The organism is Nonomuraea sp. NPDC049684 (assembly GCF_044465345.1).
In the GTDB taxonomy this organism is placed as follows: Bacteria; Actinomycetota; Actinomycetes; order Streptosporangiales; family Streptosporangiaceae; genus Nonomuraea.
This window is the reverse complement of sequence record NZ_JBITLO010000026.1, coordinates 55,660-106,052: the sequence shown is the minus strand read 5'-3', so window position 1 is coordinate 106,052 and position 50,393 is coordinate 55,660. Positions and strand designations below refer to the sequence as shown.

At 69.5% G+C, this 50,393-nt stretch carries 57 protein-coding genes and 1 tRNA gene (1 of these 58 running past the window's edge); 33 read left to right on the top strand and 25 right to left on the bottom strand.

All coding sequences use genetic code 11. From position 1 onward, the window contains the following. Positions 1-1,091 precede the first annotated feature (1,091 nt). The 3 genes from ACIBST_RS47480 to ACIBST_RS47470 all read right to left on the bottom strand — a co-directional run bounded on the left by ACIBST_RS47480 (position 1,092) and on the right by ACIBST_RS47470 (position 2,740). On the bottom strand, positions 1,092-1,301 hold the full coding sequence (locus ACIBST_RS47480; protein ID WP_397180043.1) for a hypothetical protein: 210 nt from the start codon (positions 1,299-1,301) through the stop codon (positions 1,092-1,094). A gap of 126 nt (positions 1,302-1,427) precedes the next feature. Next, the gene (locus ACIBST_RS47475; RefSeq protein ID WP_397180042.1) at positions 1,428-1,901 is read right to left on the bottom strand and encodes a DUF4279 domain-containing protein; all 474 of its coding nucleotides are present in this window, start codon (positions 1,899-1,901) and stop codon (positions 1,428-1,430) included. Between the two features lie 317 nt (positions 1,902-2,218). Next, the gene (locus tag ACIBST_RS47470) at positions 2,219-2,740 is read right to left on the bottom strand and encodes a hypothetical protein (protein ID WP_397180041.1); all 522 of its coding nucleotides are present in this window, start codon (positions 2,738-2,740) and stop codon (positions 2,219-2,221) included. A gap of 464 nt (positions 2,741-3,204) precedes the next feature. Here ACIBST_RS47470 and ACIBST_RS47465 point away from each other — a divergent pair, with 464 nt between their 5' ends. Then, the gene (locus tag ACIBST_RS47465; RefSeq protein WP_397180040.1) at positions 3,205-3,696 is read left to right on the top strand and encodes a hypothetical protein; all 492 of its coding nucleotides are present in this window, start codon (positions 3,205-3,207) and stop codon (positions 3,694-3,696) included. A 199-nt stretch (positions 3,697-3,895) separates the two neighbouring features. Here the strand turns inward: ACIBST_RS47465 and ACIBST_RS47460 are convergent, their stop codons facing one another. The 3 genes from ACIBST_RS47460 to ACIBST_RS47450 form a co-directional block, all read right to left on the bottom strand. After that, positions 3,896-4,159 (bottom strand): hypothetical protein, encoded by a 264-nt coding sequence (locus ACIBST_RS47460; RefSeq protein ID WP_397180039.1) that lies wholly within the window; start codon positions 4,157-4,159, stop codon positions 3,896-3,898. Positions 4,160-4,440: 281 nt separating this feature from the next. Then, positions 4,441-4,947, bottom strand: coding sequence for a hypothetical protein (locus tag ACIBST_RS47455; protein WP_397180038.1), 507 nt, complete (start codon positions 4,945-4,947; stop codon positions 4,441-4,443). A 685-nt stretch (positions 4,948-5,632) separates the two neighbouring features. Beyond that, entirely contained in the window at positions 5,633-6,013 is a 381-nt protein-coding gene (locus ACIBST_RS47450; RefSeq protein ID WP_397180037.1) for a hypothetical protein, read from the bottom strand. Positions 6,014-6,534: 521 nt separating this feature from the next. Here ACIBST_RS47450 and ACIBST_RS47445 point away from each other — a divergent pair. The 3 genes from ACIBST_RS47445 (at position 6,535) to ACIBST_RS47435 (ending at position 8,786) form a co-directional block, all read left to right on the top strand. After that, the gene (locus ACIBST_RS47445; protein ID WP_397180036.1) at positions 6,535-6,948 is read left to right on the top strand and encodes a hypothetical protein; all 414 of its coding nucleotides are present in this window, start codon (positions 6,535-6,537) and stop codon (positions 6,946-6,948) included. Between the two features lie 543 nt (positions 6,949-7,491). After that, complete coding sequence (locus ACIBST_RS47440; RefSeq protein WP_397180035.1) at positions 7,492-7,992, top strand: SigE family RNA polymerase sigma factor; 501 nt, start codon at positions 7,492-7,494, stop codon at positions 7,990-7,992. After that, the gene (locus ACIBST_RS47435; protein ID WP_397180034.1) at positions 7,989-8,786 is read left to right on the top strand and encodes a hypothetical protein; all 798 of its coding nucleotides are present in this window, start codon (positions 7,989-7,991) and stop codon (positions 8,784-8,786) included. The genes ACIBST_RS47440 and ACIBST_RS47435 overlap by 4 nt, the downstream gene beginning before the upstream one ends. 264 nt (positions 8,787-9,050) lie before the next feature. Here the strand turns inward: ACIBST_RS47435 and ACIBST_RS47430 are convergent, their stop codons facing one another. Then, positions 9,051-9,965 (bottom strand): IS982 family transposase, encoded by a 915-nt coding sequence (locus ACIBST_RS47430; RefSeq protein WP_397180033.1) that lies wholly within the window; start codon positions 9,963-9,965, stop codon positions 9,051-9,053. Between the two features lie 70 nt (positions 9,966-10,035). Here ACIBST_RS47430 and ACIBST_RS47425 point away from each other — a divergent pair, with 70 nt between their 5' ends. The 3 genes from ACIBST_RS47425 to ACIBST_RS47415 all read left to right on the top strand — a co-directional run bounded on the left by ACIBST_RS47425 (position 10,036) and on the right by ACIBST_RS47415 (position 13,160). Continuing rightward, complete coding sequence (locus ACIBST_RS47425) at positions 10,036-10,578, top strand: GrpB family protein (RefSeq protein ID WP_397180032.1); 543 nt, start codon at positions 10,036-10,038, stop codon at positions 10,576-10,578. A gap of 647 nt (positions 10,579-11,225) precedes the next feature. Continuing rightward, positions 11,226-11,522 (top strand): hypothetical protein, encoded by a 297-nt coding sequence (locus ACIBST_RS47420; RefSeq protein WP_397180031.1) that lies wholly within the window; start codon positions 11,226-11,228, stop codon positions 11,520-11,522. Between the two features lie 207 nt (positions 11,523-11,729). Next, positions 11,730-13,160: a hypothetical protein gene (locus tag ACIBST_RS47415; protein WP_397180030.1), complete on the top strand. Its 1,431-nt coding sequence runs from the start codon at positions 11,730-11,732 to the stop codon at positions 13,158-13,160. 58 nt (positions 13,161-13,218) lie between these two features. On the opposite strand, the gene trpS is transcribed toward ACIBST_RS47415, so the two are convergent. Next, on the bottom strand, positions 13,219-14,199 hold the full coding sequence (gene trpS / locus ACIBST_RS47410) for a tryptophan--tRNA ligase (protein WP_397180029.1): 981 nt from the start codon (positions 14,197-14,199) through the stop codon (positions 13,219-13,221). Between the two features lie 262 nt (positions 14,200-14,461). Between trpS and ACIBST_RS47405 the strand changes: the two genes are divergently transcribed. From ACIBST_RS47405 to ACIBST_RS47395, 3 genes are all read left to right on the top strand, one after another. Further along, the gene (locus ACIBST_RS47405; protein WP_397180028.1) at positions 14,462-14,932 is read left to right on the top strand and encodes a hypothetical protein; all 471 of its coding nucleotides are present in this window, start codon (positions 14,462-14,464) and stop codon (positions 14,930-14,932) included. Between the two features lie 46 nt (positions 14,933-14,978). Continuing rightward, positions 14,979-15,848, top strand: coding sequence for a permease-like cell division protein FtsX (locus ACIBST_RS47400; protein ID WP_397180027.1), 870 nt, complete (start codon positions 14,979-14,981; stop codon positions 15,846-15,848). A gap of 63 nt (positions 15,849-15,911) precedes the next feature. Beyond that, positions 15,912-16,565 (top strand): class I SAM-dependent methyltransferase, encoded by a 654-nt coding sequence (locus ACIBST_RS47395; protein ID WP_397180026.1) that lies wholly within the window; start codon positions 15,912-15,914, stop codon positions 16,563-16,565. Here ACIBST_RS47395 and ACIBST_RS47390 read toward each other — a convergent pair. Both ACIBST_RS47390 and ACIBST_RS47385 read right to left on the bottom strand, forming a co-directional pair. Then, a complete protein-coding gene (locus tag ACIBST_RS47390; protein ID WP_397180025.1) occupies positions 16,533-17,327 on the bottom strand; it encodes a helix-turn-helix domain-containing protein in 795 nt (264 codons plus the stop codon). The two genes, ACIBST_RS47395 and ACIBST_RS47390, sit on opposite strands and share 33 nt — an antisense overlap. Before the next feature lie 57 nt (positions 17,328-17,384). Then, on the bottom strand, positions 17,385-18,005 hold the full coding sequence (locus ACIBST_RS47385) for a hypothetical protein (protein ID WP_397180024.1): 621 nt from the start codon (positions 18,003-18,005) through the stop codon (positions 17,385-17,387). A gap of 85 nt (positions 18,006-18,090) precedes the next feature. Here ACIBST_RS47385 and ACIBST_RS47380 point away from each other — a divergent pair, with 85 nt between their 5' ends. Then, positions 18,091-18,762, top strand: coding sequence for an HNH endonuclease family protein (locus ACIBST_RS47380; protein WP_397180023.1), 672 nt, complete (start codon positions 18,091-18,093; stop codon positions 18,760-18,762). Positions 18,763-18,790: 28 nt separating this feature from the next. On the opposite strand, the gene ACIBST_RS47375 is transcribed toward ACIBST_RS47380, so the two are convergent. Then, positions 18,791-19,621 (bottom strand): alpha/beta fold hydrolase, encoded by an 831-nt coding sequence (locus tag ACIBST_RS47375; protein WP_397180022.1) that lies wholly within the window; start codon positions 19,619-19,621, stop codon positions 18,791-18,793. A 65-nt stretch (positions 19,622-19,686) separates the two neighbouring features. On the opposite strand from ACIBST_RS47375, the gene ACIBST_RS47370 reads away from it, so the two are divergent. Further along, the gene (locus ACIBST_RS47370) at positions 19,687-20,175 is read left to right on the top strand and encodes a MarR family winged helix-turn-helix transcriptional regulator (protein WP_397180021.1); all 489 of its coding nucleotides are present in this window, start codon (positions 19,687-19,689) and stop codon (positions 20,173-20,175) included. After that, entirely contained in the window at positions 20,172-20,702 is a 531-nt protein-coding gene (locus tag ACIBST_RS47365; RefSeq protein WP_397180020.1) for a flavoprotein, read from the top strand. The genes ACIBST_RS47370 and ACIBST_RS47365 overlap by 4 nt, the downstream gene beginning before the upstream one ends. On the opposite strand, the gene ACIBST_RS47360 is transcribed toward ACIBST_RS47365, so the two are convergent. Continuing rightward, positions 20,683-21,669, bottom strand: a complete 987-nt coding sequence (locus tag ACIBST_RS47360; protein WP_397180018.1) for a GlxA family transcriptional regulator — start codon at positions 21,667-21,669, stop codon at positions 20,683-20,685. The two genes, ACIBST_RS47365 and ACIBST_RS47360, sit on opposite strands and share 20 nt — an antisense overlap. Before the next feature lie 129 nt (positions 21,670-21,798). On the opposite strand from ACIBST_RS47360, the gene ACIBST_RS47355 reads away from it, so the two are divergent. The 12 genes from ACIBST_RS47355 (at position 21,799) to ACIBST_RS47300 (ending at position 30,796) form a co-directional block, all read left to right on the top strand. After that, positions 21,799-22,224 carry a DUF6010 family protein gene (locus ACIBST_RS47355; RefSeq protein ID WP_352363358.1) on the top strand — a complete coding sequence of 142 codons (426 nt, stop codon included), beginning with the start codon at positions 21,799-21,801 and terminating at the stop codon, positions 22,222-22,224. 36 nt (positions 22,225-22,260) lie between these two features. Further along, entirely contained in the window at positions 22,261-24,060 is a 1,800-nt protein-coding gene (locus ACIBST_RS47350) for a flavin-containing monooxygenase (protein ID WP_397180017.1), read from the top strand. A 153-nt stretch (positions 24,061-24,213) separates the two neighbouring features. Continuing rightward, positions 24,214-24,621, top strand: a complete 408-nt coding sequence (locus ACIBST_RS47345; RefSeq protein ID WP_397180016.1) for a hypothetical protein — start codon at positions 24,214-24,216, stop codon at positions 24,619-24,621. 30 nt (positions 24,622-24,651) lie between these two features. Beyond that, a complete protein-coding gene (locus ACIBST_RS47340; RefSeq protein ID WP_397180015.1) occupies positions 24,652-25,269 on the top strand; it encodes a TetR/AcrR family transcriptional regulator in 618 nt (205 codons plus the stop codon). Then, a complete protein-coding gene (locus tag ACIBST_RS47335; RefSeq protein ID WP_397180014.1) occupies positions 25,266-25,682 on the top strand; it encodes an acyl-CoA thioesterase in 417 nt (138 codons plus the stop codon). Before ACIBST_RS47340 ends, ACIBST_RS47335 begins: the two co-directional genes overlap by 4 nt. A gap of 62 nt (positions 25,683-25,744) precedes the next feature. Continuing rightward, positions 25,745-26,914, top strand: a complete 1,170-nt coding sequence (locus tag ACIBST_RS47330) for a sensor histidine kinase (protein WP_397180013.1) — start codon at positions 25,745-25,747, stop codon at positions 26,912-26,914. Then, on the top strand, positions 26,902-27,543 hold the full coding sequence (locus tag ACIBST_RS47325) for a response regulator (protein WP_397180012.1): 642 nt from the start codon (positions 26,902-26,904) through the stop codon (positions 27,541-27,543). Before ACIBST_RS47330 ends, ACIBST_RS47325 begins: the two co-directional genes overlap by 13 nt. 34 nt (positions 27,544-27,577) lie before the next feature. Then, positions 27,578-28,372 (top strand): MBL fold metallo-hydrolase, encoded by a 795-nt coding sequence (locus tag ACIBST_RS47320; protein WP_397180011.1) that lies wholly within the window; start codon positions 27,578-27,580, stop codon positions 28,370-28,372. Between the two features lie 35 nt (positions 28,373-28,407). Then, positions 28,408-28,980, top strand: coding sequence for a PadR family transcriptional regulator (locus ACIBST_RS47315; RefSeq protein WP_397180010.1), 573 nt, complete (start codon positions 28,408-28,410; stop codon positions 28,978-28,980). A gap of 115 nt (positions 28,981-29,095) precedes the next feature. Continuing rightward, the gene (locus ACIBST_RS47310) at positions 29,096-29,473 is read left to right on the top strand and encodes an SgcJ/EcaC family oxidoreductase (protein ID WP_397180009.1); all 378 of its coding nucleotides are present in this window, start codon (positions 29,096-29,098) and stop codon (positions 29,471-29,473) included. Beyond that, entirely contained in the window at positions 29,470-29,820 is a 351-nt protein-coding gene (locus ACIBST_RS47305) for a hypothetical protein (protein ID WP_397180007.1), read from the top strand. Before ACIBST_RS47310 ends, ACIBST_RS47305 begins: the two co-directional genes overlap by 4 nt. Positions 29,821-29,830: 10 nt before the next feature. After that, entirely contained in the window at positions 29,831-30,796 is a 966-nt protein-coding gene (locus ACIBST_RS47300; RefSeq protein WP_397180006.1) for a GNAT family N-acetyltransferase, read from the top strand. On the opposite strand, the gene ACIBST_RS47295 is transcribed toward ACIBST_RS47300, so the two are convergent. Continuing rightward, complete coding sequence (locus tag ACIBST_RS47295; protein WP_397180005.1) at positions 30,783-32,132, bottom strand: ATP-binding protein; 1,350 nt, start codon at positions 32,130-32,132, stop codon at positions 30,783-30,785. The two genes, ACIBST_RS47300 and ACIBST_RS47295, sit on opposite strands and share 14 nt — an antisense overlap. Next, complete coding sequence (locus ACIBST_RS47290) at positions 32,129-32,800, bottom strand: response regulator transcription factor (protein WP_397180004.1); 672 nt, start codon at positions 32,798-32,800, stop codon at positions 32,129-32,131. The genes ACIBST_RS47295 and ACIBST_RS47290 overlap by 4 nt, the downstream gene beginning before the upstream one ends. Before the next feature lie 124 nt (positions 32,801-32,924). Between ACIBST_RS47290 and ACIBST_RS47285 the strand changes: the two genes are divergently transcribed. After that, entirely contained in the window at positions 32,925-33,482 is a 558-nt protein-coding gene (locus tag ACIBST_RS47285; protein ID WP_397180003.1) for a hypothetical protein, read from the top strand. A 2-nt stretch (positions 33,483-33,484) separates the two neighbouring features. On the opposite strand, the gene ACIBST_RS47280 is transcribed toward ACIBST_RS47285, so the two are convergent. Next, complete coding sequence (locus ACIBST_RS47280; RefSeq protein ID WP_397180002.1) at positions 33,485-34,561, bottom strand: hypothetical protein; 1,077 nt, start codon at positions 34,559-34,561, stop codon at positions 33,485-33,487. A gap of 99 nt (positions 34,562-34,660) precedes the next feature. Then, the gene (locus ACIBST_RS47275) at positions 34,661-35,098 is read right to left on the bottom strand and encodes a hypothetical protein (RefSeq protein WP_352363324.1); all 438 of its coding nucleotides are present in this window, start codon (positions 35,096-35,098) and stop codon (positions 34,661-34,663) included. Between the two features lie 219 nt (positions 35,099-35,317). Between ACIBST_RS47275 and ACIBST_RS47270 the strand changes: the two genes are divergently transcribed. Together ACIBST_RS47270 and ACIBST_RS47265 are read left to right on the top strand one after the other, a co-directional pair. Next, positions 35,318-35,854 carry a peptidylprolyl isomerase gene (locus tag ACIBST_RS47270; RefSeq protein ID WP_352363322.1) on the top strand — a complete coding sequence of 179 codons (537 nt, stop codon included), beginning with the start codon at positions 35,318-35,320 and terminating at the stop codon, positions 35,852-35,854. 112 nt (positions 35,855-35,966) lie between these two features. Then, complete coding sequence (locus ACIBST_RS47265; protein ID WP_397180001.1) at positions 35,967-36,830, top strand: rhomboid family intramembrane serine protease; 864 nt, start codon at positions 35,967-35,969, stop codon at positions 36,828-36,830. Positions 36,831-36,864: 34 nt separating this feature from the next. On the opposite strand, the gene ACIBST_RS47260 is transcribed toward ACIBST_RS47265, so the two are convergent. Then, positions 36,865-37,110, bottom strand: coding sequence for a cell division protein CrgA (locus tag ACIBST_RS47260; RefSeq protein WP_125640971.1), 246 nt, complete (start codon positions 37,108-37,110; stop codon positions 36,865-36,867). Between the two features lie 144 nt (positions 37,111-37,254). On the opposite strand from ACIBST_RS47260, the gene ACIBST_RS47255 reads away from it, so the two are divergent. From ACIBST_RS47255 to ACIBST_RS47245, 3 genes are read left to right on the top strand one after another with little or no spacing between them, the layout of a single operon-like run. Next, complete coding sequence (locus ACIBST_RS47255; protein ID WP_397180000.1) at positions 37,255-37,878, top strand: class E sortase; 624 nt, start codon at positions 37,255-37,257, stop codon at positions 37,876-37,878. Position 37,879: 1 nt separating this feature from the next. Beyond that, positions 37,880-38,038 carry a hypothetical protein gene (locus ACIBST_RS47250; protein WP_397179999.1) on the top strand — a complete coding sequence of 53 codons (159 nt, stop codon included), beginning with the start codon at positions 37,880-37,882 and terminating at the stop codon, positions 38,036-38,038. After that, the gene (locus tag ACIBST_RS47245) at positions 38,035-38,607 is read left to right on the top strand and encodes a gamma-glutamyl-gamma-aminobutyrate hydrolase family protein (protein WP_358291014.1); all 573 of its coding nucleotides are present in this window, start codon (positions 38,035-38,037) and stop codon (positions 38,605-38,607) included. The genes ACIBST_RS47250 and ACIBST_RS47245 overlap by 4 nt, the downstream gene beginning before the upstream one ends. A 427-nt stretch (positions 38,608-39,034) precedes the next feature. On the opposite strand, the gene pknB is transcribed toward ACIBST_RS47245, so the two are convergent. From pknB to ACIBST_RS47210, 7 genes are all read right to left on the bottom strand, one after another. After that, positions 39,035-40,879 (bottom strand): Stk1 family PASTA domain-containing Ser/Thr kinase, encoded by a 1,845-nt coding sequence (gene pknB, locus ACIBST_RS47240; protein ID WP_397179998.1) that lies wholly within the window; start codon positions 40,877-40,879, stop codon positions 39,035-39,037. An 83-nt stretch (positions 40,880-40,962) separates the two neighbouring features. Beyond that, positions 40,963-42,333, bottom strand: coding sequence for a protein kinase (locus tag ACIBST_RS47235; RefSeq protein ID WP_397179997.1), 1,371 nt, complete (start codon positions 42,331-42,333; stop codon positions 40,963-40,965). Positions 42,334-42,354: 21 nt separating this feature from the next. Further along, positions 42,355-43,815, bottom strand: a complete 1,461-nt coding sequence (locus ACIBST_RS47230; RefSeq protein WP_397179996.1) for a peptidoglycan D,D-transpeptidase FtsI family protein — start codon at positions 43,813-43,815, stop codon at positions 42,355-42,357. Next, the gene (locus tag ACIBST_RS47225; RefSeq protein ID WP_397179995.1) at positions 43,812-45,230 is read right to left on the bottom strand and encodes an FtsW/RodA/SpoVE family cell cycle protein; all 1,419 of its coding nucleotides are present in this window, start codon (positions 45,228-45,230) and stop codon (positions 43,812-43,814) included. The genes ACIBST_RS47230 and ACIBST_RS47225 overlap by 4 nt, the downstream gene beginning before the upstream one ends. After that, a complete protein-coding gene (locus ACIBST_RS47220; RefSeq protein ID WP_397179994.1) occupies positions 45,231-46,526 on the bottom strand; it encodes a Stp1/IreP family PP2C-type Ser/Thr phosphatase in 1,296 nt (431 codons plus the stop codon). Next, positions 46,523-46,993, bottom strand: a complete 471-nt coding sequence (locus ACIBST_RS47215; protein WP_357693136.1) for an FHA domain-containing protein — start codon at positions 46,991-46,993, stop codon at positions 46,523-46,525. Before ACIBST_RS47215 ends, ACIBST_RS47220 begins: the two co-directional genes overlap by 4 nt. A 17-nt stretch (positions 46,994-47,010) precedes the next feature. Next, positions 47,011-47,751 carry a DUF3662 and FHA domain-containing protein gene (locus ACIBST_RS47210; RefSeq protein ID WP_125640997.1) on the bottom strand — a complete coding sequence of 247 codons (741 nt, stop codon included), beginning with the start codon at positions 47,749-47,751 and terminating at the stop codon, positions 47,011-47,013. 198 nt (positions 47,752-47,949) lie between these two features. Between ACIBST_RS47210 and ACIBST_RS47205 the strand changes: the two genes are divergently transcribed. Together ACIBST_RS47205 and pdhA are read left to right on the top strand one after the other, a co-directional pair. Then, positions 47,950-48,032: transfer RNA gene (locus ACIBST_RS47205), tRNA-Leu, on the top strand. A 389-nt stretch (positions 48,033-48,421) separates the two neighbouring features. Next, positions 48,422-49,489, top strand: coding sequence for a pyruvate dehydrogenase (acetyl-transferring) E1 component subunit alpha (gene pdhA / locus ACIBST_RS47200; protein ID WP_397179993.1), 1,068 nt, complete (start codon positions 48,422-48,424; stop codon positions 49,487-49,489). Here pdhA and ACIBST_RS47195 read toward each other — a convergent pair. Continuing rightward, a protein-coding gene (locus ACIBST_RS47195) for a hemolysin family protein (RefSeq protein ID WP_397179992.1) crosses the window boundary here: on the bottom strand, positions 49,459-50,393 show its 3' portion. The gene runs 112 nt beyond the window's last position; the window shows 935 of its 1,047 coding nt (coding positions 113-1,047); its start codon lies off the right edge, out of view; it ends in the stop codon at positions 49,459-49,461. The genes pdhA and ACIBST_RS47195 overlap by 31 nt on opposite strands.

Below are 50,393 nucleotides of genomic sequence, written 5' to 3'. Positions count from 1 at the left end.
GATCCGCGACGACATCCACGAGGCCTTCATGACCCTCGCCGCCGCGATCATCTGCTGGCGACGCCTCAACCGCTGATCATTCTGTTAGGACTTCTAAAGCCCCACCGGACGAATGCAGCAGGTGGAGAAAGCGCATCGGCGAGGGCACTCAACCTCGTCGGACGGCGGATAGAAGTAGACGTCCGACGCGGTCGTAGAGTGCCGCAGCGGGTTGGGAAGTCGCTGCTCAGTCAGGTGCTCCAGAATGCCTGATCAGGAGGGTTGCAGCGGGGGACGCGCCCTTACTGATCGTCGAAGTTCAGCAGAGCAGCTACCTCGATATCGACCTGGCCGTCCCTGATCACTGACGATCACGTTGTGCGTCCTCTATTGAGGTCCGCCTTGGCAGGGGCTGTGGTGTCGTTCTTACTGCTGCTGCTCCTCTGGCCTGCCGGTGATTCGGACTCCTAGCTCAAGCTCGCCATGGCGTTCGCGCTGGTGCCGTTCCCGCTCAGGATGGTGGCCGCGCTGCTGGCCCGCCTGCCTGTGTGGCCGATCGTTGCCGTGGTGGCGACCTTTGCCACGCTGGCGGTCCCGGCTACGACCGGCTTCATGCTCCTGGCCCTAATCTGCGGGCTCACGTGCAGTAGACGCACAAGAGAGAGGCACCGTCGTCTGACGTTCTGTCTCAGTGGCCTTGATGCAATATGCGTGAAATGATCACGGTTGGTAGAGACGGGCCTTGGAAGGTGCGGCGAGAGAGCTGAAGTTGTCGCATTGCCTACTGGCCTTGTGCTGGGATTATGCACGGTGTGCCTTGTGTTGGGGCAGCTCTCCGTAAATGGCAGGAAGGTGCGCCATCAATGGTGCTTCGTGGGCCTAGCCCTAGTCAGCAGCAGGTCGTCGCAGCTGCCGAGCATGCCTATGCAGTGGGGCGGCGGGTCTTCATCGCCCGGTTCACTGCCCCTCTGGACAAGGCACCCGAAGGGAGAACTCTCCCCGAGATCGGTGAGCTCATCGAGGAGATCGAGGCTCAGGGGTGGTACTTGGAGCACATGGCCACCAGCGTTTTGGTGGCCGCCTTCGGCGTCCGCCACGACAACATCACATGCCTATTCCGCCGAAGTGAATGAGATGTGAGCAGCGGTGGCGTCGTAGGTCTTGCCGCGGGGCCATCGTTTGCCATGCGGGTCTGAATGCTCGGCGGCCCGGACGTGGGTGATGAGGGTCGCCCGTCCGTGCTGGTCGATCGTGTCCACGGCTTCGCGCCAGGTCGCCAGGTGAAAGCCGTCGACGAGGCGGGAGGCGCCGTCGCTGATCAAAGCGGCTGCGCGTACTCGGTCGGGTCGCTCGGGACCAGTTCGCTGCCCAGCTCAGCGCCCCAACAGGCCGTGATCGATGCAGTTCCCAGCTGACCGACCACCGCAGGCTCGATTGCTAACGCTCTGCTACAGATTGTCTCCGTACTCATCGACGTCGAGTTCGGCACGTGTGACCTGTAAGAAGTCCAGAACGCGCCGACCCGGATGCCATCCCAGTTGCCGATGCCGAGCAGGGGTGGCTGGAAGCGCGGGCACGACCGGGGCCGCGACCCCGTCCTCCTCACTGCCAAAGAATCGAACCACCTGGAGGGTGGCCGTGTTTCCAGGTTCATGCCGATCAAGTTCTTCGACCACCGCGCCGATCATCTCGGCGTAGGGTTCCAGCCGGCCAACCAGAGCCAGGATCATGTCATTCACCGGCTGCTCTGAGGACCATGGGCCGTTGATCTGCCAGATATGAATGGCCGGGTGCGGCGGTTCCAGCCTTCTACTGCCTCGGACCGTGACCACGTCAGGCTCAAGGCCGAGCCGTGCCGCCATCTCTACAGCGGACACGTGCTCACTCTTGAGCGCGAAATATACGTACTGATCGACCTGCATGCGGTGACTCTGAACAGTTCCCGATGTAGGCAGGGTGGGATGCGCAAGCCGCGCGGAGAAGTGGTCTGCTCAACCGATGGGGCGAGCTCCAGCCAAGGCTCGTCAAGGTGGCTCAGGAGGCAGGCGAATGATTCAAGTCTCTCCTGGAACACCAGAACAAGGCAGAGATTCAAGATCCGGGATATGCGCGGGATGAAGTGCGGGACTGCCGGCGCCGCAGTCGGCAGAACCGCAGGTCGCAGAGCAGTAAGCGTCTGAACTATCGGTACGCAGTAAAACCGTCGGCACTCCGACTTCTGGGAGTCGCCTTGGGCGAACTAAGAATCGGATGGTCCTACCGTGTATCGCGCGTAGCGGTCGCCAGGAGGTGTGAATTCGATGCCGTTCTCATCGAGGGCGTTGTAGATCGTCGCCTGGCCGTTCGGGAAGCCGAACCCCAGAGACACGATCGTTCCTTCTACGAGATCCCGGTCTCTCCACATCAGCAGCTCCACTGCCGAACAAGTCTGACCGACCAGTGCAGCGAGCTCGTCTGGTGCGTCATCTCGCCATGCCAAGTGGAAGTCCTGCCAGTCCAGCGCGCGCTTCGGATCGATGGTGTTCCAGGTGATGGAGACCTCGTCGAACTTCCAGTGCTTGATCTCGACCTGTTCTCCATCGAAGTCCAAAAGGATCGGGCAGTCGGCGAGCCACTCATCCTGGTCGAGATCCCATACCAGAAGTGCGCGGGTCAGCCGCCGCCCTGTGAGACGGCCCAGCCTCACTCCATGAACAGCCGTGATCGCTGAGCGTCCACTCAACCACTCCGGCCTGTATCCGGGGACCCCGAAGTCGAACATCCAGTGATTGTGCCGGAACGTTCTCGCTTCTGTCGTGCCATCAGCGTGCCATTAAGGGCGGTCGGCAGCGGTCAGTCACGGTCACCCGCGGACCGTCACCTGCACAGGTCGGGGCCGTTGTCCCTGAAGATCAGACCGTCTTGCGAGCAGGATGTCAGGAGTTCGAGTCTCCTAGGCTCCGCTCATACAAAAGCCCAGGTCATCCGCCTGGGGTTCTGATCGTTAGCGGGCCTTGTTCCGGGGGCGTGCCCGTTGCGTGCCCGATGGGTCGAGGGCTCCTCTTGCCAGCTCGTCAGGCAGCGGCGCGGCACGCTGCTGCACGGCCGCCCGTCATCCGGGCGTGCGGCCTGGGACCGGTCCCGGCCGGCGGCGGGGCACCGGTCCGCCCGCCGCACTTCGCCCCGCTGTACCCATCGCACTCACCGCACGTGGGCCACGCCGCCGCCGCACCCCATAATGCGAGCGTGAGACTCCGAATCGACCCGGACCGGGACATTCAGACCGGTACCTGCGATTGCTGCCAAGCCCCCTTCGAGCGCGTGACAGGCTTCATCAACAACGACGACGGGGCTTATGCGATCTACTACGCCTCCTGCTACCACCACGACGGAATCCACGAATCACGGATTGACGTCATCCTCGACGACGCCTGGGAACCTGACGAGCCGGTCAGCCGTCCCGGCCCCAACCGGGTCACATTCGGATGCCGCGTCGGACCAGTAGAGAACTCCCCTACCCCGGCCTGCACGTTGGTGACCGGAGCTGCAGTTGCACCAGATAAACCGTTCTACGGACGCAAGCTGACCCGAGACGAAGCCCTCGCACACCCATGGCTCTCGGACTACTGGGAGACCATCGACCACATCCTGGAGAACGATCTCACGGTGAGTCAGCACCTCTACGGCGTGGCCACGAACGAGGAAGCGTCCGGCGGGGGCATTCCGGCTCCGGGGTGATCGCCGCGTCGGGCGTTCTTGCTGTGAGCAGCTGAGGTGGAGGTCTGATCATCCCTTCCGCCATCGACCCGGGACAAGCCCAGCAGACCAGGCCCACGGGTCAGGGGGCGTTCGTCCGCTGGGGCGCTCAACCGTGACCCGTGGCCCGCTTCCCTTTGGGCGGGTCGACGGCAGACGGGATGATCGGGTGGCGAGGAGGTTAAACGACCGCACCCGAACCGCCTTGGCGGCCCTCCGTTCGCTGCAGATAGGCCATGGCTCTCGGTATGAGGAAGCAGGTTATGGCCGCCAGCACCCACGCGATCCCCAGACCGATACCAATCCATGAGATCACGAGCGGTGTCAGGAAGGATGCATTTGCTTTCGACGGCTCGACCACCCTCGCACGCATCCACTTGTCCTGCACCCCCAACTGCATGAGGATGCTGGGAACAAGGATCGTAAGCCCGATCCCCATCAACACCCGACTGCATGCTCTTAAAATCATTTGCTCCCCGTTCCGATCAAAAGTTGCATCAGAGTAGCCGTCCCCAATACGTGCCCGATAGTAAGGCGATCAACGGGGACTTACGCGCGGAGCGACGGCCAAGCGTCTGACGGTCCGACCAGCAGCACAGCAACTCAGAGCACCATGGGCCCAAATTTTCCATACTGGTGAAGTGTCACCACCAGCACCCGTACGGTCGCCTGACCGTGGTTATGTCTGGACTTGGTTGGGGCCCTCGACGATTCAGGGGTCGTTACTCACCCTGGCTCACTGGGCAAGGTGGTTGACCGCCGCGCAGATGTCACTCCGCGCACCCAGGTGCGCCACCATCCGACAGGCCGCTGGGCCCAGGCGATGATCGGGGCCGTATGCTGCGGCAGCACGACGATGAACTCGCCGGAGGGCTGGGTGACTCGTGCAATGCCGATGGGTTCATGAGTGGCGAGCAGGTCCCTCACGACCTCGGTGCCGTCGGTGATGTGGTCGAGGTGTGCATAGACGGAGACTCTGTCCGCTGGCCCGTTGATCCAGACAGTGATCGGGGCGCCATTCCGCAGTGCTTCGAGGAGGCGGGTCCGCAACAGGCTGGGTAGAGCGGTCAGGACCTTGTCATGCAGGCGCTCTTGCCCGCAGGGAGCGGTGGGCGCCGCCGCGGCTCGTTCGCTGCAGCGTGGGCAAGCCTGGGTACCGCCGGCCCGGAAATGGTGCCGGTAGACCACCATCTGTTCTGCTGGGATGCCGCAAAGCGTGGCATGGGCTCCCATCGCGTGCTCCGCTTCGGGGGAGCGGTGATGTCCAGCGGCGGCGAATCGGACCGGTTCTCTCGCGGAGGCGAACGACCATTCCGTACTTTCCCTAGTCATTGTCCACCGTCGGTTTCCGGCTCGTTTCGGCCGTGGCAAGTTCCATCCTGTGCCGGGCGATGTCCATCCTGAGCAACCACAGCGAAAAGCGCTCGCTTTGGAGGAGTGTCCTGCATATCTGCCAGAGTCGCACCGCATTGGTAGCAGTGCAAATGCGTGATCAGAGGGCCATCAAGGGCGGCCAGCGAGGGGAAATCACGGTCACTGGCGGACTGCTGGCTGTCCAGGTCGGAGGTGTTTCCCCTGATAATCCGGCCGATTGCAGGCAGGACGTCAGGCGTTCGAATCTCCTGGGCTCCACTCATCCCAACGCGCAGGTCACCGGCCTGAGCTTTGGCCCTCAGGGGGCCTTGTTCTAGGGGCGTGGCCGATGTGCTTAGGTCTCCCTCTTGCCAGTTCCTGGAGCTTCTGGCTACTTCGCGTTTTCGTTCGTCGGAGGAGAGCTGGTAATAGGCACGGGCTCTTATGCTGGAGTGCCCCATGTGGGGTGCATGCTTGGGAACGGTCGGCAATTCAGGCTTCGCTCCTCCCCTGGCTCACCGGAGTACGTGGCTGAATCTCTGCCGCCGATCTGGCGAGACGACACTCATCGCTGCAGTTGCGGATCGTGCTCATGCTGAACCGGCTCGGGTTGGGCGCGGCACCAGTCCACGACGCGGTAAGTGATGCGGTCGAAGGGAGCGTCATCGGTGAGAGGGCGTTCGAAGTCGGCCAGGCGATCCAGGTCCATGGCTAATTCCGCCAAGGTCTCCTCGGGGAACAGCTCTGATGTGGTGAGCGTCGCGCGCAGGTAAGCCAGGAGACGTTCATGGTGCTCGTCCCAGTTGGTGTTGCCGTTGCGCTGTGCCTCGTCTCGGAGCTTCTCGACTGCACGCAGCAGTTCGCCTTGGACGGTTTCCGCCTGGCCTCGACGTGGTACATGGGTCTGCCAGATCCTGCGAGCATCAGCGGCGTATGAAGCATCCATGGCGGCCACCGTACAACCGGAGCTCGATGGTAGGAGGCTCCCTCCGGACTCATCAAGACGTGCTTCCCGAGAGTCCGTTCGATCAAGCAGAAGACGTCTACAAGGATGTCCAACCGTTCCTGCCCCTGCAGTTCTCCGGGATCGACATTGAAGTCGAGCGACTCCACCTGATGCCCGCGGAAGATGATGAGCAAATCGGTGATCGGCCAAACTCTCGGCTCGGGCGTGGCTCGTCGTTCAGCGGAGTAGTCGACATTGACGGCTTCGGCTATGCCGGCAGCGGAGGGGGCTCCCGCGGCTCACCACGAACTGCATGGGCATTACCGCCATGGACGACGTACAACTGATCACGGTGCTCACCATCGACCCAGGGTAGGCCGAGCAGGCCAGGGAGACTTCCCTCTTGGGTGCGTCGACGGCAGACGGGTGATCAAGCGGGAGCGCCATACATTCCGCAGGCTTTATGACGGGCGCGCGGTGATAGATCAGGACTTTGGTTGCATGTCTCATGGGGAGGGTTCGTGGACGAGGATGAGAGCCTGCGACGCTACGGTCTTCGACCGTCTGGGGGTGATCTCGACGAGATTCGAGAGACGCTGAGAACGCAGGCGGCGCTGGAGCGAAGTGCGCAGGGTGAGGGCGATACCGAGTTGATGAAGCTCTGCTGCGTGCAGTTGTTCAATGCCGGTCATCTGGACGATGTGCTGACGATCTGGGATGCCAAGAGGTCGAGCTGGGATGCCGGTGCTTCCATCGATGTTCAGTTGCTCTGCGGCGCCGGACTTGAGCGGACCAAGGAGTTTCTCGCCGCGATGAACTCACCCGAGGCGTTGGTGGCGCTGGACTACCTCCTGTTGGGTGAGCGAGCCGGCGACTTCGAGGGCTTCTCACCCGAGTCGAGGTCACATTGGTACGGGGAGTACTACGCGGATTGAGCAACGAGCGATCGCGTCTGCCTGTGCTCTGATCACAGATACCGGTACCGTCGCGTGCACTCGCGCCGCAAAGTGAGGGTCATCTCTCGGTGGGAACGGTCACGAGTTGCAACCGTCGGTAGCCTGCACGGTCGCGTTGACGAGCCACATTTTCAGTCGTTGTCAGCTCGATCAGAGAGTCGTCCGGCCCGATCCGAAAGAGTCGTGGGCGTCCGCTCGGCTTGATAGCCCATGCTTCCGCGGCGTCCTCGGCGCCGTGCCCGCTCGCCTGCGGGAGGCCGTGCCCAGGCGGGGTGGCGCGGTGTATTGAGGACGATCTCTGCCTGCCTGGCCTCGACGTGAGCGCTCAGCGTGGCAGCGGTGTGCCGGTTACGGTGTCGAAGCGCGTGGCACGGCTGCCGGGGCCGTCCAGGCGGGGCGGGGGATGAGGCGGGGCGAGCGTCGCTGTGCAGAAGCCTTCCGGACTGTGCCGCGAGGGACTGTCATCCGTATGTGCCCCCCACGTTGTAGTCATCGCCGGAGACGACGAGACGGAGATGACTGATGGACGACGGGTTCGCCAAGTACGTGGCGCATCGCCATCTACGGCTGTGCCGGATGGCGTACCTCCTCACCCGGGACTGGGGGACCGCCGAGGACCTGGTGCAGACGGCGTTGGCCAAGGCATGGGTGGCCTGGCGGCGGATCGAGGGCAACCCCGATCCGTACGTCTATCGCATCATCGTCAACACCCACGCCACCTGGTGGCGCCGGCTGTGGCGCGGCGAGGTGCCGGTCGAGACCCTGCCCGATACGGCCGATCCGCAGGATCACGCGGCCGCCGTGGGGGACCGGGCGGCGCTGTGGAAGGCCCTCGCCGCCCTGTCGCCCCGCCAGCGCGCGGTGATCGTCCTGCACTATTTCGAGGGACGGACCCTCACCCAGATCGCCGACATCATCGGCTGCTCGCTGGGCGCGGTCAAGAGTCAGCTCGGCAGGGCCCTGACCCGTCTGCGCGTCGATCCGGACATCCGCACCATGAACCTGGAGGAGCTCCAGCGATGAGGCACACGGAGAGCAACCTGCGCACGCTCCTGGACGCGTACGCCCACGACGCGACCGGCAGGGAACCGGTCCCCCACCTCGACGCGATCGTCCGTCGAGGCCGCCGGATACGGCGGGGCCGGCGTTCGCTGAACGTCGGGGTGCTGGCCGTCGCCACCGTCGCCGCCGCCGTCATGCTGACGGGCCCCGACCGGGCCGACCAGGCCGCGGTGGCCGCGCCGCCCAGCTCGGCACGGATCCAGACGCCCCCCGAACCGCCCAAGACGTTTTCCGTAGTGCTGGGAGCCGAGAGGTTCACCCTTCCCCTCATCCACACCCAGCGCTTCGGTACGACAGGCGTCCGCAAGAGCGTGATGTTCACGCCGACGAGCGTTTCCACTGGCTACAAGGTGGTCTGTGCGGATCCCAGAGCCTGGGTCGTCGTCAGGATTCCACTCAGGGGCGGTGAAGCGGGCGGCACGTCCGGGCGGTGCGGAGCCGGGGCGGGAGGCCACCACGACCGGCGGTCGGCGCCGGCCAATTGGCTCAAGGGCCGGCAGGCGATCCAGGTATGGGTCTTCCCCGCGGACGCCCCCGTCGTCAAGGTCGTCGAAGAACTCGGCCGCTGCAGGCCGTTCCTGAAGGGGGCGACGATGTGCGACGAGCAGGCGGCCAGCGGTGCGCTTTCCCGCCAGGACGTGCTCGAACGTCTCTCGGCGGAGGTCGGCGAGCAGCCTGGCGAGTGGGCGGTCGGCATCTACGACCGCCCGACCGCGGCCCCGACCGCCGTCGATCGGGGGCACCGGACGTCCTGACCCGAGGCGCGATGACTGACGGCGTCCCGCCTGACAGGGGCACCGGAAGAGCGGCGCCGCGGCCCTCAGCCCGCGCGCCGTCCGGGCGTGCGGCGGGGGCCGGTCCCGGACGGTGGCCGGCCGACGTCTGGTCTGGGGCTACCGGGAGGGCTGATCATCGCGTGTTCGGCCCCGACGGAACGTGGTCGGCGGCCGGACTTCTGCGCACTACTCACGGAAGCCCGTCACGCCCGCTAGATGGTTGAGTCCAAGGAGTCGGGGTGATCAGTGGTCGTAGCGGGTGAGTGATCTCTTGATCGGCTGACCGGTGTGATCGTTGTGCCATATGGCCGCGGTCAAGGCCAGAACCTTGACGAAGACGCGGACGGTGACGCCGGCCGGCGTGCGTCCGCCGTGTCGTTCGAGGTCGAGCTGGGCTTTGAAGGTCTGGTTGATCGACTCGATGGTCTGGCGTAACGGCTTGAACAGCTGTGCGCCGGCTCGTTCGGCCTCACCGGCCCGGGCCGGGCGTAGCAGCCGCACCCCGCCCTCGGCCAGTTCCCGTTCGAAGGCACGGCCGTAGAACTGCCGGTCGGCGATGAGCGTCGGATGCCGATAGTCGGCCAGTACCCGGGGAGCGGTGGCCAGCATGCCCAGGAGGACCTCGCGCTCATCGGCCTTGGCGCCGCTCAGTGCGAACAGCACCGGCAGCCCGCCCAGGGTGCACACCAGGTGCAGGCGCAGCCCCCAGAAGTAGCGGGAGTGGGAGGCGCAGTAGCCGTACTCGGCCCACCCGGCCAGGGCGCTGCGCCGCGCGGTCTCCACCGAGCGGCCGCACTCCACCGGGGTGGAGTCGGCCACCCACACCTCATCCCACCACAGCGAGGTGTCGCAGGCCAGGAACCGGATCACTGCCGTCACCAGAGGGATCGACTTGCGCAGCCGCTTGCCGTAGCCCGACTGCTGAGGCAGGCAGGGGAACATGCCGCGCAGTTCGGCGTGTGCGTACCGCAGCCAGCGGCGCTCGCAGTGGTAGCCCAGCAAGGCCGACAGCACCGCCAGTGTCACCAGCTCAGCGTCACTCAACCTCGGCGCGATGCCCACTCGGGGCCGCCATGGGGCCAGTTCCGGCGCACTCTTCAGCAGATCGTCGACCCTCACATAGAGTGCGGTTGCGAGGGTGTCCAGTTCGGTCGTCACAACCCGAGGATGGACATCCTCGCCCTATCTCCGCAGCTATGCCTTGGACTCATTCATCTAGGCTCCAGCCGTGATCACGGTAGTCGACTATGACCCCACATGGCCGGATCGGTTCGAGGCGCTGCGCAGGGAGTATGCCGAGGCGTTGGCAGCCGCCGAGGTCGCCGTGATCTCCATCGAACATGTCGGCAGCACGTCAGTCCCCGGGCTGGCCGCCAAGCCGATCATCGACTGCGACATCGTGGTGGCGGAGCGGGATGTCGCAGCCGCCTCTGACGTCCTGATCGGCCTGGGGTTCTCGCCACGGGGCGAGCTGGGGATCCCCCAGAGATGGGCCTTCAAGGCACCGGCACGATTCGCCGGGACCCACACCTATGTCATCGTCGAGGGGTCGCTGTCCCTCCGCAATCACCTCGCGGTCAGAGACATCCTGCGAACCAACGCGAGACTCCGCGACCAGTACGCCATGGTGAAGAAGCGCGTTGCCGGGAACGCCGCCGACATCGACGACTACGTCCGAGGGAAGAACGCGATGGTGCAGGCCATCCTCGCGGAAGCCGGTCTGAGCGACGCTGAACTAGCGTCCATAGACGCCAGCCAGGTGCCGAGGTGACCGTAAGTGCACTGCTTCAGGGGGTCGGCGTGCGCGAACCGAGGTCAGATGTGGGGCGCGTACGCCATGTGCGGCACCTGAACAGGTAGCCGGTCGGGTCGCCGGGCGAGCGACGAGTTCCGATGTCTCGATTGTGCCGAGGAAAGCAGCACCCTCGCCACAATGGAACAGCCACTGGCTTCCCTACCAGGCGGAAAACCGGGGTTCGGCGACTTATGACCCCGATCATCCGTCCGCGATGCATCGGGGCATGGCTCACCCCGATCCTGTATTGAGCGGGTCCGGGCGAGGGGGAAATGGGGGGCAGACGGTGAGGTCCCTGGGGAATGCTGCCTTCGTACTTGCGGCGGTGGTAACCGCTTTCGGTGTCATTCTCCGACAAGAGCTCTCCACCAATGTTCTCCTCGGGACGCTCATTTTCGCTGGGATCGGTGTCGGGCTTCGAATTGAAGCCGCGATTCGCCTGCGTGCTTGATGGGCTGTCGATCCCGGTCGGCCGGGCGTCGTAGGTCATGATGCCTCTGGTGGGCCACCAGAGAGCAGAGGGCGTTTCGATGGCTGTGTGCAGGACGGATCCGCCTTCTTGTCGTGAGGGGCGGGCAAGGAGCGGGCTTCTGGGCCCCGCCCTGGTCAACCTTGCACTTGGCGTGCCCGCGGCGCTGCCACTCGCTCTGGCGCGGTGGCTGCTGACCGAGTACCTGCCGATGGACTGCAGGAGCACGGAAGACCTTGCCAAGCCGGGTCTCGTCAACTGCAACTACACGACGCTCGATCACGCGAGCATCGTCATGTTCCTCCTGGCCGTGACCGGCGTCGTCATTCTGGCGTTGGCAGTGATGGTCGACGTGGTTCTCCCGATCCGACGCGGGCGGGGGCTCGCGGCGCGGCTCGGCACGGCAGTGCTCATCCCCCTGCCGTTCGCGGTCTGGCTGGCGCTGCTGTGACGCTGGCGGCGGCATCACCGGCAGTGCCGCGCTCCCCGCGCGGCTCCCCTGACCGAGATGGGCCCGGATGACGTCCGGGGCCCGTCTGTACGACAGCGGCGAGCCTGTCTTCCCGCCTTGACCGATGGCCTGCCTCACGCGAGTTGTGAATGCCGACAAGCTCGGGCAATGTGACCATGATCATGCTGCTCGGCTGGGAGGCCGCCCGTGTACGTGGTCTATCGATCCTGGGACCAAGGGATCTTGGGGAAGTCGGTCCGGCGCCTGGCTGAGCCGACGGTGCTGGAGTGGGTCCGGAACGTCTGGAGCGATGCCGCCGGCCAGGATGCCCATGACTGGCTCGTACGGGAGTTGGGAGCGGATCTCTACGGGCTGCCATGGCTCTTCTCGGAGGGCGGCCCGGCCCCCGCGACCATGCGGGAGCTGCGCACTCTTGCCAGAACGCGGATCCCGGACGTCTATCAGTGCAACGTCGACGAGCACAGCGTTCGCGTCCTCGCCAACGGGCTGAACTATGACGTGGCCTACTATCTCGTCGATGACGCCGCGGTCGTGGCGGATCCGGAGCGGTGGGCGTTCGCCGTGCACGACGGGCCGCTGCCCGAGGTGGCTGAGCCCGTCGCGGGCGGCACGACGTTCACGCCGCCGCTGCGGGTCACCGAGCTGACCGGCCGACCGGCTGCGGGGGAAGGCTGCGTCTTCGCGGTACTGCTCACCTGCGAGGCGAGGCACGACAGCATCGGCTGGAATCCCACTCATGCGTTGCCCGGGGTGCGACTGTCGCAGTTCGGTGCGGCGCTGCGCGACCTGGACGCCTCCACCGCGGACTGGCCTGAAGAGCTGCAGGTTCTGCGCCTGCTGGTCGCGCCCGGCGAGGACGGCGTAGCGGCCGCGCTGGAGCGTTGCAGCCGATGGCCCGAGCACCCGCGGGGGACGGGCGAGGATCATGCCCTGCCCCACTCGCATGCCGAGGCGCTGCGGCTCCTGGAGGCCGATGTGGAGGCCGATCTGAGGGCCGATCGCGACGGGACCGTCGTCCGGACGGGTGAACACGTGGCCCAGCTGTTCGCCCACGACGGCCACGGGACGTACGAACAGTGGTTCTTCTTCGACGACCGATGGGCCGGCGCCTACCCTGAGCTCGCCTCGTCGCTGATCTGGTTCGCCTACCACTGGGATCCGCTCTGCTCGGGTGATCACCCGCACCTCACGCCGTGCTCCGACAACCGGGTCCGGTACGTCGCCGTGGTGGGGGACGACGGCCAGACACACGTACGACAGGCGCAACCCCACGACGAACCGCGCGTGTGGGACCTTCGCCGCTGGGCCTACGAGAAGCGTCCGCCGGGCGATCCGGTGACCGGAGAAGTGCTCGGCACGGTGGAGATCCAGTTGCAGCAGCCGTCACCGGACACGTGCAGGCTCACCGCGTTCACCATCACCCGCGGCCGCCATGGGCAGGCGGTCGCCGACCTGCTGGGCAGGCGCGTCCGACAGGATCTGCAAGAGGCCGGCATCAGCCGCACCACCGGTTGGCTTCCCCAGAACGGCCTGTATCCGCACGGTCGTCGTTTCCTGCGGGTGCTCGGCCGGATTCGTGAGGGCTCCGACGGGGCCCATGTCCTGATCGGCGGGTGACGCGGGCCCGCCTCCGGCGCGGGACCGGAGGCGGGCGTGGTGCGCGGTGGTGTCGCAGTCAGGCGGGGAGCAGGCCGATGGCTGCCTTGGTCTGACGGATCTTGGCGCCGGCCAGGTCGCGGGCTCGTTCGGCGCCGGCCCGCAGCGCCTTCCGGACGTGGCCGGGGTCCTCCGACAGGTGCAGGTAGCGGTCGCGGATGGGGGTGAGGGTGGTTACCACCGCGTCGGCCACCGCCTCCTTGAGCTCGCCGTAGCGGTCGAACCGGGACGCCAGGTCCTCGGGGGCGCGTCCGGTGCAGGCGGCCAGGATGGCCAGGAGGTTCGAGACGCCGGGTTTGCGGTCGGGGTCGTACGCGACCGTGTTGTCCGCGTCGGTGACCGCGCGCATCACCTTGCGCCGCAGCACGTCGGGCTCGTCGAGCAGGCGCAGGGCGCCGCCCGGCGTGGCGGCCGACTTGCTCATCTTGTCGGTCGGCGACGTCAGGTCCATGAGACGGGCGGCCACCGGCGGGTTGACCGTCGTGGGCATGGTGAAGACGGGGGCGTACCGGGTGTTGAACCGCTGGGCGACGGTTCTGGCCAGCTCGACGTGCTGGCGCTGGTCCTCGCCGACGGGGACCTCGTCGGTGTCGTACAGCAGGATGTCGGCGGCCATGAGGATCGGGTACGTCAGCAGCGACATGCGGACCTGCTGCTGGCGGCCGGACTTCTCCTTGAACTGGATCATCCGCTGGGCCTCGCCGTAGCCCGTGGTGCATTCGAGCAGATAGTGCAGTTCGGTGTGTTCCGGGACGTGCGACTGGACGAGGAACAGACAGGACTCGGGGTCGGTGCCGGCGGCGAGCAGCAGGGTGGCGAATTCCAGGGTTCGCCGGTGCACCTGGGTGGGGTCGTGGTCCAGGGTGAGCGCGTGCAGGTCGGAGATGAAGACGACGGTGTCGGTGGTGGTCTGACCGGCGATGATCGGGGCGATGGCGCCGAAGTAGTTGCCCAGGTGCAGGTCGCCGGAGGGCGTGAAACCCGTGAGACGTCGTGGCATCGGTGGAGCTCCCTCAGGTCGGGAGCCGCCTGTCGTCCTGGATCGGCCGAGAGATGTGGACACCGACGGGCCGCCCGGGACGGGGCGGCCGCTTTGTCAGGTCTGCGCGGATGAGCAGTGCCGCCCGGTTAGGGGCGCCACCAGCCGAGAAATGAGTGGATCATCCGCATGACGCATACCGTACCACCCGGTTCGGAGCGGGCGGGTCCGCGGGTGACGGGTATGGGAAACGTCTGGTGGTTCGGTGGGTTGGTCCGGGATCATGCTGCTCGTGGCGATGCTCCGGTTGTTGGCGATAGGTCTTCTGGCCGGTGCCGCGGTGTGCCTGTTCCTGACGCTGCCGGCGCGCGGGGACGGTTTTCAGCATGCGCGGCTCTCCGCGCTGATGGCACTGGAGACGGGACAGTTCGTCACCGTGCCGATCGCGCTGGTCGTGGGGCTCGTGCTCGCCGTGAAGGGGGTGTGGGCGCGGACCCCTGGATATCTGCTGGGGACGGTCACGACCCTCTTCGGGGTGCTGGTCGCCACACAGGGATGGGCGACGGGCGAATGGGTCGAGACCAGGCCGTCCGGCATTGGCGATCCGGACGGCGAGAGCGCTCTGGCGTTTCTGGCCTGTGTCTCCGGCGTGGTGACCGCGGTCGTCGGCCTGTCCATCTTGATGTTGCGATGGTCCGGCTACGATTCCCAGACCGCGCCGGTACGTCAGCGTCGCCTGCGCAGGCGCAGGTGAATGTTTTCGTGATGCGAGGAGTCCGGTGAGACGTTGGTTATGGCGGGTGCTGGTCGCGAGTGTCGTGGCGTTGTCGGGAATGGCGGGGCAGGCCGCGTCGGCCGAGGTGGAGCCCGGTCCCGCGGACGTCGCCGCCGACAACGGTGAGATCGCGGTGTTCCTCTGTACGCCCTCCGCGCACAGGTGTGACAAACGGCATGCGACGGCGGGACAGCGGCGTGACGTCGAGGTTTTCCTGAACTCCACGCCCGGCGTGACCGAGGTGCGGTTCGTGAGCCGGGCGGCGGCCCATGCGGAGTTCCGGCGGGAGTTCGCCGGTCAGCGGAAGATGCTGGCCGAGGTGCGGGCCAAGGACATGCCGGAGTCGTTCTGGATCCGGGTCTCCGAGGCGGCTGATCGGGCCCGCGTCGTGAGCGCGGTGGATCGGCGGCCCGGGGTCGGGCTGGTGGTCGATCAGCTGGAGAACCGTCGCGTGACCCGGTCGTACTGGAATGTGGAGGTCTCCGTGTTCCTCTGCGTGGGCGATGCCTCCGGGCCCGAGTGCCGGCACGGGCGGGGAGGGGCGAACAGGAAAGCCGCCACCGCCAAGGAGAAGAAGGCGATCGTCGCCGTCATCGAGCGGATTCCCGGCCTGGAATCGTATGAATTCGAGGACCAGAGGACGGCCTATCGCCGCTTCGCCGAGACGTACGCGGACAATGAGACGTTGATCGCGGCAGTCAGGGTGTCGGACATACCCGAGTCGTATCTGCTGTCGATACAGCCGGAGGTGAACCGCGGTCCCTGGCGCCACCGGCTCGCGAAGATGCCGGGGGTCAGCCAGGTGTGGGACCACGAGTGCGTGTTGCAAGGGGCGCGGCTCAGGTCCGAATACGGGCTGCGGAACGTCGAAGCCCGCACCCGGGAATGCGAGTAGCGGCGTCCAGGCGCGAGCGTTCTGTTCAAGACCGCGGGCCGGCGTACGGCTGAGACTGCGCTCATGTCGCAACAGACCTTCACCCCCGCACTCGGACGCCTGAAGTTCACCCGCCTGTACGACCCGGTCGTCGCCCTGACGCGGGAACGGCTGTGGCGCAGTCTGGTGGCCATGCACGTCGCCCCCAGGCCCGACGAGACCATCGTGGACGTCGGCTGCGGCACCGGGTCGCAGGCCGTGCTGCTCCACCGCCTCGAACCGCGGGCCCGGATCGTCGGCGTCGACCCCGATCCGGAGACGCTGGCCCAGGCGCGGCGCAAGAGCAGGGCGAGCGGTACGTCCCCGGAGTGGCTGCTCGGCATGGGGGACGCGCTGACCGGCCTGCTGGGGCCGGGGTCGGCCGACACGGCGGTGTCGAGCCTGGTCCTCCACCAATGTCCGCTTCCGATGAAACGCGCGATCCTCGCCTCGATGCACGCCGTGCTGCGGCCGGGCGGCAAGCTGGTGATCGCCGACTACGGGTGGCAGCGGACGGCGTCGATGCGGCTGGCGTTCCGTGTCGTGCAACTGGCCGACGGGGTGCGGGACACGCAGCCCAACGCGGACGGCGTGCTGCCGGAGCTGATGACCGACGCGGGGTTCGCGGACGTCCGGGAGGCGGAGGTCGTGCGGACGGTGACCGGCTCAATCTCCGTCTACGTGGCCGGCCGCGGCTGACCGGCGCAGCAGCGGCAGCACGGTCGCCGGCGTGAGCCCCAGCATGTCGCGCAGTTGCCGGTGGAAGTGGGCCTGGTCGGCGAAGCCGCCGTCGAGCGCGGCCTCGGCGATCGAGCGGCCGTCGGCCAGGGCGTGGGCCGCGCGGGTGAGCCGCCGCCAGATCCGCCACCGGGCGAGCGGCATGCCGAGTTGCAGCCGGGCCAGGGCGCGCAGGCGCTGGGGTGAGAGCCCGGCCTGCGCGGCCGCGTCGGCGAGCAGGAGGTTCCGCGACGTCAACGCCTCCATCGCGATCACCAGGCGCGGATCCAGCTCCCCGGACGGCCGAGGTTCCGCGACCAGACGGAAGTCCTCCTCACTGGGAGCACGCAGATCAGCGGCCACGGTGATCACCTCACGGACGGACGCCAAGCCGGAGCCGAAGGGGGCCACGCGGGAGCCGGTGGGGGAGGTGCCTTTCGTGGCTGGAAGGCTGGAGCCAGGCGAGCGGGCCGGGGTGCAGCGGTCGCGCAGGACGGAGGCGTACGAGCACTGCGGTTCGACGAACCAGATGCGGACGTCCGGCGCCCCCGGCATGCGATGCCGGACCATGGGCGGGATGATCAGTGCGGGCCCGCGATGACACGTTTCCCGCTCGTCGATGACGGTCACCTCGCCCTCCACGGCGGCCGTCACCTGGTAGGCGGCGTGACGATGGAGCGAGTTGTCCGCTGACGGCCCCTGGTACGACGCGTACCCCTCACCGATGAAGAACCGGCTCGTCATCCCTCACCCCGCATCACCACACCACCGCCCATGGTGCCGGAAACGGGACGTGCGGGATCAGCTCCAGGTGGCGCGCTTGAGCACGCCGGCCAGCCCGTAGGTGTTCCAGGCGTCCACCACCAGGATCCCGGACTGCGGCAGGAACCACTCCTTCTCGTTCCACCTGGAGGTGGTGCGGCCGGTGTCGTTGGTCACGCAGCGGTTCGGCCAGGTGGTGTACTTCGCCTTGTGCCCGGCGCCCACCGGCCGCAGACCGCGGTAGGACGCCTTCTCGCCGGGATACCAGCTCAGGTTGGAGTTGAACGGGCACGGGATCACCCCGCTGAACGGATGGAACTGCTGCTTGCCCGTGTACGTGACGGAACCGCCGCCGACCGGCACGTTCGTGTACTCCTTCGGCCCGAAGATCCAGAAGCTCTCGCAGTCGGGCGCGAACGGCTCCGGCTTCTTGCACAACAACCCGGTCACCACCACGACGTGGCCGGCCGACCGGTACACCTTCCAGTCGGCGGGGATCCGCAGCGTCATCCCCCGGAAGGACAGCGTCTTCCCGGCGGCGGCGGAGGTGGTGGAGGTGGCAGAGGCGGTGGAGGAGGCCGACGCGAGGGACGCGCTCGCGGGCAGCGCGACGGCGGACGCGGCGGTCAGGGCGGCGAGGAGGAGAGGGAGCTTTCTCATGGTTCGGGAAGGTACGCACCCCCACTTGCGGAGGGCTGGCCATCTACTTGGAGGAGGTCCGTCCTGGGTGGGTATGGGGTAAAGCATGATCTTCCTGAGACGGGCCGTGCTGATGGCCGTCCTCGCCTTTCTGGTCATCCCGATCACCGAGGTCGTCGCCGCGCCGCAGCCGGCCGCCGCGCAGTCCGGCGCACGCGCCCGTGCGGGCGCGGAGGTCAGCGCGGCGCGGGCCCGCCGCATGCTGGCCCAGCTACGGGTGGCCAGGCCCTTATCCCTGCGCGGTTACACCCACCGCCGGTTCCAGCCCGGGTGGGGGCGTCACAAGGGACGGTGTGACGTACGGGAAACCGTCCTGGCCCGGGACGGGCGGCGGGTGCGCAGGAACGCGGCCTGCCATCCGGTGAAGGGCGTCTGGTACAGCCCGTACGACGGCCGGCGGTTGAAGAGCGAGCGCCTGGTGGACGTCGACCACGTCGTCCCGCTGGCCTACGCCTGGCGCTCGGGCGCCAAGAGGTGGAGCCAGGCGCGGCGGCGGGCCTTCGCCAACGACCTCACCCGTCCTGAGCTGGTCACCGTCAGCCATTCCGCCAACATCGCCAAGGGCGGGCAGGGGCCGCAGAGCTGGCGTCCGCGCCGCCGGGCCTACTGGTGCCGCTACGCGACCTCGTGGATCACCGTGAAACACCACTACCGCCTGTTCGTGACGCGCAGCGAGCGCGTGGCGCTGTCCAACATGCTCCGCACCTGCGGCCGCTGACCGCGTGTCCACCTGGCCGCCCGTACGCTCACGCCTGGACGTGACGCGGAGCGAGCAGTTCCTTGAGCGCCCGAGCCGTCGCGCGCGGGAAGGCCGTGTTGCCGTTGTGGCCGCCCGGCAGCGTGACCGGCTCGACGCCGAGCAGTTCGGCCAGCGCGAGCGCGCAGCGGTAGGTGTGCACCGACGGCCGGGTGGCCAGGCCGATCGCCGGGATCACCCGGGTCCCGGTGCCCACCGTCTCCGCAGGGGCGAGGTCGTCCTCCATGACGGCCGTGAATTCCGTCCCGATGAAGAACCCGAAGTTAGCCTGCCGCCTGGCCGTGAGCGGCTGCGGGGTGAGCCCGTCCTCGGTCTCGTCGTGGCCGGGGTCGATGCCGAGGTGCCGGGTGATCGCGGGGACGGCCGCGGCCAGCCCCCCGTCCGCGTACGCCCGCTGGATGGCGGCCAGCTCGGCCACGTGCTCGGCGCGGCCGGCGGCGGGCAGCAGGTTCGGCAGCACGGGCTCGTGCGCGACCAGCGTGCCGAGCACGCCGGGGTGGCGGGCCGCGACCCGCAGCCCGATCGCGCCTCCCATGCTGAACCCGGCCATCAGGGCGGGCCCGTCGGCGACCTCGGCGAGCAGCCGCGCGACGTCGTCGGCGTGGTCGGCCATGGTGACGGGCGGCGCGGCGGGGTCGAGGGTGCTGCGCGACAGGCCGCGCCGGTCGTAGGTGACGACGGTGAAGGCGTCGGACAGGAGCGGCACGAGGTCGGCGGTGCGATCGGCGTCGCCCTCGCCGCTCTGCGACAGCAACAGGACCGGGCCGCTGCCCTCGACCTGGAAGTGGAGGGTGGCGCCTGGGACGGGAAGGGCGTTCATGCGGGTCTCCTTCGACGAGAAAAAGCATCGAAATCGATGCATCGATATAGATGTATCATGACTTCATGAACGGAGTCGAACTGTTCCTGCTCGGCCGCACCCTCATGAAGATCGGCGAGCAGGCGATGCCCCAGCCGAAGGGCGACGGCCCCCGGGGCTCGGTCCGTACGGTGCTCGTCGTCCTCGGCGACGTGGTCGCCCACCCCGGCACGACGGTCAGCGAGATCGCGGCGCGGACCGGCCTGCCGCAGAGCCAGGTGTCCACGGCCGTCGCCCGGCTGGAGTCCACGGGGTCGATCGAGGGCGTGCCCGATCCGGCCGACCGGCGGCGGCGGCTCATCCGTCCCGCGGCGACGCCCTCCGCCCGGGTCGCCGAGGTCAGGGCCGCCACGATCGACGACGCCCTGGCCGCCGTCCTGCCCGATCCGGGCCCCGAGGCGGTCGGCGAGGTCACCGCCGCCCTGGAGGTGCTGGCCCGGCACCTCACGCCGGAGGTCGCCGCCCGCGTGCGCGACGTCGAGGGGACGGCGGGCGTCCTACGATCTCAACCGTGAAGACACCGGCACGCAGTCTCTATGTCATCGTGTGCGCGGCCGGGCCGGCCGGCGACGTGGCCAGGCTCGTCGTCCCGGCCCAGGAAGCGGGCTGGGACGTCCAGGTCGTCGCCACGCCGTCGGCGCTCGGCTTCGTCGACGTGCCGGAACTGGAGCGCCTGACCGGGCGCCCGGTCCGCAGCCGCTACCGCAGGCCGGACGAGCCCAGGCCGCCGAGGGCCGACGCGATCATCGTCGCCCCGGCGACGTACAACACGATCAACAAGTTCGCCATGGGCGTCGCCGACACCTACGCGCTCGGGCTGCTGGCCGAGGCTCCGGGGCTCGGCATCCCCGTGGTCGTGCTGCCGTTCGTCAACAGCGCGCTCGCCTCCCGCGCGCCCTTCCGGCGCAGCGTCGAGGAGCTGCGGTCGGAGGGGGTGCGCGTCCTGATCGGGCCGGGGCAGTTCGAGCCGCACGCGCCGAGCGCGGGCGACGGCAACGACACCTACGTCTGGGAGAGCGCGCTCACGGCGCTGGGTCCGTGACGAGAGCCGGAAACGCGTTCGTGACGAGAGGCCGGAAGGCGGCGCGGTAGGACTGCGGCGGCACGCCGACCACCCGCTTGAACCGTTCGCGGAGGGCGACCGCCGAGCCGAACCCGGACTGCGTGGCGATCCGCTCCACGCCGTGGTCGGTGGTCTCCAGGAGGAGCTGTGCCCGCCGCACCCGGGCGCGCAGCAGCCACTGCAGCGGCGTGGTGCCGGTCTGCTCGCGGAAGCGGCGGCCGAACGTGCGCTCGCTCATCCCGCAGTGTGCGGCCATCGCGGCCAGGGTCACCTTGCCGTCGAGGTTGTCCTCGATCCAGGCCAGCACCGGCTCCAGCAGCGAGCCCTGGGGCACCGGCGGCCGGGTGTGCGCCATGAACTGGGCCTGGCCGCCCTCCCGCTCCAGGGGCGTCACCGACAGGCGGGCCGAGTCCGCGGCGACCGCCGAGCCGAAGTCGCGCCGGACGAGGTGCAGGCACAGGTCGAGCCCGGCCGCGGCGCCGGCCGAGGTCAGGATCTGGCCGTTGTCGACATAGAGCACGTCGGGCCGCACGTCGACGTCGGGGAACAGCTCGGCCAGCCGGTCGGCGGCCATCCAGTGGGTGGTCGCGCCCAGCCCGTCGAGCAGCCCGGCGGCGGCCAGGGTGAAGGCCCCCACGCAGATGGAGGCGATGCGGGTGCCCGCGGCGGCCGCCGCGCGCAGCGCCGCGAGCACCTCGGGCCCCGGCGGGACGGCCTGCTCAGAGCAGCCGGGCACGATGATCGTGTCGGCGGTGCGCAGCGCCTCCAGGCCGTGGGGCGCGACGATCGTGAAGGCGTCGCCGGGCACCTGCGGCGTCGCCGCGCACACCTGGACCCGGTACGGGCGGCTCCCGTCGGCCAGCCGGGCCCGGCCGAACACCTCGACCGGGATCGACAGGTCGGCCGCCACCACGTGATCGAGGGCCAGGACCGCCACAGTGTGCATGCGGACACGCTAGGCCAGGCGGCGGACGGTTGGCGGGAACTCGTCGGAGTTTGTCGAGTCACCCTCTGGGAGGGGCCGGGCGGCCCGCCTAGCCTGGCTGCGTTCCCCCGAAACCAGCAGGAAGTGCCCATGTCCATCCTCATGCCGATCCTGATCGGCCTGGTCGCCGTCTCCCTCGTCTCCCTGATCCCCGAGCCGCACGGCCGCCGTGCCAACGCCGTGCTGGTGGCCGGCGCGGGCGCCGCCTACCTGAGCGGCGGCGGGCTCGGCTACTGGGAGTTCCTGCTGCCGGTCGTGATGACGTACGTCGCCTACCGCGGGCTGGAGAGCTGGACGTTCATCGGCATCGGCTGGCTGCTGCACACCGCCTGGGACGTGCTGCACCACCTCCAGGGCAGCCCGCTGCTGCCCTTCGCCGCGGACTCCTCCTTCGGCTGCGCCATCTGCGATCCGGTGATCGCGTTGTGGTGCTTCGCGGGCGGTCCGCCGGTCCTCGGCCGGCTGCGGGCCCGCTTCGCCCGTCCGCGGGCCTTGTCGAACGAGATTCGCGAATGACATTCTGGAATTCGGAACCTCGTCCCCGGAGGACGTATGGACAAAGAAGCCCTCCGCCGCAAATACCTCGAAGAGCGCGACAAGCGGCTCCGCCCGGACGGCAACGACCAGTACGTCCGCCTCACCGGCCGCTTCGCCCACTACCTCGACGACCCGTACACGCCGAGGACCGAGCGCGAACCGAAGACCGACCACGTGACGGTGGCCGTCGTCGGCGGCGGGTTCGCCGGGCTGGTCACCGGCGCCCGGCTCAGGGAGGCGGGGGTCGGCGACGTGCGGATCGTCGAGAAGGGCGGCGACTTCGGCGGCACCTGGTACTGGAACCGCTACCCGGGGGCCCAGTGCGACACCGCGTCGTTCGTGTACATGCCGCTCCTGGAGGAGACCGGCCACATGCCGACGGAGAAGTACGCGCACGCCCCCGAGATCCTGGAACACTGCCGCCGCATCGGCAAGCACTACGGCCTGTACGACGACGCGCTCTTCCACACCGAGGTCCAGGACCTGGAGTGGGACGCGTCCCGGTCGCGCTGGACCGTCCGGACGAACCGGGGCGACGCCTTCACCGCCCGGTTCGTGGTCATGGGCATCGGCCCGCTGCACGTGCCGAAACTTCCCGGCATCCCCGGCATCGACGACTTCCGCGGGCATTCGTTCCACACCAGCCGCTGGGACTACGACTACACCGGCGGCGATCCCACGGGCGCGCCCATGGACCGGCTGGCGGACAAGCGCGTCGCCGTCATCGGCACGGGCGCGACGGCCGTCCAGTGCGTGCCGCACCTGGCCCGCGCCTGCGCCGAGCTGTACGTGTTCCAGCGCACCCCCTCCTCGGTGGACGTACGCGACAACCGGCCCACCGACCCCGCCTGGTTCGCCGAGATCGCCACCCCGGGCTGGCAACAGCGCTGGCTGGAGAACTTCACCGGCAACCAGACCGGCGGCCTGGTCGAGGAGGACCTGGTGATGGACGGCTGGACCGACATCGCCCGCCGCGTCCGCGCCCGCATCGCGGCCCTGCCGCCCGAGGACCTGACCCCGGAGAAGATGGCCCAGGCGTACGAGGACTCCGACTTCGAGAAGATGGAGGAGATCCGGGCCCGCGTCGACGCGATCGTCACCGATCCGGAGACCGCCGCGAAGCTCAAGGCCTGGTACCGCCAGCTCTGCAAGCGTCCCTGCTTCCACGACGAGTACCTGCAGTCCTTCAACGTGCCGGGCACCCGCCTGGTGGACACCGACGGCAAGGGCGTCGAGCGCGTCACCGGGCGCGGGGTGGTGGCCGCGGGCGTCGAGTACGAGGTCGACTGCGTCATCTACGCCTCTGGCTTCGAGGTGACCACCGACTACACCCGGCGCGCCGGCTACGAGCTGACCGGCCGCGACGGCCTGCGCCTCACCGACCGCTGGGCGGATGGCATGCGCACCCTGCACGGCATCCACGTGCACGGCTTCCCGAACGCCTTCGTCGTCCAGCCCACGCAGGGCGCGAACCTCATCTCCAACATCCCGCACAACCTCACCGAGGCCGGCCGGACCATCGCCACGATCGTCAGCCACGTGCTCGACCAGGGCTTCGACGAGGTCGAGGCGACCCGGGAGGCCGAGGACGCCTGGATCGAGCTGCTGCTGTCGGGCCCCGGGAGCATCCTGGGCGCCTCCGCCGACTGCACGCCCGGCTACTACAACAACGAGGGCCACGACGCCGGCATGAAAGGCCGGCTGAACATCGGCCATCCGCAAGGGGCGATGGCGTACTTCGCCTACATCGACGGCTGGCGCAGGTCGGGCATGTTCGAGGGGCTGGAGTTCCGCAAGCGCGCAGCGGTCGAATGATCCGGCCGCTCACCTCGGAAGCATGACGTCCGCCGCAGTGAAGCTACCGGGTGACCGTCCTGCTCCTGCTGTCGGTGGTCGTGGGAGTCGGGTGGTTGTCGTTCGGCGTATTTTGCGGAGATTCGTCGGGGATGGGCGCTAGTTTCGTCCACCATGAGTTACGACCTGTACTTCGGCCCGGAGGACGACGAGCCGCGCCCGCCGGACCCGGCGGCCTGGAACAACGTCGTCAGCCAGGCCCGCGCGCTGCTCGGTGACGTGACGGTCTTCGACGACCCGCCCAACTGGGAGCTCGAACACGAAGGCACCGGCATCTCCGTGAACCACTGGGAGGGCGGCTGGGGGATCAGCGTACCGTACCGGTGGCACGGTGAGGCCGCGAGCCACGTCGTCGACCTGATGTACCAGGTGGCGCGGATCGTCGAGCGGGAGTCGGGGCTCGACGGCAACGATCCCCAGCTCGACTGCCCGCTCGTGGACGCGGACGCGGCGGCGGCGGTCCAGATCTTCGACGCGGTCGCGGCGCGCTACGGGATGGTCGGTCTGACCCCACCAATGTGAACGATCGGTCGTTAATGTATGCTGGGCGGCATGGCCGACGTTAAGGAAGACGGTCGCCGGGCGCGCGGGCAGCGCAGCCGCGAGGCGATCCTCGGGCAGGCCGTGTCACTGGCCTCGGTGCACGGTCTGGACGGGCTGACCCTGGGCCGGCTCGCCGAAGCCGCCGGAGTCAGCAAATCCGGATTTTTCGCTCACTGGCGAGATAAAGAGCAACTTCAGCTCGACACCATCGAGTGGGCCGTCCGCCAATGGACCGACGAGATCGTCAAGCCCGCGCTCAAGGCCCCTCCCGGCGTGGCCCGCGTCCTGGCCCTGCATGAGGCCCGCCTGAGTTTCTACGAGAGAGGCGTCCTGCCCGGCGGGTGCTTCTTCTACACGGCGCGGGTGGAGTTCGACGACCGTCCCGGCCCGGTCAGGGACCGGGTCGCCGAGTCGATGGCCGACTGGCTGAGGTTCATCGAGCGGCTGGTCCGGGAGGCGGTCGAGCTGGGGGAGCTGCCCCCGGAGACCGACCCGGCGCAGCTCGCGTACGAGATCGACGCCCTCGGCGAGGCCGCGGTCACCCACACCCGCCTGCTCGGCAGGGGCGAGGCCGCCTTCGAGCGGGCCCGCCGAGCCGTCCACGACCGACTGAAGGAGCTCGCGTGACCCAGACCCGGCCAGCCCAGGTGCACTTCGACGACCTCGACGCGATGGGCCTGCTGCACAACTCGCGTTACGCCCTGCTGGTCGAGCGCGCGATCTCCGCCTACTGGGCCGAGCAGGGCTGGAGCTTCGACCCGGCGGTCTCCAAGTTCAAGGACCTCTACCTGGCCGTACGCGAGTTCAAGATCACCTACAACGCGCCGGTCATGGGCGCGGGCGAGGTGCAGGTCGACTTCTGGATCGACCGCATGGGCCGCACCAGCGGCGTGTACGGCTTCCGCGTCCTGTCCGAGGACCGCTCGGTCGTGCACGCCGAGGGCTACCGCGTCAACGTCAACCTCGACCCGCAGACCTTCCGGCCCACGCCGTTCAGCGCCGAACTGCGCACCGCCGCCGAGCCGCTGATGGCGGGCTGAGTCCGCCGAGGGTAGACCCTGCACTACTGCGGGCCGTTCCCGTCCCCGGATACGGTCACCGGGTGGGAAACAGGACCGCGCTCGAAGCGCTCACCCGGCGGCCGCCCGGCTTCCTGCGGTCGGCCTGGCCGTGGCGGTGCGTGGCGTACCTGCTGGGCAGCGTGGTGCCGGGGGCGGCCGTCGCCCTCGGGGTCGTCGCGGTCGGGCTCGCCGGGCCGCCTGCCGGCCTGCTGCTCGTGCCGGTGCTGCTCGCGGCGGCCGTGCCGTTGATCGCCCGGTTCGAACGGGTGCGGCTGCGCCTGGTGGACACCGTGCCGCTGCCGCCGCTGCCGCCGGTGCCCGACCGGCGCCGGCGGGAGATCGGCGTCGCGGTCATGACGGTGTTCGCGATGTGGTGGATCGACCTGGTCATGCTGGGGTTCACCGTCGGAGGGCCGGTGCTGCTGATCCTGTCCCCCGTGGTCCAGCCGGAGGCCGGACCGGTCCTGGCCGCCGTGGGGAGCGTGGCGGGGGTGCTGCTGCTGCCGGTGGCGGCGTACACGATCACGGCGTGGGGCGGGGCGCGCGGCGCGATAGTCAGGGCGGTGCTCGCGCCGGCCGGGTCGGAGCTGGGCGAGGTCATGCGGTCGCGGGCGCGCCTGGTGGACGCGTTCGAGACCGAACGCCGCAGGATCGAGCGGGACCTGCACGACGGTGCGCAGCAGCGGCTGGTCGCGCTGTCGATGACGCTCGGCCTCGCCCGGCTGGACGTGCCCGACGACTCGCCGACGGCCCGGATGCTCGACGTGGCGCACGGCGAGGCCAGGCAGGCGCTGGCCGAGCTGCGCGAGCTGATCCGGGGCGTGCACTCGCAGGTGCTCACCGACCGGGGGCTGGGCGCGGCGATCCGCGACGTGGCCGGACGCTCGCCCGTCCCCGTGGACGTGGACGCCGACGAGCTGGGACGGCTGCCCGCGCCCGTCGAGGTCACCGCGTACTACGTGGTCAGCGAGGCGCTGGCGAACGTGGCCAGGCACAGCGGAGCCACCAGGGCCGCGGTCACCGCCCGGACGGCGGCCGGCACGCTGGCCGTCGAGGTGCGCGACGACGGCGTCGGCGGCGCCGACCCGGCCAGGGGCACCGGGCTGACCGGCCTGGCCGACAGGCTGGCCGTGGTGGCGGGAAGACTGTCGGTGTCCAGCCCGCCGGGCGGCCCGACCCTGGTACGAGTGGAGATCCCGTGCGCGTCGTGATCGCCGAGGACGCCGTGCTGCTCCGCGAGGGGCTGGCCGGGCTGCTCGAACGGTTCGGCCACACCGTGGCGGCCTCGGTCGGCGACGCCGAGGCCCTGGTCGCGGCGGTCGCCGAGCATCGCCCCGACGCCGTGGTGACCGACGTGCGCATGCCCCCGTCCTTCACCGACGAGGGCCTGCGCGCCGCGCTCGGCCTGCGCCGCCGCCACCCCGAGCTGGCCGTCCTCGTGCTCAGCCAGTACGTCGAGCAGACGTACGCGGCCGAGCTGCTGGAGTCCGGCGCCGGCGCGGGCGTCGGCTACCTGCTGAAGGACCGGATCGGCGACGTGCGCGAGTTCGTCGACGCGCTCGACCGGGTGGCCGCGGGCGGCACGGTCGTGGACCCCGAGGTGGTGCGCCAGCTCCTGCGCCGGCGGCGCGACCCGCTGGCCCGGCTGACCCCGCGCGAGCAGCAGGTGCTCGCCCTGATCGCCGAGGGCCGCGCGAACGCCTCGATCGCCAGGGAGCTGGTCGTCACCGACGCCGCGGTGGCCAAGCACATAGCCGGCATCTTCACCAAGCTCGACCTGCCGCCGGAGTCCGACGGCCACCGCCGGGTCCTGGCCGTGCTGGCCTACCTTCAGGGATGACCGGCGGGAAGTCCGAAAAGTAAGGTTCGTTGCCATGAACGAGCAGTGGCAGGAGGTCGGCGACCGGGTCTACGTGCGCCGCCACGAGTCCTTCGACATGAACACGGGCCTGATCGTGGGCGACGGGCACTGCCTGGTGCTCGACACCCGCAGCTCCCACCGGGAGGCGGCCGACCTGATCGACGCGATCAGGACGATCACCGGCTACCCGTGGACGGTCGTGAACAGCCATTCGCATTTCGACCACTACTTCGGCAACGCCCTCTTCCGTCCCGCCGAGATCTGGAGCCACGTCCGGTGCGCCGAGGAGATCGACGTCTACGGCGAGCGGCACCGCGCGGACGTCATGGAACGGCTGCCCGACCGCCGCGCGGAGATGGAGGAGGTCGCCGTCGTGCCGCCCGACCACACCTTCACCGTCTCGGCCAGCCTCGACATCGGCGGACGCATGGTGCACCTGCGGCATTTCGGGCTCGGCCACAGCAGCAACGACATCGTCGTGCACGTGCCGGACGCCGGCGTGGTGTTCGCCGGCGACCTGGTCGAGGAGGGCGCGCCGCCGGCGTTCGGCGACTCCTACCCGCTCGACTGGCCGGACACGACGGCCGCGATGCTCGCCGCGCTGCCCGAGCCGGTGTTCGTGCCGGGGCACGGCGCGGTGGTCGGCCGGGCCTTCGTCCAGGAGCAGCAGGCCGAGCTGGCGCTGGTGGCGGAGCTGGCCGCGAAGGCCCACGTGGAGGGGCTGCGCGACTCGATCACCCGGTTCCCGTACCCGGAGGAGGTGTCGCGGCAGGCGATCGAGCGGGCCTTCCTCCAGCTCGACAGGTGAGCTATATTGCAAACTGCAATATAGGGGGAGGCAACATGGCGCCACGCAACAGCCTGGTCGACCTGACCGTGCTCGCCCTGCTCACGGTGCACCCGAGCCACCCCTACGAGCTCCACCGCTTCATCATCGACACGCACAAGGACTACATCACCGGCCTGCCGCGCAGCCTCTACCACGCGGTCGAGCGGCTGGCCAGGGACGAGCTGATCGTCCCCGCCGCGACCGGCCGCGAGGGCCGCCGGCCCGAGCGCACGGTCTACGAGATCACCGACGAGGGCCGCGAGGAGCTGATCACCCGGCTCCGGCGGCTGCTGGAGCAGCCCGACCCCGACCGGCGCGCCTTCGTGGCGGCCATCTCGCTGATCGGCTGCCTGCCGCTGCCCGAGGCGCAACGGGCGCTGCGCACCCGCGCCGCCACCCTGGAAGGCACGCTCGCCGGGATGGAAGGACACATCAAGGCCATGCACGACAGTGGCCTGCCCGAGATCCTCATGCTGGAGGTCGAGTGCGAGCAGGCGCTGCACGCCGCCGAGCTCGCCTGGATCAGAAGACTTCTCGACCGGCTCGACCAGGGCGAGCTCGCCTGGACGAGCACGACCGAGGGGTGAGAGAAGGGCCGCCGGGGTGCGCCAACACCCCGACGGCCGGACATCCGAACACGGCGCCTGCCCTGCCCGGACGCGCAACTCCCAGGATAGGCGCCGCGACGAAAGGAGCTGTGCCATGTCCGAAGAGATCACCCGCCTGGTGGAGCGGATGACGGAGACCTGGAACGCCGGCGACTCGGCCGCCTACGCCGGCCTGTTCACCGAGGACGCCGACTACATCACGTTCTTCGGCCTGCACCTGCGGGGCAGGAAGGCGATCGAGGAGACCCACCGCGCGCTGTTCGAGACCTCCATCAAGCTCGCCGAGGGCGGCCCCGCGCCGCTCGTCAGGCCGCTGACCGACGACGTCGCGCTGGTGATCGTCGGCGGCAACTCGTCGGTGGACGGCGTGCCCGACCCGAGGAGGGAGTCCGTCGTCTCGCTGACCGCGCTGCGCACGCCGGAAGGCTGGCGGTTCGCCTCCTTCCAGAACAGCCGGGTGCGCAAGCCGTGAGGAAACGGCTGATCACCGAGGTGGCCGGGGTGGTCGGCGCCCCGGTCGAGCAGGTGTGGCAGGCCCTGACGCGCTCGCTGCCCGCACACCCGATGACCGTCGAGAAGGACGGGTACACCGTCGCCTACCAGGGCGGCTGGTGGTACCGCGGCGAGTGGGCCGTGCTCCCGCACCCCGAGGGCGCCCGCGTGGAGCACCGCGTCTACGACGTGGCCGAGCGGGGACGCTGGGCCGTGCCCCTGGCCAACCGGTTCTTCATCGGGTTCGCGCAGCGGACGAGGAAGGGCTTCGCCGAAGGCATCGCCCGCATCGGGACAGAATTGGGGTGCTCCGCCCGGCTGTCCTAGGCTGCTGGCCATGAGCCTGGTGTGGGAACCGCTGACCCCTGACGACGCCGAGGCGCTCGCCGTCCTCCTGGCCGCGATCGAGGCCGAGGATCGCACGGGCGAGGTCCACGACCTCGACGACGTCAGGGAGCAGCTCGGCCACCGCCTGATCGACCTGGCCGCGGGGACGCTCGCGGCCAGGCAGGGCGGCGAGATCGTCGCCTACGGCTACCTGCCGGCCCGGCAGTCCGTCACCGACACCCACGTCATGCGGCTGTCCGGCGGCGTGCACCCCGCCCACCGCAGGCGCGGGCTCGGCCGGCGGATCGTCGACTGGAGCCTGGCCGCGGCGCCGGGGCTGAGCGAGCGGGCCTTCCCCGGCGTGCAGCCGGAGATCCACCTCTACGCGCCCGACACCAACCTCGGGCTGAAGGCGCTGGCCGAGGGCGCCGGTTTCGTCGCCAACCGCTGGTTCGCCCACATGGGACGTTCGCTGTCGGGCGACCTGCCGGCCTTCGCGCCGCCCGCCGGGGTGACCGTCACCACCTGGTCGCCCGACCTGGACGAAGGCGCCCGCCGCGTCCGCAACGAGGCGTTCCTCGACCACTGGGGCAGCGTCCCGCACACCCCGGAGAGCTGGCGCGACTACATCGTCGGATCCCAGAACTTCCTGCCGGAGTCGTCGTTCGTGGCCCTGCACGACGGGCGGGCGGTGGGCACGCTCATCACCCACACCTTCGAGGGCTACAACGAGCTGGCCGGCGAGCGCCGGGCCTGGATCCAGATCATCGGCACGGTCCGGGAGTGGCGCGGCAAAGGCGTGGCCGGCGCGCTCATCGCGCACGCCCTGGCCGCCTTCCGCGCCCAGGGGTTCGACACGACCGCGCTGGGCGTCGACGCCGACAACCCCACGGGAGCCGTCCGCGTCTACTCCCGCGCCGGTTTCGAGATCATCCAGCGCAGCACGAACTACGCCCTGACCGTCAAACGGGGCTGAGCGCCGCCTCCGCGAGGGGGAACCGGGCCACGAAACCGGCGTCCGTGTACGTGAGCGTGCCGCCGTGCAGGTGGGCGATGTCCCTGGCGATGGGCAGGCCGAGGCCGGCGCCGCCGGCGTCCCTCGCCCGCGCCTCGTCCAGGCGGGTGAAGCGGCCGAAGACGGCCTCGCGGTGCTCCGGCGGGATCCCCGGGCCGTCGTCGCGCACCTCCAGCACGGCCTGGCCCTCCTCGGCGCGCACCCGTACGCGTACGGCCGAGGCGGCGTGCCGTACGGCGTTGTCGGCCAGGTTGGTGACCAGCCGGTCGAGGTGGGCGCGGGAGCCGTGCAGCACCACGTCCGGCTCGATGTCCAGCTCGACCCTGATCTCCGGCCGCCGCCTGGCGCGCAGCGACTCCTCGGCCGCCACCTGACCCAGGTCCAGCTCGCCGGTGCGCAGCGGCTCGCCGGCGTCCAGCTTGGCCAGCATGAGCAGGTCGGCGGCCAGCGACTGCAGGCGTTCGACGTCGGCCAGCGCCTCGCGGGTGAGCTCGCTCGGCTCGGCCAGTTCGAGCCGGGCCCGCAGGGTGGCGATGGGGCTGCGCAGCTCGTGCGCGGCGTCGGCGACGAACCGCTTGTGCCGGCCCACGGCCGTCTCCAGACGGTCGAGGGTGCCGTTCACGGTGGTGGCCAGGGCCGCGATCTCGTCCTTGGAGCCGGGCACCGGCACGCGCTGGTGCAGGTCGCGGGCCGTGATGTCGGCCACCTTGGCCCTGATCGCGGCCACGGGGGCCAGCGCGCGGCCCACGGAGAACCAGGTCATCCCGGCCACCACGAGCAGCAGGGCGGGCACGCCGGGCAGCAACGCGCCGTACAGGGCCTGGACGGCCTTCTGCACGCCGTCCAGGGAGACCCGCGACCAGAGCGTGGCCGGGCCGGTCGGCGTGCTCACCTGCAGGCCCGCGACGGCGTAGTCGGCCGGCTGCGCCCACAGGGCGGGCGAGCCGGTGGCCCGGCCGGCCAGGACGAGGTCGGGATCGGCCAGCCGCACCACGGACAGGTCGTCCACCAGGGTCGGGCTCGCCTGCGCGGCGGTCGTGCCGGCCGCCGGCGTCACCCCTTCGGGCAGGACCGGCACCGTCTCCGCATACGGCATCGCCGCCGCGGCGCGCCTGACCGCCTCCTCGCCCGCGTTGCCCTCCAGCGTGCCGCGCAACGCCATGACCAGCACCAGGGCGGCCACGCCGAGCGCCAGGGCCACCACCAGCGTCGCCGCGACGGTGGCCCGCACCCGCACCGACGACAGCCCGGCCGGCACCCGCGCCCACCTCGGCCGCCCCGCGAGCAGCGCCCTCACGCCGCCTCCAACCGGTAGCCCGCTCCCCGGACGGTCACCAGCGTCGTCCGGCCGAACGGCAGGTCGATCTTCCTGCGCAGGGCGCTGATGTAGACCTCGACGATGTTCGGGTCGCCGTCGTAGGAGAAGTCCCACGCCTGGGCCAGCAGCTCGCTCTTGGAGACCACCTCGCCGGAGCGGCGGGCGAGCGCGTGCAGCACCGCGAACTCCTTCGGCGTCAGCCCGACCTCCACCCCGCCCCGGCGGCAGCGCAGCCCGGCCGGGTCCACCACCAGGTCGCCGACCGTGATCGTCACGGGCCGCTCGGTCCCGCCGCGCCGCACCAGGGCGCGCAGCCGGGCCAGCAGCACCACGTACGAGAACGGCTTGGCCAGGTAGTCGTCGGCGCCGTTGTCGAGCGACTCGGCCTCGTCGTAGACGCCGTCCTTGGCGGTGAGCATCATGATCGGGGTCCAGTCGCCCGCCTCGCGCAGCCGGGAGCAGACCGTGTAGCCGTTCATCCTGGGCAGCATCACGTCCAGGACGATGACGTCGTAGGAGTTCTCGGTCGCCATCCACAGGCCGTCGCGCCCGTCGTGGGCCACGTCCACGGCGAAGCCCTCGCCCGCCAGCCCGCCCTTGATCAGGCCGGCCAGCCGTTCCTCGTCCTCCACCAGCAGCACTCGCACGACGTCCAGAGTGCCTGAGCGAACCTAAAGCCAACCTGAAGATCATCTAGGGCGCGTTCAGGGTCGCTTCAGGTGCGGGCGAGCACGCTCGGGGCGTTCGGATGGATTCCACTGAGGAGAATGCATGTTCAAGCGACGTCTCGCGGTCCTCGGCACGGTGGGGGTGCTCGCGCTCGCGGGCCTGGGCGGCTCCGCCCTGGCCGACGGAACCCCCGCCCCCGACGCCACCGCCGCGACCACCGTCACCACAGCGGCCGTGTCCTGCCGGACGCCGGACGGCAAGGAGATCAAGCTCGCCGACGGCCCGGTGGCCCGCGTGTTCGTCATGCGCGCCGAGAAGGGGGAGCGGGCGGACGGCGCGCCGGAACTCAAGGCCGAGCGCGGCCGCGTGATCGAACTCGCCCCCGGGACCGTCACCGAGGCCACCCCGACCACGCCTTCGGTCCCGGCCGCCCCGGCGGCCCCTCAGGCCGGCACCGAGGCCGCGCCGACCACCCCGAGCGCCACCCTTCCCGAGGGCGAGGCCGCACCCGCGGCCCCGAGCGCCCCCCTTCCCGAGGGCGAGGCGGCGCGGATGCTGCCGGCGCTGCCCGCGACCGAGCTTCCCCCGGGCGCCGTGAAGCTGGACGACCCCGGCAAGGTCGTCCACATCGTGTGCGCCTCGGCCGAGCCCGCCAAGTAGGTTCAGCCGGGGAACGACGGGTGCGGGCCGAGCGCCCAGTACTCGTACAGCCCGTAACCGACGAGCCCGTCGTACTCGAAGCGGCCGACGGCGTCGACCAGGCCCCACATCCTGGCGGCGTCGTCGGGCAGCCGGTACGTCACCCCCTGCACGACCGGCCCCGGCCCCTGGTACATGCCGTGCCGCCACTCCGGCTCCAGCCCGTACCCGGTGCCGGCCATGAGGTGGACCGGCAGCACCGGCGTGCAGCGCACCTCGAACGGCCTGCCGCCCGGCGGCGAGAACGCGATCACGGCGTCCACGACGTCCCGGGTGCCCGGGGCGTAGACCGGGCGGTAGTCCGGCCGGCCGAGGTACTCCTCCTCCCGCCCGTCCGTCCAGACGCGCACGGCCTCCTCCAGCAGCCGCCGGCCACGGTGGTCCTCCTGGATGATGCACAGGATGGCGTGGTCGTCGAACTTCATCGGCGCGTACAGCCAGTAGAACGTGCCGGGGTCGTTGGCCTGGATGCCGGGCGGCTCGGGCTCGCCGACCGGCCGCACGCCCCACGACCGGTCCCTGGTGCCGAGCCAGCGGTCGGGGGTGACCGGGATCACCTGGTCGCCGACGGTGATGCTGCCGGACCAGCGGCCGGTCTGGGCGAGCCGCACCGAGTCGAACATCACCCGTTCCTGCCGGCGCAGGTGGTGGCGGGGTTCTAGGGTCGCCGGGATCGTCCCCTCCCAGTCGAGCTCGAAGGAAAGGCCATGCTCGGTCGGCTCCAGGATCACGCGGAGCCGCTTGAGCCCTTCGATCACCTCGACCCGGAAGGGGCCGATCCCGGTGTCCATCCGGTCGGGGCCCAGCTCGCGCGAGGCCCGCACGACCCGGTGCAGGTCGCCGTGCCTGACGAGGGCGAAGGCGTCGGTGACGCCGAGGTTGGGGTACTGGCCGAGGCCGACGATCAGCATGAGCTCGTCGGTGCCTGCGTGGCAGTTGAAGTAGTAGCGGTCGTAGAAGTTGCGGTCGGAGGTGGCGACGTGCCGCATGACCTGGGCGGTCTGGTGCACGGGGTGATCGTCGAGTGGTGACAGCGCCATGCCCGGCTTTGTAGCAAGCGCTTGGTGAAGAGTCAACGGGGGCCGGAACGCGGAAGCGCGCCCCCGCTCGTGAGAGCGGAGGCGCGCTTCCGGTCCGGATCAGGGCATGTTGTGCGATGCCTGGTCCGTCTTGTTCTGCACGTTGGACGCCATCCGGTCCGCAGAATGCGCGGTCCGGTCCGCCTTCTCGCCGACCCAGCGTGATGCATCGGAGGCAGAGTCCTTCATGTGCTCGGTCCACTGCTGGGCGTTGCGGCGGTAGGCCATGTAGCCGATCGCGCCGACCGCAAGACCGGTCAGCAGCACCATCGTCGGCCACCGCCGTGACCGGGACGGTTTGGGGTCGATTCGCTTGGCCGCCGCCGACAGCATCCTGCTGACCTTGGGAGCGACCTGATCCTCGAACCCGTGCGCCGCGGCGTCGAGCCTCGGCGCCGCCCAGTAACGGGCGTCTTCGATGCGCTGTGCGGTGGCCACCTTGGCCTGGTCCGCCATTGGCGCCATGCGATGGCCGGTCTTGACGGCCTGGGCCTTCATGCGGCCCATCCACGTGGCGGGTACCTCTATTACCACGCGGCGTCTCTTCAGTGTCAGGGACACGACAACCTCCCCTGTCGTTGGGGCCCCGCGCTTGACCTTCCCTGGACAAGGCGGCTCAATCATGGCGGTCCATGGGAGGATGGCTCAGGAGGCCGAACGGCCATATTTCTCACAACATCACAAACAACCCTGTGCATAGAGGGGGGCAGCTGTCTCGTGGCTGAGAAGCTGATCGCAAATCTGAAGACCAATCGCGGCGATATCAAGGTCGAGCTTTTCCCGAACCAGGCGCCGAAGACCGTCCGGAACTTCGTGGAGCTCGCCGAGGGCACCCGCGAGTGGACGCACCCGGAGTCGGGTGAGAAGAGCACGGCCCGGCTGTACGACGGGACCATCTTCCACCGGGTCATCTCCGGTTTCATGATCCAGGGCGGCGACCCGCTCGGCCAGGGCATCGGCGGCCCCGGCTACGAGTTCGACGACGAGATCCACCCGGACCTCTACTTCAACCGGCCCTACCTGCTGGCCATGGCCAACGCGGGCGTCCGGTTCGGCAAGGGCACCAACGGCTCGCAGTTCTTCATCACGGTCGTGCCCACGCCGCACCTCAACGGCAAGCACACGATCTTCGGTGAGGTCGTCGAGGGCCAGGACGTCGTCGACGCCATCGCCAAGACCGACACCGACCGGCGTGACCGTCCCGTCCAGGACGTCGTCCTGGAGTCGGTCACCATCGAGCGCGTGCAGGGCTGAGCCCATCCCTGACGGGGGCGGGCCGTCCACGGGTCCCGCCCCCTTCGGGCAGGCATGTCACAGCCCTGATCGACAGCACACAGCTGGGGCTGGTACGTCATAGGCTCTGGACATGACCAGCCAGCCGCCCAGCCCGCCCTCGCAGCCCGAGCAGCCCGCCGAGGCGGTCCCCACGTGCTACCGGCATCCCGGCAGGGAGACCTGGGTCCGCTGCCAGCGCTGCGACCGGCCCATCTGCCCCGACTGCATGCGCGACGCCGCCGTGGGCTTCCAGTGCCCCGAATGCGTCGCCCAGGGCAGCCAGGGCTTCCGCCAGGCCCGCTCCACCTTCGGCGGCCAGGTCGTCGGCACGCCGTACGTCACCTGGGCCATCCTGGCCGTCAACGTCCTGGTCTTCGGCGCCCAGTACCTCGTGCCCGCCGTCACCGGCGCGCTGCAGATGTGGCCGGCCGGAGTGGCGGTCTTCGGCGACTACTACCGGCTGGTCAGCGCCGCGTTCGTGCACGCCGGCGTCTTCCACATCCTGTTCAACTGCTGGGCGCTCTACGTCGTCGGGCCCTACCTGGAGCGCGCCTTCGGCCACGTGCGCTACACGGCCCTCTACCTCGTCAGCGCCGTCGGCGGCAGCGTGCTCAGCCTCTGGCTCGACCCGCTCGGCCAGCCGACCGTGGGCGCGTCGGGAGCCATCTTCGGCCTCTTCGGCGCCGTCTTCGTGGTGGGCCGCAAGCTCAACATGGACGTACGCGGCATCGCCATGCTCATCGTGATCAACCTGGTGATCACCTTCGTGTTCCCGGGCATCAGCTGGACCGGGCACGTCGGCGGCCTGATCACCGGCTCGGTGCTGGCGGGAGCGATGGCCTACGCCCCCAAGAACAACCGGACCCTGTGGCAGGTGCTGGCGATCGCGGGAGCGCTGGCCGTGCTAGCCGTGCTCGTGATGGCCCGGACCTCGGCGATCCTGAGCTCGATCTGACTTCCCCAGGCTGTGGAAAAGACTGTGGAAAGAACTAACGCCAGCGGGTGGAAAGAACCACACCGAAGATGATGAAGACAAACCCGATCAGCAGGTTCCAGTTCTGGAGGTCGCTGAAGAAGGGCGCCTGCGGGGCGACGTAGTAGATCGCGATCCACAGGATGCCGATGATCCAGGACACCACCATGGTGGGCGCCAGCCAGCGCGGGCTGACCTTGACCTGCTGGGACTTCTGCGGCGGGGTGTAAACCGCCTTCTTGCGAGCCTTGGACTTGGGCACTGGGTAACTCCTGCTGAGGGCCTGGGCTTCCGGATCGTCCACAGGCTCTTCGTTAAGCGTAGTTGAAGCGTGCCCCAGGATAGTCGCCACGCGCACGACATGGCGATCCCCCGCGTCGGGAGATGTCATGAATACGCTGACGACATGCGGTCCATCTTCCGGGCCGTGGGGGAGCTGAGCATCACCGCCGGCCTGGTCCTCATGTTGTTCTGCGCCTACCTGCTCTGGGGCACCGGCGCCTACACCAGGAGCCAGCAGTTGCTGCTCCAGCGCGAGCTGGCCGCCGAGCGAGCCGAGCGCGACCGCGGCCGCATCGACAAGATCGAGCTCGGCAAGGCCGTCGCCATGCTCAGCATTCCGAGGCTCGGCCGCGACTACCGGTACGCCATCGTCGAGGGCGTGGACGCCGAGCACCTCAAGAAGGGCCCGGGACACTACCCCGACAGCGCCATGCCCGGCCAGATCGGCAACTTCGTGGTCTCGGGCCACCGGACCACGTACGCGGCCCCGTTCAAGGAGCTCGACGAGCTCGAACGCGGCGACGAGATCATCGTGGACGCCCCCGAGGCCCGCTACACCTACCGCGTCACGTCCCAGGACGTCGTGGAGCCCACGGAGGTGGACGTGCTCGCCCCCGTCCCCGGCAAGCCCGACATCCGTCCCATCCGCGCCTACATCACCCTCTCCACCTGCCACCCCGAGTACTCCGCCGCCCAGCGCCTCATCGTGTACGGCGTGCTCAAGAAGACCGAGCTCAGAAAGGAATGACATGTACGGCTGGATCTGGCGCAAACTGCCCGGCGACCCCCGTCGCAAGGTGCTGGCGGCCGCCTTGCTGGTCACGGTCGCGGGGGTCGTACTCTGGTATGCCGTGTTCCCGCTCCTGGAGCCGGCGGTGACGCTCGACGAGGTGACCGTAAGAAGATGACCCGCGTGCTGGTCGTGGACAACCACGACAGCTTCGTCCACACGATCGTCCAGTACCTGCGCGTGCTGGGCGCCGACTGCGACGTCCGTCCCCGCGACGTCGTGGACGTGCGCGACGGCGACGCCTTCGACGGCGTGCTCGTCAGCCCCGGGCCGGGCACCCCGGAGGCGGCCGGCGTGAGCGTGCCCCTGGTGCTGCGCGCGGCCGAGCGCGGGACGCCCCTGCTCGGCGTCTGCCTCGGCCACCAGGCCATCGCGGTCGCCTTCGGCGCCACCGTGGCCCGCGCGCCCGAACTGGTCCACGGGCGCACCAGCGCCGTGCACCACGACGGCAAGGGCGTCTTCGAGGGCCTGCCGTCGCCGGTGCCGATGACCCGCTACCACTCGCTCGCCGTGCTGCCGGAGACCGTCCCCGAGGTCCTCGACGTGACCGCCCGCACCGACGACGGGGTCATCATGGGCCTGCGCCACCGCCGGGCGCCCATCGAGGGCATCCAGTTCCACCCGGAGTCGGTGCTGTCCGAGCACGGTCACCGGCTGCTCGGGAACTGGCTGCACGGGATCGTGTAACGCCCGGCTCGCACAGAGCGACTACCAAATGAGCGCCCCCGCCGTTGCCCCCGAGCGGCGGGGGCGTTCCCACGCCCCCGACAAGCCAGAACACCCACATTCCACCCCTTCTGGCAGGACGGGCCGCTCGCCACCCCCGGCGCCTCTCACAGGACGGCCCTCTCGCCACCCCGGCCCTCCCGCAGGGCGGGACGCTCGCCCCCCGCTCCTTACAGCAAGACGGGAAACTCACCACCTCTCGGCCTTCCCGCAGCGCGGGCCGTCCGCCCCCTGCCCTTCTCGCGACGCGGGACGCTCGCCACTCCGCCCCTTCCGGCAGGGCGGGACACTCGGCCCCCGGCCCTACAGGCAAGGCGGAGTGGGCGTTGCGGTGGAACGCCGAAGGCCGCCCTTCCCCGGGTGGAGAGGAGCGGCCCTCGGTGGTAGGTCAGCCGTTGAGGCCGTCGTCGCCGATCGGGTTGTCCTCGGTCGGCTCGTCGGACGGGAAGTCCGTCTGGTCGTCGGTCGGTTGCTCGGTCGGCTGCTCGTTGGTGGGCGGCGGAGCCGTCTCGGGCCCGGTGGACACCACGATCGTGATCGTCGTGTTCGGCTGCAGCTTCTGCCCGGCACCCGGGTTCTGCTGGATGACCGTGCCCTCGGCCTGGTCGCTGGCCTGCGGCGACACCTTCACCTTGAAACCGGCGCCCTTGAGCGCGGCGATGGCGTCCTGCTGGGTGTAGCCGATCACGTCGGGCAGCTCGGTCAGCTCGAACGGCACGTAGAGCGTGACGCTGGTGTCCTTCTCGATCTCGGTGCCGGCCGCCGGCTTGGTCTCGAAGACCTTGCCCTGGGGCTTGGCGGACTGCTTGGTCTTGACCACGCCCTTCAGCCCGACGTCGTCGAGGGCCTTGATCGCGTCCTGGGTGCTCATGCCGATGAGCCCGTCGGGTACGGCGACCTTCTCCTTGCCCTTGGACACGAACAGCTTGACCGTGGCGCCCTTCTCGACCTTCTCGCCCTCCGCCGGCTCGGTCCTGATCACCGTGCCCTTGCCGAACTCGTCGCTGGCCTCCTGCACCACCTCGGGCTTCAGGCCCAGAGTGACGAGCGCCTGTTGCGCGGCCCCCTGCTTCTGCGTGGACAGGGCCGGGATGGTGACCGAGGCGTCGGTGGGCGCGGTCTTGGTGCCGAACACCAGGTAGCCGACCGTGACGAAGGCCCCGATGATCAGCAGCGGGATGATGATCCACAACGCTGTCTTGACCGCGTTGCCGCCACCGCCGCCGGACGCCCTGCGCCGCCCCACGCGGGAGCCGTCGCCGTCGCCGTACTCGTACGGCGGGACCGCGCCGGTGCGCTGCGTGGCCGGGCCCTGGGCCGCCTGGGTGGCGGTCATCATGCGGGTGCCCTGGTTGAAGTTCCCGGTCATCGCCATCGTCTGGGCGTCGACCGGCATGCCGGACATGGCCCGCTGGATGTCGGCCCGCATCTCGCCGGCGTTCTGGTAGCGGTGGGCCGGGTCCTTGGCCATGGCCTTGAGGACGATCGCGTCGGCCCACGCCGGGATCTCGCGGTCGATCTGCGAGGGCGGGATCGGCTCTTCGCGGACGTGCTGGTAGGCGATCGCCACCGGGGAGTCGCCGGTGAACGGCGGCTGGCCGGTGAGCAGCTCGTACAGCACGCAGCCGGTGGAGTAGATGTCGCTGCGGGCGTCGACGCGCTCGCCGCGGGCCTGCTCGGGCGACAGGTACTGGGCGGTCCCTATCACCTGCGCCGTCTGGGTCATGGTGGCGGCCGAGTCGGCCATCGCGCGCGCGATGCCGAAGTCCATCACCTTGACGTCGCCGGCGCGCGTGATCATCACGTTGGCCGGCTTGATGTCACGGTGGACGATGCCGCCGCGGTGGCTGTAGTCGAGCGCGCGCAGGATGCCGTCGACCAGCTCGGCCGCCCGCTCGGGCAGCAGCCGGCGGTCCTGGCGCAGCAGGTCGCGCAGCGTCCGGCCGTCGACGTACTCCATCACGATGTAGGGCACCGGGGTGCCGTCGGTGACGTCTTCGCCGGTGTCGTAGACCGCGACGACGGCGGGGTGGTTCAGTGAGGCCGCCGACTGCGCCTCGCGGCGGAAGCGGGCCTGGAAGGTGTGATCGCGCGCCAGGTCGGAGCGGAGGGTCTTGATCGCGACTATGCGGTCCAGCCGGATGTCTCGGGCGCGATACACCTCGGCCATGCCGCCGCGCCCGACGACACCGTCGAGCTCGTAACGACCTCCGAGTAGCCGAGGCTGAGTCATTTCCTGCACTGTCCCTTACCGTTCATCTTGGGTACCGGCCTGCTCGGGGGGCCGCCGGTGTCCATCATCGACCCCGTAGCGCATCACGTCTCCTCCTTCGGCGGGTTTGTGCCACCCGGGTCCGGCGAAGCGGTTGGTGTCGGAGTTGTCGGTGTCCTGCTGGGCGTTGGGGTGGTGGGGGTGGGAGTCGGGGTACGGGTGGTCGGGGTTGGCTTCGGTGTCGGCTTCTTCGTGGGAGTAGCCGACTTGCTTACCGTAGCCGACCGCGAGGGTACCGGCCGCGTCGACTTCACCGGAAGCGCCGGGGGTCGGCGCGTGTGCTTCTTGGTCCGCGTGGGCCTGAGCAGCTCAGGTGACTGCATCGGGGAGTGGCTCGGCTCGGCGATCTCCGGCAGGGGCGGCGGCGTCGTATCGCGGTTGGCGAACGTGATCGCGCTCAGCCCCACCGCGGCCACGCAACCGGCCGTCGCGACCAGCGCCAGCGTCCGCGCGCCGCGGCGGCTGCGGGCCGGCGGATCGGGCGGGCTCTGGACCGTCGTCGCCGGGGCGAGGCTCTCGGTCGCCCGCTGGTCCTCCGTGGCCGGCTCGCGCACCCGGAAACCCGCGGGGTCGGTGAACATGCTCAGGTCGGCGCCCTGCTCGACGCCCTCCACCAGCGACTGGCGCAGCACGTACGCCCGGTCGGCCGCCTCCAGCGCCGAGGCCGGACGCATCCCCGGCTCCTTGGACAGCAGCGTCATGACCAGGTCGCGCACCGGGACGGGCACGTCCGCGCCGAGCGGCGGCGGCTGCTCGTTGAGGTGCAGCAGCGCGATCGCCACCTGGCTGTCGGCCCGGAACGGCGTGTGGCCGGCCAGGCACTCGTAGGCCACCACGCCCAGCGAGTACAGGTCGGTCGCGGGCGTGAGCGGGAAGCCCTGGGCCTGCTCGGGGCTGACGTACTGGGCGGTGCCGAGCACGGTGCCGGTCTGCGTGACGGGCGCGGCCTCCAGGGCGCGGGCGATGCCGAAGTCGGTCACCTTGATCGTGCCCTCGCGGGTGACCAGCAGGTTGCCGGGCTTGACGTCCCTGTGGATGATCCCGGAGGAGTGGGCCGCGTGCAGCGCCTTGGCGGTCTGGTGCACCACGTCGAGCGCCACCTCGGGCCCGAGCGCGCCGTTGCGGCCCAGGATGGCCGACAGCGGCTCGCCGTGCACCAGCTCCATCACGAGATAGGCCAGATCGCTCTGCTCGCCGTAGTCGAAGATCTGGGCCACCCCGGGGTCGGCCAGGGCGGCGGTGAGCCGCGCCTCGTTGCGGAAGCGCTCGCGGAACGTGGGGTCGGCGTGCATGTGACTGCGCAGGATCTTGACCGCGACCTCGCGGCCCAGAAGCTCGTCACGGGCGCGCCACACCTCTCCCATACCGCCCGTGGCGATGCGGGAGAGCAGAAGGTAGCGGTTACGGAGCCGCATGACCCAGCACGTTACCGTCACTCACTTGTTCAGCACCGCCTCCAGCACAGCCTTTGCGATCGGGGCGGCGGTGTGGCCGCCCGTGGCCTCCGCGCCGACGTTGGCCGCGCCCGACTCGACGATGACCGCCAGCGCCACCTTCGGGTTCTCTGCGGGCGCGAAGGAGATGAACCAGGCGTGCGGCGGCGCGCCGTTGCTGGTCTCCGCGGTGCCGGTCTTGCCGCCCACCTGGACGCCCGGCACCTGCGCGAGGTTGGCCGTGCCGTTGTTGACCACGCTGACCATCATGTCGCGGAGCTTGCTCGCCGTCTCGGAGCTGACCGCCTCGGTCAGCTCCTCGGGCTTGGCCTCCTCCATGACGTCGTTCTTGGAGTCGGTGATCTTGTTCACCAGGTACGGCTTCATCACCTTGCCGTCGTTGGCGATGCCGGCCGCGATCATGGCCATCTGCAGCGGCGTCATCCGGTTGTCGCGCTGGCCGATCGAGGCCATCGCGAGCGCGGCGTCGTCGTACTTGCTGCCGAAGTCGCTCTGGGCCACCGACATCGGCACGCCGATCTGCTTGCCCATGCCGAACTTCTCGGTCTGCTCGTTGAGCTTGTCGTAGCCCAGCTGCATGCCGATCTTGGCGAACGGCGTGTTGCAGGACTTCTCCAGCGCGTACACGAGCGGCACCTGGCCGGCGCCGCAGGCCGCGCCGCCGTAGTTGGGCAGGCTGATGTTCGTGTTGGGCAGCGGCAGCCGCTGCGGCGCGTCGACCGTGGTGTCGCCGCCGCGCGAGGAGTCGTCCTCCAGGTACGCCGCCGCCGTCACGACCTTGAACGTCGACCCCGGCGGGTACGTCTGGGCGATGGCCCGGTTGAGCAGCGGCTGGCTCTTGTCCTTGTCCAGCTCGTTGTAGCGGGAGAACACCGTGCCCTTGTCGGTGCCCGACAGCTCGGCCGGGTCGAAGGTGGGCAGCGAGACCATCGCGAGGATGCCGCCCGTCCGCGGGTCGAGCGCCACCAGCGCGCCGCGCTTGCCACTGGCGCGCAGCGCGTCGTAGGCCGCCTTCTGCGCCTTGGGGTTGATCGTCAGGTCGACGTTCGCGCCCCTGGTCGGCTCGCCCGTGAACAGGTCGATGCTGCGCCGCAGCAGCAGGTCGGCGCTGGAGCCGTCGAGCAGCTTGTTCTCGGCCCCCTCGATCGCGCTCGCGCTCTCGGGCGAGAAGTAGCCGGTGACGTGCGCGTAGAGCTTGCCGTCGGTGTACTTCCTGACGAAGCGGAAGTTCTTGCTGTCGGTCTCCACCGACTGGGCGATCACCTTGCCGCCGGCGGTGATGCGGCCGCGCTCGACGGCGTAGCGCTCGTAGTAGTTGCGGCGGTTGCTCGGGTTGGAGCGGTAGTCGTCGGCGCGGACCGCCTGGAGGATGTTCACGTTGATCATCAGGAGCGCGAACATGACCAGGCAGGCCACGGCCGCACGCTTCAGAGTGCTGTTCATCGCTGGAACACCTGGGTGAGTCCTTCGTTCTGGATCGCCTGGGGCGGGGGCCGTCGCGCCGCGTCCGACATGCGTACCAGCAGCGCGATAAGGATCCAGTTAGCCAGCAGCGCCGAGCCGCCCTGCGACATGAACGGGGTGACCAGGCCGGTCAGGGGGATGAGGTTCGTCACGCCGCCGACGATGATGAACACCTGCCAGGCCAGGATGAACGACAGGCCGCCCGCCAGCAGCTTCGAGAACGGGTCGCGGGCCACGAGCGAGGTGCGCAGGCCGCGCTCGACCAGCAGCGCGTAGAGCATGAGCAGCGCCATCAGGCCGGTCAGCCCGAGCTCCTCGCCGGTCGCGGCGAAGATGAAGTCGGAGAAGCTCAGCGGGATCAGGTCGGGGTGCCCCTGGCCGAGCCCGGTGCCGAGGATGCCGCCCGCGCCGAACCCGAACAGCCCCTGCATGATCTGGTAGCTCTTGCTGCACATCGGGTCGCCCGCGCCGCCCTGCTGGCAGACGGGGTCGGTGCCGAAGTAGATCGGGTTGCTCGGGTCGAGCCAGGCGTCGAAACGCGCGCCCACGTGGTCGAAGACCTGCCCGGCGAGGAAGGCGCCGCCGACGAACAGCAGGACGCCGATGAGCACCCACGAGGTGCGCTGGGTGGCGATGTAGAGCATCGCGATGAACGTGCCGAACAGCAGCAGCGAGGTGCCGAGGTCCTTCTCGAAGACCAGCACCAGCAGGCTGAGGCCCCAGGTCACCAGGACCGGGCCGAGGTCGCGGGCACGCGGCAGGTCGATGAAGAGCAGCCGCCGCCCGGCCAGCGCCAGCACGTCGCGCTTGGCCACCAGATAACCGGCGAAGAAGACCACCAGCGCCAGCTTGGCGAACTCGCCCGGCTGGATGGAGAAGCCGCCGATGCGGATCCAGATCTTGGCGCCCTGGACCTCGCTGAGCGAGCCGGGCAGCAGCGCCGGGATCGCCAGCAGCACCAGGCCCACCGCGCCCGCCGTGTACGTCAGGCGTTGCAGCATGCGGTGGTCGCGCAGCACGATCAGCGTGATCGAGAACATCACGACGCCGACGCCGGTCCACATGATCTGGTTGGCCGTGGAGGCGCCGCCCATGTCGGCCGACTCCAGCCGGTAGATCATCACCAGCCCGAGGCCGTTGATCAGGGTCACCAGCGGCAGGATCAGCGGGTCGGCCCATGGCGCGAACTTGGCCAGCACCAGGTAGGCCGCCAGCATCAGGCCGCCCAGGCCCAGGCCGTAGGCCAGCATGCCGGCCGGCACCTTGCCGTCGACGGCCAGGCCGACGTTGGCGTAGGCGCCCATGATGATCAGCACCGCCATGGCGAGCAGGACCAGCTGGGCCACCCGCCGTTTGGCCGGCATCGGGACGGGGGTCGCGAGCATTTCTGCCATTTATTGCGATTTCGTCTTGGTGGCGGTGGGCGTGGGCGACGTGGCCGTGGTGCTCGTGTCGCCCTTGTCGCCCGTGTCGTCCTGGGAGAACTTCAATCCGTTTATCTTCGTCACGCCTTCGTTGACGTCGGTGACGGGGATGCCGCTCTTGATCAGGGCCTGGTCCGCCGGGGACAGCTTGGAGAGCGGACGGCCGGTGCGCTTCTCCACGTGGAAGAACTCGATCGGCCCCACCTCCTGCTTGATCCCCTGGAAGATGACCACTTCGTCGCCCCTGGCACCGACGAAGAACTGGTCCTGGGTCCACTGCCATCCGAGGTAACCGCCGGCGCCCAAGGCGACGGCGCCCACCCCGAGCACGGTGACCAGCACGGGCCACACACGACGGCGCCGCCCCGACCGCCGGGTCGCCTGCGCGACCGGCTCGTCGAAGTCGTCACCGTCGGCGATCGCCGGCTGGGGTGCGGTCACCGCGCTCACTCGCCCCGGCTGGGTCTCCGGGGCGCCTCCTCGTAGCCTGGTCATCCCCGCGGCGCCGACGACCGCCGCCTCCACGGGAACCTCCTGGCCGTCGCTGATCTCCAGCACGTCGGCGAGCACGCACGTGATGTTGTCGGGCCCGCCGCCCCGGTTCGCCAGATCGATGAGCTGGCGGACCACCTCTTCGGGGTCGTCGATGTTGGTCAGCGTGGCGTGCAGCGTCTCGGCGCTCACCACGCCCGACAGGCCGTCGGAACAGAGCAGGTAGCGGTCGCCCACCTGCGCCTCGCGCAGGGTGAGGTCGGGATCGACCTCGCCGCTGCCGTCGAGCGCGCGCAGCAGGATCGATCGTTGGGGGTGCGTGGCCGCCTCTTCGGGCGTGATGCGCCCGTCGTCGACGAGCTGCTGCACCAGGGTGTGGTCATGGGTGATCTGGTAGAGCTCGCCGCGTCTCAGGAGGTAGGCGCGCGAGTCGCCCACGTGCACCAGGGCGACCTGGGTGCCGTTCCAGAGCATGGCGGTGAGCGTCGTGCCCATGCCTTTGAGGCTGGGATCCCGCCCGACCATCTCGTGCAGCCGGCGATTGGCGTCGCGCACCGCTGCCTCAATGGCGTTGAGCAGGTCACCCCCCTGTTGGGCCTCTTCCAGAGAGGCCATGGCGGCGATGGCGACAGAGCTCGCCACCTCGCCGTGTGCGTGCCCGCCCATGCCGTCGGCGACGGCCAGCAGGCGGCCGCTAGCGTACGCCGAGTCCTCGTTCCCTTCGCGGAGGAGGCCGACGTCCGAGCGGGCGGCGTAGCGGAGTGCGATGGTCATTTGCGCAATTCAATGACTGTCTTGCCGACGCGGATCGGAACACCGAGCGGCACCGGGGTCGGACGGGTGACTTTCGAGCGGTCGAGATACGTGCCGTTGGTCGAACCGAGATCTTCCACGATCCACTGACCGTCCTGAGGGAAGAGCCGGGCATGCCGGCTGGATGCGTAGTCGTCGCTGACTACCAGCGTGGCGTCGTTCGCCCGGCCAATGGTGATGGGCGTCTCCGTGAGGTTAATGGTGGTGCCCTGCAATGGGCCACCGGTAACGATGAGCTGGCGTGGCTCGCCCTTCTTGCTCTTGGGCTTGGCCACCGGTTTGGCGGGCTTCACGGCTTTGCGCGGGCCCGCGGGAGCCGTGCGTGAACCGAACAAGTCAGTCCGGATCACGCCGACTGCGGCAATGACGAAAAACCACAGCACCGCCAGGAAGGCGAGCCGGATCAGCAGCAGCGTGAGCTCGGACATGGACCGTCTGTCTACCCCTAATCGCGCCGGAACACCAGAGTCGTGCGTCCCAGCGTCACTCGCGTGCCGTTCTGGAGCTCGATTCTGCGTACCGGCTGGCCGTTGACGAAGGTGCCGTTCGTCGAACCGAGATCGACGAGGGCCACGAGCTGCCCCTCGACGCGCAGCTCCGCATGGTGCCGCGACACTCCCGGATCGACAAGACGAAGATCGCAGTCGGTGCCCCTGCCGAGCAAGGTCACCGGCGTGGTGAGCTCGTAGGAGCGGTCGCCCTGCGGGTCGTCCTGGGTGGAGACGAGCAGCCTGGGCCGCCCGTTGAAGGCCCCGGGCCTGGACGGGGGCAGGTCGCTCGCCGGCTGGCGGATCTCGTCCTGCTCGACCGTCGCGCCGCGGATGACGCCGGACCGGATGCGGAACAGGCCCACAGCCAGGTCTCCGGCGGTCTCGAAGCGCACCCGGACCGGTCCCACGAAGGAGTAGCCCTGTTCCTTGGCGTACTCCCTGGCGAGGTTGGCCAGCTCGTGGCTGATGCTGTCGGCGTAGACCTCAAGCCGTTCGCTGTCGGTCGTGGACAGCTCCACCACGAAGTCGTTGGGCACGAGCGTCCGGCCCTGTGCGACGATCGCCGCCCGCTCGTCCATCTCCCGTTGAACCGCGCTGGCGACCTCGACCGGCTGAAGGTCAGATTTGAACGCCCGCGCAAAGGCCCCCTCAACCAAGCCTTCGAGCCTTCGCTCGAAGCGCTGAAGGACTCCCACCGGGTACCTCCCTTCTTCCCTGCATATGATCGCGGCCCCAGACGCTTCCGGCGCCCGGTTTCCGCTCGTCCCACGTGGCGGCGTCGTGACGCTCGTTGCCAGTCGCGCCCAGCTCCTCCGCTTCCGTGTCTTCTGCGATCGTATCCGGGTTCAGTACCAGTGGCTGTTCCGTGCTACTGTTTCTCCGCACCCACAAACGGGCGGGTGGCGGAACGGCAGACGCGCACGGTTCAGGTCCGTGTGTCCGAAAGGACGTGAGGGTTCAAATCCCTCCTCGCCCACTCGGTGACTAGGGGATCCTTGGTCGCCGGCCTTACAGGTCGGCTCCCTCGGGTCCCCTCGTCATATCTCCCCGGGGGATAACCCCCGGACCCCCAGGGGGACAAGCTTTCGGGGGATTCTCCCCCGGGCCCCCATCCACGCGGGTTGCTCATCTCCTGGGCCTGGCCCACAGTTTCGTACCGGGTCCTGGTGCGCAAGGGTCCTGGGCTTTCTTTCTTGTGACGTGGCACTTGGACTTTAGGTCAGCCGGCTTGCAGGGAACTTTCTGGTGGCTTGCGTGATTTAGGTCACATTGGATTGGTGGGCGGGTTCGGGTGATCCTGAGGGCTACGGCAAACTGTGGCCGCTGGGTTTCCGTTCAGGGGGTTGCCGCACAATGGATGACTCGATGGTTCAGCTGCTCACGCCCTCCGGTGAGCGTGTGGAGCATCCCGAATATCCGCTGGTCGTCTCGGATGATGAGATCCGGGATCTTTACCGGGATCTCGTGGCCGTCCGGCGGATCGACTCCGAGGCCGTCGCGCTCGCCCGTCAGGGGGAGCTGGGGCTGTGGACGTCACTGCTCGGGCAGGAGGCCGCCCAGGTCGGCTCCGGGCGCGCCATCGGGGATCTGGACGCCGTCTTCCCCTCCTACCGGGAGCACGGGGTCGCCTACTGCCGGGGGATGGACCCCCTCGACGTGGTCGCCATGTGGCGCGGCGTCAACCACGGCGGCTGGGACCCGTCCCGGCACAACTTCTTCCTGTACACGATCGTCATCGGGACGCAGGCGCTGCACGCCACCGGTTACGCGATGGGCATGCAGCGCGACGGCGTCATCGGCACCGACAAGGCCGGGGCGACCATCGTCTACTTCGGCGACGGCGCCACCTCCCAGGGCGACGTGAACGAGGCGTTCGTCTTCGCGGGCGCCTGCCACGCGCCGATCGTGTTCTTCTGCCAGAACAACCAGTGGGCCATCTCCGAGCCCCAGGAACGCCAGTCGCGGATCCCGCTGTACCGCAGGGCCGAGGGCTTCGGGTTCCCCGGCGTCCGGGTCGACGGCAACGACGTGCTGGCCTGCCTGGCGGTCACGCGCAAGGCGCTGGCCGACGCCCGGTCGGGGCAGGGGCCCACGCTCGTCGAGGCGTTCACGTACCGGATGGGGGCGCACACCACCTCCGACGACCCCACCCGCTACCGGGCCAAGGACGACGTCGAGGCGTGGCGGCGGCGCGACCCCATCGAACGGGTCAGGGCGTACCTGACCGCGGCCGGCACCGGCGACGACTTCTTCCGCGAGGTCGAGGCCGACGCCGCCAAGATCGGGGCCGAGCTGCGCAGGCGGCTGCTCGAACTGCCCGACCCCGCCCCTTCGGCGATCTTCGAGCACGTCTACGCCGAGCCGCACCCGCTCATCGAGGCCGAGCGGGCGCAGCACGCCGCCTACCTCGACGGGTTCGCCGCCGGGGAGTAGGCGCGCGAGGCGGCCTTAGTGTCCAGGAGCTCGCCCAGCAGGTCCGTGAGGCTCACCATGCCGATGACCGCGCCGCCCTGGCCGGTGACCAGCGCCAGGTGCGCGCGGGCCTCCTGAAGGGCCGTCACGGCCTCGGGCACCTGCGTGACGCACGCGAGCCTCGGCAGCGGCCTGGCGAGCTCACCGGCCGTACGCGCGGGCTGAAGGAGGGCGTCGCGGGCGTGCAGGACGCCCTCGATCCCGGCCGGACCGCCCACCAGCAGCCGCAGGTGGCCGCTGCCCGCAGCCTTGGCCCTGATCTGGGCCGACCCGGCGGACGGCGGCACCTTCACGGCCCGGTCGATCGGCACCATCAGGCGCTCGATGCCCTCGGCCTGCAGCCGCAGCGCGCGGGTGAGCAGGTCGTGCTCCTCGCGGTCGAGCAGGCCCATCCGGCCCGACTCGCCCACCAGCATGGCGAGCTGCCGGGGCGTCCTGGTGGTGGCCAGCTCGTCGCGCGGCTGCACGCCGAACAGGCGCAGGATCAGGTTCGTCAGCCCGTTGAGCGACGACAGCAGCGGGCGCATGAGCTGGGTGAACCCGCGGAACGGCAGCGTCAGCAGCAGCGCCGCCCGCTCGGGGTGCGTCAGCGCCCACGACTTGGGCGCCATCTCGCCCACCACCATGTGCAGGAACGTCACCAGCGCCAGCGCGATCGTCAGCGCGATCGGCATGCGCAGCGACTCCGGCACGCCGACGGCGGCGAAGACCGGCTCCAGGAAGTGCTCGATGGCCGGCTCGGTGACCTGGCCGAGGCCCAGCGTGCACAGGGTGATGCCGAGCTGCGCGCCGGCCAGCATGAGCGAGAGCTGACGCCCGCCGCCCACCGCCGACTTGGCCGCGACCCGGACCAGGCGGTTGCCGC

Coding starts and splice junctions, on each gene's coding strand:
- ACIBST_RS47350 (WP_397180017.1), top strand. CDS start 22,261: ATGGACAAAGAAGCCCTCCGCCGCAAATACCTCGAAGAGCGCGACAAG.
- ACIBST_RS47450 (WP_397180037.1), bottom strand. CDS start 6,013: ATGGATGCTTCATACGCCGCTGATGCTCGCAGGATCTGGCAGACCCAT.
- ACIBST_RS47380 (WP_397180023.1), top strand. CDS start 18,091: ATGATCTTCCTGAGACGGGCCGTGCTGATGGCCGTCCTCGCCTTTCTG.
- ACIBST_RS47250 (WP_397179999.1), top strand. CDS start 37,880: ATGTACGGCTGGATCTGGCGCAAACTGCCCGGCGACCCCCGTCGCAAG.
- ACIBST_RS47265 (WP_397180001.1), top strand. CDS start 35,967: ATGACCAGCCAGCCGCCCAGCCCGCCCTCGCAGCCCGAGCAGCCCGCC.
- ACIBST_RS47435 (WP_397180034.1), top strand. CDS start 7,989: ATGAGGCACACGGAGAGCAACCTGCGCACGCTCCTGGACGCGTACGCC.
- ACIBST_RS47345 (WP_397180016.1), top strand. CDS start 24,214: ATGAGTTACGACCTGTACTTCGGCCCGGAGGACGACGAGCCGCGCCCG.
- ACIBST_RS47390 (WP_397180025.1), bottom strand. CDS start 17,327: ATGACGAGCCGGTTCTTCATCGGTGAGGGGTACGCGTCGTACCAGGGG.
- ACIBST_RS47285 (WP_397180003.1), top strand. CDS start 32,925: ATGTTCAAGCGACGTCTCGCGGTCCTCGGCACGGTGGGGGTGCTCGCG.
- ACIBST_RS47225 (WP_397179995.1), bottom strand. CDS start 45,230: ATGGCAGAAATGCTCGCGACCCCCGTCCCGATGCCGGCCAAACGGCGG.
- ACIBST_RS47455 (WP_397180038.1), bottom strand. CDS start 4,947: ATGGGAGCCCATGCCACGCTTTGCGGCATCCCAGCAGAACAGATGGTG.
- ACIBST_RS47385 (WP_397180024.1), bottom strand. CDS start 18,005: ATGAGAAAGCTCCCTCTCCTCCTCGCCGCCCTGACCGCCGCGTCCGCC.
- ACIBST_RS47315 (WP_397180010.1), top strand. CDS start 28,408: ATGGCGCCACGCAACAGCCTGGTCGACCTGACCGTGCTCGCCCTGCTC.
- ACIBST_RS47355 (WP_352363358.1), top strand. CDS start 21,799: ATGTCCATCCTCATGCCGATCCTGATCGGCCTGGTCGCCGTCTCCCTC.
- pdhA (WP_397179993.1), top strand. CDS start 48,422: ATGGTTCAGCTGCTCACGCCCTCCGGTGAGCGTGTGGAGCATCCCGAA.
- ACIBST_RS47440 (WP_397180035.1), top strand. CDS start 7,492: ATGGACGACGGGTTCGCCAAGTACGTGGCGCATCGCCATCTACGGCTG.
- ACIBST_RS47255 (WP_397180000.1), top strand. CDS start 37,255: ATGCGGTCCATCTTCCGGGCCGTGGGGGAGCTGAGCATCACCGCCGGC.
- ACIBST_RS47475 (WP_397180042.1), bottom strand. CDS start 1,901: ATGCAGGTCGATCAGTACGTATATTTCGCGCTCAAGAGTGAGCACGTG.
- ACIBST_RS47320 (WP_397180011.1), top strand. CDS start 27,578: ATGAACGAGCAGTGGCAGGAGGTCGGCGACCGGGTCTACGTGCGCCGC.
- pknB (WP_397179998.1), bottom strand. CDS start 40,879: ATGACTCAGCCTCGGCTACTCGGAGGTCGTTACGAGCTCGACGGTGTC.
- ACIBST_RS47395 (WP_397180026.1), top strand. CDS start 15,912: ATGTCGCAACAGACCTTCACCCCCGCACTCGGACGCCTGAAGTTCACC.
- ACIBST_RS47220 (WP_397179994.1), bottom strand. CDS start 46,526: ATGACCATCGCACTCCGCTACGCCGCCCGCTCGGACGTCGGCCTCCTC.
- ACIBST_RS47375 (WP_397180022.1), bottom strand. CDS start 19,621: ATGAACGCCCTTCCCGTCCCAGGCGCCACCCTCCACTTCCAGGTCGAG.
- ACIBST_RS47370 (WP_397180021.1), top strand. CDS start 19,687: ATGAACGGAGTCGAACTGTTCCTGCTCGGCCGCACCCTCATGAAGATC.
- ACIBST_RS47340 (WP_397180015.1), top strand. CDS start 24,652: ATGGCCGACGTTAAGGAAGACGGTCGCCGGGCGCGCGGGCAGCGCAGC.
- ACIBST_RS47360 (WP_397180018.1), bottom strand. CDS start 21,669: ATGCACACTGTGGCGGTCCTGGCCCTCGATCACGTGGTGGCGGCCGAC.
- ACIBST_RS47310 (WP_397180009.1), top strand. CDS start 29,096: ATGTCCGAAGAGATCACCCGCCTGGTGGAGCGGATGACGGAGACCTGG.
- ACIBST_RS47300 (WP_397180006.1), top strand. CDS start 29,831: ATGAGCCTGGTGTGGGAACCGCTGACCCCTGACGACGCCGAGGCGCTC.
- ACIBST_RS47215 (WP_357693136.1), bottom strand. CDS start 46,993: ATGTCCGAGCTCACGCTGCTGCTGATCCGGCTCGCCTTCCTGGCGGTG.
- ACIBST_RS47235 (WP_397179997.1), bottom strand. CDS start 42,333: ATGCGGCTCCGTAACCGCTACCTTCTGCTCTCCCGCATCGCCACGGGC.
- ACIBST_RS47245 (WP_358291014.1), top strand. CDS start 38,035: ATGACCCGCGTGCTGGTCGTGGACAACCACGACAGCTTCGTCCACACG.
- trpS (WP_397180029.1), bottom strand. CDS start 14,199: ATGCCACGACGTCTCACGGGTTTCACGCCCTCCGGCGACCTGCACCTG.
- ACIBST_RS47405 (WP_397180028.1), top strand. CDS start 14,462: ATGCTGCTCGTGGCGATGCTCCGGTTGTTGGCGATAGGTCTTCTGGCC.
- ACIBST_RS47280 (WP_397180002.1), bottom strand. CDS start 34,561: ATGGCGCTGTCACCACTCGACGATCACCCCGTGCACCAGACCGCCCAG.
- ACIBST_RS47230 (WP_397179996.1), bottom strand. CDS start 43,815: ATGAACAGCACTCTGAAGCGTGCGGCCGTGGCCTGCCTGGTCATGTTC.
- ACIBST_RS47470 (WP_397180041.1), bottom strand. CDS start 2,740: ATGTTCGACTTCGGGGTCCCCGGATACAGGCCGGAGTGGTTGAGTGGA.
- ACIBST_RS47275 (WP_352363324.1), bottom strand. CDS start 35,098: ATGAAGGCCCAGGCCGTCAAGACCGGCCATCGCATGGCGCCAATGGCG.